Source organism: Micromonospora sp. NPDC047465 (assembly GCF_040643125.1).
Taxonomy (GTDB): domain Bacteria; phylum Actinomycetota; class Actinomycetes; order Mycobacteriales; family Micromonosporaceae; genus Micromonospora.
In genome coordinates, this window is the sequence record NZ_JBEYTP010000008.1 from 136309 (window position 1) to 193979 (window position 57671).

52 protein-coding genes and 1 pseudogene (1 of these 53 running past the window's edge) are annotated in these 57671 nt (G+C 73.6%); 19 read left to right on the forward strand and 34 right to left on the reverse strand.

Going from position 1 to position 57671, the window contains the following annotated elements:
• Window positions 1–185: 185 nt before the first annotated feature.
• The 3 genes from ABZ793_RS10695 to pruA all read right to left on the reverse strand — a co-directional run bounded on the left by ABZ793_RS10695 (window position 186) and on the right by pruA (window position 3358).
• Window positions 186–701 carry a PadR family transcriptional regulator gene (locus ABZ793_RS10695; protein WP_350685626.1) on the reverse strand — a complete coding sequence of 172 codons (516 nt, stop codon included), beginning with the start codon at window positions 699–701 and terminating at the stop codon, window positions 186–188.
• 117 nt (window positions 702–818) lie between these two features.
• The gene (locus ABZ793_RS10700; RefSeq protein ID WP_350703156.1) at window positions 819–1622 is read right to left on the reverse strand and encodes a tryptophan 2,3-dioxygenase family protein; all 804 of its coding nucleotides are present in this window, start codon (window positions 1620–1622) and stop codon (window positions 819–821) included.
• A 107-nt stretch (window positions 1623–1729) separates the two neighbouring features.
• Complete coding sequence (gene pruA, locus ABZ793_RS10705) at window positions 1730–3358, reverse strand: L-glutamate gamma-semialdehyde dehydrogenase (protein ID WP_357455118.1); 1629 nt, start codon at window positions 3356–3358, stop codon at window positions 1730–1732.
• 247 nt (window positions 3359–3605) lie between these two features.
• Between pruA and ABZ793_RS10710 the strand changes: the two genes are divergently transcribed.
• A complete protein-coding gene (locus ABZ793_RS10710; RefSeq protein WP_357455121.1) occupies window positions 3606–4679 on the forward strand; it encodes a hypothetical protein in 1074 nt (357 codons plus the stop codon).
• Window positions 4680–4706: 27 nt separating this feature from the next.
• Here the strand turns inward: ABZ793_RS10710 and ABZ793_RS10715 are convergent, their stop codons facing one another.
• On the reverse strand, window positions 4707–5216 hold the full coding sequence (locus ABZ793_RS10715) for a hypothetical protein (protein ID WP_357455124.1): 510 nt from the start codon (window positions 5214–5216) through the stop codon (window positions 4707–4709).
• Between the two features lie 218 nt (window positions 5217–5434).
• Between ABZ793_RS10715 and ABZ793_RS10720 the strand changes: the two genes are divergently transcribed.
• Entirely contained in the window at window positions 5435–5662 is a 228-nt protein-coding gene (locus ABZ793_RS10720; RefSeq protein WP_350685633.1) for a helix-turn-helix domain-containing protein, read from the forward strand.
• 102 nt (window positions 5663–5764) lie between these two features.
• Entirely contained in the window at window positions 5765–6367 is a 603-nt protein-coding gene (locus tag ABZ793_RS10725; RefSeq protein ID WP_357455127.1) for an Rv3235 family protein, read from the forward strand.
• Window positions 6368–6444: 77 nt separating this feature from the next.
• Here ABZ793_RS10725 and secA read toward each other — a convergent pair whose 3' ends face one another.
• Entirely contained in the window at window positions 6445–9366 is a 2922-nt protein-coding gene (gene secA, locus ABZ793_RS10730; protein WP_357455130.1) for a preprotein translocase subunit SecA, read from the reverse strand.
• A gap of 161 nt (window positions 9367–9527) precedes the next feature.
• Between secA and ABZ793_RS10735 the strand changes: the two genes are divergently transcribed.
• Complete coding sequence (locus ABZ793_RS10735; RefSeq protein WP_357455133.1) at window positions 9528–10691, forward strand: GNAT family N-acetyltransferase; 1164 nt, start codon at window positions 9528–9530, stop codon at window positions 10689–10691.
• The gene (locus ABZ793_RS10740; protein WP_357455135.1) at window positions 10688–11797 is read left to right on the forward strand and encodes a GNAT family N-acetyltransferase; all 1110 of its coding nucleotides are present in this window, start codon (window positions 10688–10690) and stop codon (window positions 11795–11797) included. The genes ABZ793_RS10735 and ABZ793_RS10740 overlap by 4 nt, the downstream gene beginning before the upstream one ends.
• Before the next feature lie 97 nt (window positions 11798–11894).
• Here ABZ793_RS10740 and raiA read toward each other — a convergent pair whose 3' ends face one another.
• The 5 genes from raiA to mtrA form a co-directional block, all read right to left on the reverse strand.
• A complete protein-coding gene (raiA, locus tag ABZ793_RS10745; RefSeq protein ID WP_350703171.1) occupies window positions 11895–12533 on the reverse strand; it encodes a ribosome-associated translation inhibitor RaiA in 639 nt (212 codons plus the stop codon).
• Window positions 12534–12782: 249 nt separating this feature from the next.
• Entirely contained in the window at window positions 12783–13487 is a 705-nt protein-coding gene (locus ABZ793_RS10750; protein ID WP_357455138.1) for a ComF family protein, read from the reverse strand.
• The gene (locus ABZ793_RS10755; protein ID WP_357455141.1) at window positions 13487–15280 is read right to left on the reverse strand and encodes an LpqB family beta-propeller domain-containing protein; all 1794 of its coding nucleotides are present in this window, start codon (window positions 15278–15280) and stop codon (window positions 13487–13489) included. Before ABZ793_RS10755 ends, ABZ793_RS10750 begins: the two co-directional genes overlap by 1 nt.
• Window positions 15277–17064: an MtrAB system histidine kinase MtrB gene (gene mtrB / locus ABZ793_RS10760; protein WP_357455144.1), complete on the reverse strand. Its 1788-nt coding sequence runs from the start codon at window positions 17062–17064 to the stop codon at window positions 15277–15279. The genes ABZ793_RS10755 and mtrB overlap by 4 nt, the downstream gene beginning before the upstream one ends.
• 12 nt (window positions 17065–17076) lie before the next feature.
• The gene (mtrA, locus tag ABZ793_RS10765; protein ID WP_089001893.1) at window positions 17077–17766 is read right to left on the reverse strand and encodes an MtrAB system response regulator MtrA; all 690 of its coding nucleotides are present in this window, start codon (window positions 17764–17766) and stop codon (window positions 17077–17079) included.
• Window positions 17767–17965: 199 nt separating this feature from the next.
• Between mtrA and ABZ793_RS10770 the strand changes: the two genes are divergently transcribed.
• The 5 genes from ABZ793_RS10770 to ABZ793_RS10790 are packed head-to-tail and all read left to right on the forward strand — an operon-like array spanning window position 17966 to window position 23232.
• A complete protein-coding gene (locus ABZ793_RS10770; RefSeq protein WP_357455147.1) occupies window positions 17966–18808 on the forward strand; it encodes a hypothetical protein in 843 nt (280 codons plus the stop codon).
• The gene (locus ABZ793_RS10775) at window positions 18805–19386 is read left to right on the forward strand and encodes a DUF4129 domain-containing protein (protein ID WP_357455150.1); all 582 of its coding nucleotides are present in this window, start codon (window positions 18805–18807) and stop codon (window positions 19384–19386) included. The genes ABZ793_RS10770 and ABZ793_RS10775 overlap by 4 nt, the downstream gene beginning before the upstream one ends.
• Window positions 19383–20936, forward strand: coding sequence for a DUF4350 domain-containing protein (locus ABZ793_RS10780; protein ID WP_357455153.1), 1554 nt, complete (start codon window positions 19383–19385; stop codon window positions 20934–20936). The genes ABZ793_RS10775 and ABZ793_RS10780 overlap by 4 nt, the downstream gene beginning before the upstream one ends.
• Window positions 20933–21925 carry a MoxR family ATPase gene (locus ABZ793_RS10785; protein ID WP_357455156.1) on the forward strand — a complete coding sequence of 331 codons (993 nt, stop codon included), beginning with the start codon at window positions 20933–20935 and terminating at the stop codon, window positions 21923–21925. Before ABZ793_RS10780 ends, ABZ793_RS10785 begins: the two co-directional genes overlap by 4 nt.
• The gene (locus ABZ793_RS10790; protein WP_357455159.1) at window positions 21922–23232 is read left to right on the forward strand and encodes a DUF58 domain-containing protein; all 1311 of its coding nucleotides are present in this window, start codon (window positions 21922–21924) and stop codon (window positions 23230–23232) included. Before ABZ793_RS10785 ends, ABZ793_RS10790 begins: the two co-directional genes overlap by 4 nt.
• A gap of 27 nt (window positions 23233–23259) precedes the next feature.
• On the opposite strand, the gene ABZ793_RS10795 is transcribed toward ABZ793_RS10790, so the two are convergent.
• On the reverse strand, window positions 23260–24246 hold the full coding sequence (locus ABZ793_RS10795) for a stage II sporulation protein M (RefSeq protein WP_357455162.1): 987 nt from the start codon (window positions 24244–24246) through the stop codon (window positions 23260–23262).
• A 33-nt stretch (window positions 24247–24279) separates the two neighbouring features.
• On the opposite strand from ABZ793_RS10795, the gene ABZ793_RS10800 reads away from it, so the two are divergent.
• The 4 genes from ABZ793_RS10800 to ABZ793_RS10815 all read left to right on the forward strand — a co-directional run bounded on the left by ABZ793_RS10800 (window position 24280) and on the right by ABZ793_RS10815 (window position 27001).
• A complete protein-coding gene (locus tag ABZ793_RS10800; RefSeq protein ID WP_357455165.1) occupies window positions 24280–25371 on the forward strand; it encodes an RDD family protein in 1092 nt (363 codons plus the stop codon).
• Window positions 25372–25471: 100 nt separating this feature from the next.
• Complete coding sequence (locus tag ABZ793_RS10805) at window positions 25472–25918, forward strand: hypothetical protein (RefSeq protein WP_357455168.1); 447 nt, start codon at window positions 25472–25474, stop codon at window positions 25916–25918.
• Window positions 25915–26787, forward strand: coding sequence for a tetratricopeptide repeat protein (locus ABZ793_RS10810; RefSeq protein ID WP_357455171.1), 873 nt, complete (start codon window positions 25915–25917; stop codon window positions 26785–26787). The genes ABZ793_RS10805 and ABZ793_RS10810 overlap by 4 nt, the downstream gene beginning before the upstream one ends.
• Window positions 26788–26836: 49 nt before the next feature.
• The gene (locus ABZ793_RS10815; RefSeq protein WP_357455174.1) at window positions 26837–27001 is read left to right on the forward strand and encodes a hypothetical protein; all 165 of its coding nucleotides are present in this window, start codon (window positions 26837–26839) and stop codon (window positions 26999–27001) included.
• Window positions 27002–27141: 140 nt separating this feature from the next.
• Here the strand turns inward: ABZ793_RS10815 and ahcY are convergent, their stop codons facing one another.
• From ahcY to ABZ793_RS10880, 13 genes and pseudogenes are all read right to left on the reverse strand, one after another.
• Window positions 27142–28641, reverse strand: coding sequence for an adenosylhomocysteinase (gene ahcY, locus ABZ793_RS10820; protein ID WP_357455177.1), 1500 nt, complete (start codon window positions 28639–28641; stop codon window positions 27142–27144).
• A gap of 315 nt (window positions 28642–28956) precedes the next feature.
• Window positions 28957–30120 carry a mannose-6-phosphate isomerase, class I gene (manA, locus tag ABZ793_RS10825; protein WP_357455180.1) on the reverse strand — a complete coding sequence of 388 codons (1164 nt, stop codon included), beginning with the start codon at window positions 30118–30120 and terminating at the stop codon, window positions 28957–28959.
• Window positions 30121–30123: 3 nt separating this feature from the next.
• Complete coding sequence (locus ABZ793_RS10830; RefSeq protein ID WP_357455183.1) at window positions 30124–31125, reverse strand: cation diffusion facilitator family transporter; 1002 nt, start codon at window positions 31123–31125, stop codon at window positions 30124–30126.
• Window positions 31126–31201: 76 nt separating this feature from the next.
• A complete protein-coding gene (locus ABZ793_RS10835) occupies window positions 31202–32398 on the reverse strand; it encodes an SIS domain-containing protein (protein WP_357455186.1) in 1197 nt (398 codons plus the stop codon).
• Window positions 32395–32580: a Trm112 family protein gene (locus ABZ793_RS10840; protein ID WP_350682673.1), complete on the reverse strand. Its 186-nt coding sequence runs from the start codon at window positions 32578–32580 to the stop codon at window positions 32395–32397. Before ABZ793_RS10840 ends, ABZ793_RS10835 begins: the two co-directional genes overlap by 4 nt.
• A 62-nt stretch (window positions 32581–32642) precedes the next feature.
• The gene (locus ABZ793_RS10845; protein WP_357455190.1) at window positions 32643–34028 is read right to left on the reverse strand and encodes a phosphomannomutase/phosphoglucomutase; all 1386 of its coding nucleotides are present in this window, start codon (window positions 34026–34028) and stop codon (window positions 32643–32645) included.
• 69 nt (window positions 34029–34097) lie between these two features.
• Window positions 34098–35249, reverse strand: a complete 1152-nt coding sequence (locus tag ABZ793_RS10850; protein WP_357455193.1) for a hypothetical protein — start codon at window positions 35247–35249, stop codon at window positions 34098–34100.
• 372 nt (window positions 35250–35621) lie between these two features.
• Window positions 35622–36314: a deoxyribonuclease V gene (nfi, locus tag ABZ793_RS10855; RefSeq protein ID WP_357455196.1), complete on the reverse strand. Its 693-nt coding sequence runs from the start codon at window positions 36312–36314 to the stop codon at window positions 35622–35624.
• Between the two features lie 167 nt (window positions 36315–36481).
• Window positions 36482–36683: pseudogene (locus ABZ793_RS10860) on the reverse strand (DUF664 domain-containing protein); the annotation flags it as partial.
• 155 nt (window positions 36684–36838) lie between these two features.
• On the reverse strand, window positions 36839–37288 hold the full coding sequence (locus ABZ793_RS10865; RefSeq protein ID WP_357455199.1) for a hypothetical protein: 450 nt from the start codon (window positions 37286–37288) through the stop codon (window positions 36839–36841).
• A complete protein-coding gene (locus ABZ793_RS10870) occupies window positions 37285–41628 on the reverse strand; it encodes a toxin glutamine deamidase domain-containing protein (protein ID WP_357455202.1) in 4344 nt (1447 codons plus the stop codon). Before ABZ793_RS10870 ends, ABZ793_RS10865 begins: the two co-directional genes overlap by 4 nt.
• Before the next feature lie 18 nt (window positions 41629–41646).
• Complete coding sequence (locus ABZ793_RS10875; protein WP_357455205.1) at window positions 41647–41985, reverse strand: hypothetical protein; 339 nt, start codon at window positions 41983–41985, stop codon at window positions 41647–41649.
• Window positions 41985–42404 carry a YbaB/EbfC family nucleoid-associated protein gene (locus ABZ793_RS10880; protein ID WP_357455208.1) on the reverse strand — a complete coding sequence of 140 codons (420 nt, stop codon included), beginning with the start codon at window positions 42402–42404 and terminating at the stop codon, window positions 41985–41987. The genes ABZ793_RS10875 and ABZ793_RS10880 overlap by 1 nt, the downstream gene beginning before the upstream one ends.
• A 74-nt stretch (window positions 42405–42478) precedes the next feature.
• On the opposite strand from ABZ793_RS10880, the gene ABZ793_RS10885 reads away from it, so the two are divergent.
• Window positions 42479–43711, forward strand: a complete 1233-nt coding sequence (locus ABZ793_RS10885; RefSeq protein ID WP_357455211.1) for an SUKH-3 domain-containing protein — start codon at window positions 42479–42481, stop codon at window positions 43709–43711.
• 1 nt (window position 43712) lies between these two features.
• Here the strand turns inward: ABZ793_RS10885 and ABZ793_RS10890 are convergent, their stop codons facing one another.
• Window positions 43713–45152, reverse strand: a complete 1440-nt coding sequence (locus ABZ793_RS10890) for an aldehyde dehydrogenase family protein (RefSeq protein ID WP_357455214.1) — start codon at window positions 45150–45152, stop codon at window positions 43713–43715.
• A gap of 135 nt (window positions 45153–45287) precedes the next feature.
• On the opposite strand from ABZ793_RS10890, the gene ABZ793_RS10895 reads away from it, so the two are divergent.
• The 3 genes from ABZ793_RS10895 to ABZ793_RS10905 are packed head-to-tail and all read left to right on the forward strand — an operon-like array spanning window position 45288 to window position 48400.
• Complete coding sequence (locus ABZ793_RS10895; protein ID WP_357455217.1) at window positions 45288–46724, forward strand: gamma-aminobutyraldehyde dehydrogenase; 1437 nt, start codon at window positions 45288–45290, stop codon at window positions 46722–46724.
• Between the two features lie 5 nt (window positions 46725–46729).
• A complete protein-coding gene (gene gabT, locus ABZ793_RS10900; RefSeq protein ID WP_357455220.1) occupies window positions 46730–48004 on the forward strand; it encodes a 4-aminobutyrate--2-oxoglutarate transaminase in 1275 nt (424 codons plus the stop codon).
• A gap of 15 nt (window positions 48005–48019) precedes the next feature.
• Window positions 48020–48400, forward strand: a complete 381-nt coding sequence (locus tag ABZ793_RS10905) for a DUF6299 family protein (protein ID WP_357455266.1) — start codon at window positions 48020–48022, stop codon at window positions 48398–48400.
• 84 nt (window positions 48401–48484) lie between these two features.
• Here ABZ793_RS10905 and ABZ793_RS10910 read toward each other — a convergent pair whose 3' ends face one another.
• Genes ABZ793_RS10910 through ABZ793_RS10950 form a run of 9 tightly spaced genes read right to left on the reverse strand, consistent with a single transcriptional unit; the run spans window position 48485 to window position 56996 of the window.
• Window positions 48485–48796 (reverse strand): helix-turn-helix transcriptional regulator, encoded by a 312-nt coding sequence (locus ABZ793_RS10910; protein ID WP_357455223.1) that lies wholly within the window; start codon window positions 48794–48796, stop codon window positions 48485–48487.
• Complete coding sequence (locus ABZ793_RS10915; protein ID WP_357455226.1) at window positions 48793–49188, reverse strand: type II toxin-antitoxin system RelE/ParE family toxin; 396 nt, start codon at window positions 49186–49188, stop codon at window positions 48793–48795. The genes ABZ793_RS10910 and ABZ793_RS10915 overlap by 4 nt, the downstream gene beginning before the upstream one ends.
• Window positions 49189–49247: 59 nt before the next feature.
• Entirely contained in the window at window positions 49248–50261 is a 1014-nt protein-coding gene (gene speB, locus ABZ793_RS10920; protein WP_357455228.1) for an agmatinase, read from the reverse strand.
• Complete coding sequence (locus ABZ793_RS10925; protein WP_357455231.1) at window positions 50258–51460, reverse strand: saccharopine dehydrogenase C-terminal domain-containing protein; 1203 nt, start codon at window positions 51458–51460, stop codon at window positions 50258–50260. The genes speB and ABZ793_RS10925 overlap by 4 nt, the downstream gene beginning before the upstream one ends.
• Complete coding sequence (locus ABZ793_RS10930; protein WP_357455234.1) at window positions 51460–52920, reverse strand: FAD-dependent oxidoreductase; 1461 nt, start codon at window positions 52918–52920, stop codon at window positions 51460–51462. The genes ABZ793_RS10925 and ABZ793_RS10930 overlap by 1 nt, the downstream gene beginning before the upstream one ends.
• The gene (locus ABZ793_RS10935) at window positions 52917–53720 is read right to left on the reverse strand and encodes an ABC transporter permease (RefSeq protein ID WP_357455237.1); all 804 of its coding nucleotides are present in this window, start codon (window positions 53718–53720) and stop codon (window positions 52917–52919) included. Before ABZ793_RS10935 ends, ABZ793_RS10930 begins: the two co-directional genes overlap by 4 nt.
• 2 nt (window positions 53721–53722) lie before the next feature.
• Entirely contained in the window at window positions 53723–54634 is a 912-nt protein-coding gene (locus ABZ793_RS10940) for an ABC transporter permease (protein WP_350703240.1), read from the reverse strand.
• Window positions 54631–55806, reverse strand: a complete 1176-nt coding sequence (locus ABZ793_RS10945; protein ID WP_357455269.1) for an ABC transporter ATP-binding protein — start codon at window positions 55804–55806, stop codon at window positions 54631–54633. Before ABZ793_RS10945 ends, ABZ793_RS10940 begins: the two co-directional genes overlap by 4 nt.
• 5 nt (window positions 55807–55811) lie before the next feature.
• Window positions 55812–56996: a spermidine/putrescine ABC transporter substrate-binding protein gene (locus ABZ793_RS10950; RefSeq protein ID WP_350703243.1), complete on the reverse strand. Its 1185-nt coding sequence runs from the start codon at window positions 56994–56996 to the stop codon at window positions 55812–55814.
• 205 nt (window positions 56997–57201) lie between these two features.
• Here ABZ793_RS10950 and ABZ793_RS10955 point away from each other — a divergent pair, with 205 nt between their 5' ends.
• Window positions 57202–57671, forward strand: the 5' portion of a protein-coding gene (locus tag ABZ793_RS10955) for an Lrp/AsnC family transcriptional regulator (protein ID WP_357455242.1). Its footprint extends 43 nt past the window's final position; the window shows 470 of its 513 coding nt (coding positions 1–470); it begins with the start codon at window positions 57202–57204; its stop codon lies beyond the right edge, outside the window.

Below are 57671 nucleotides of genomic sequence, written 5' to 3' on the forward strand. Positions count from 1 at the left end.
GTGAGCTTGCGAGCCCCGCAGTCACGAGCGAAAAGATGACTCCGCTCGTGCGAGGAGTGAGCTTGCGAGCCCCGCAGTCACGAGCGAAAAGATGACTCCGCTCGTGCGAGGAGTGAGCTTGCGAGCCCCGCAGTCACGAGCGAAAAGATGACCCGCCCGTGGGAAGAATGGGTTTGCGAGCCCGGTCAGCCGACCGGGGCGCTCTTCAGCCAGGACAGGGCCGCCTTGTGGTAGGCGACGGCGAACTCCAGCGCGCTGGCGTCGTACGTCTCGCCTTCCTTCTTGGCGTTCTTGACCTGCTCGCGGACCTTGGCGAGCGCCTCGGTGTGGTATTCGTTGGCCGCGGCCTGGAGGTTCTTGAGCTGGCTGGCGGAGTGCAGGTCGCCGAAGGCGATCCGCAGTGCGATCGGGTTGCGGATCGTGTCCCGCCCCGGGTCCTCCGTCAACCAGCGGGAAAATGTCCGTTTTCCCGCTGCGGTGATCGCGTACGGCTGGCTGGAGCGCGGCCCAGGCTTGCCCATCCGGACGAGACCCCGCTCGGCCAGCACCGGCAGCTCCCGGTAGACCTGACTACGGGTCATCGACCAGTACGGCGCCAGCCGGCGCTCGGCGGCGGCCATCAACTGGCCACCTGTCATGGGGCCCTCATGGAGCAGCCCGAGCAGGGCCGCCGCCGTGGGGTTGACTCCGGAATCCGCCATGCCCATCACGCTGCCACTTTGCTGCCGTGGCGTCCAGGATTTCACGGTTTCGCCACCCGGTAGGGCTTCCTATGTGCACTGTCGGCGCGAGACAGTCCGCGCCGGAGCGCCGATGTCTCAGAGCCGGCTGCGCAGCTCCCACAGCTCCGGGTAGAACCGGCTCTCGACCCGGGAACGCAGGTACGCCCCGCCGGCCGAGCCCCCGGTGCCCGGTTTGGTGCCGATCTGCCGCTCGGCCATCAGCACGTGCCGGGCCCGCCACAGCGAGAACGCCTGGTCGTGCGCGACCAGCGCCTCCGCGAGGTCCCACAGCGGCCCGAACCGCTCCCGGTCGGCGGCGATCGTCGCGTACGCCGCGAAGCGCGCCTCCGCCTCGGAGACGTCGAAGCCGGCCCGGCCGAGCACGGCCAGGAAGCCGTCCCAGAGGCTCGGCTCGGCCAGCCGCCGCTCCAGCCGTTCCCGCTCGACGGCGGGCAGCCCCCGGAACCGGCGCAGGTAGTCCGGGTCCTTCAGGCCGGAGAGGAACTCGATCTCCCGGAACTGGGCGGACTGGAAGCCCGACGCCGGGGCCAGCTTGGTGCGGAAGGCCAGGAAGTCCTGCGGGGTCATCGTGTCGATGACGTCGACCTGGCCGATCAGCACCCGCTCCACCGCGTGGCAGCGCTCCAGCCGCACCCGGGGCAGGTAGGTCTCGCCGGCCAGCATCCGGTCCCGGGCGTCCGTCAGCTCCGCGAGCAGCAGCTTGAACCACAGCTCGTAGACCTGGTGGATGGTGATGAAGAGCAGCTCGTCGTGGGAGGCCGGGTCGGACTCCGGCACCTGCGCCGCGAGCAGGTCGGCCAGCCGCAGGTAGTCGCTGTAGGTGAGCAGGCCACCCTGCTCGCCGAAGCGGGGGTCGTGCGCGGGGGTGGGGTGGGTCACAGCCGCCACGGTACCGCCGCCCGGCCGCCCCCGCCTCTTTCGGTCACGGGTGCGAGGAAGGGCCCTTCCCGTCCGAGATAACGACGGGAAGGGCCCTTCCTGACGCCTCAGCCCATGTGCGGGTACGTGTGGTCGGTCGGCGCGACGAAGGTCTCCTTGATCGTCCGGGGCGACATCCACCGGACGAGGTTGTGCCAGGAGCCGGCCTTGTCGTTGGTGCCGCTGGCCCGGGCACCGCCGAAGGGCTGCTGCCCGACCACCGCGCCGGTCGGCTTGTCGTTGATGTAGAAGTTGCCGGCGGCGTACCGCATCTTCTCGGCCACCGCGTCGACCACCCGGCGGTCGGTCGCGAAGATCGACCCGGTCAGCGCGTACGGCGCGATCGACTCGGCCTGGGCGACCACGTCGTCGAAGCGGGCGTCGTCGAAGACGTGCACGCCGAGGATCGGCCCGAAGTACTCGGTGGTGAACGTCTCGTGCGCCGCGTCGGTGCACTCGAACAGCGTCGGCCGGACGAAGTATCCGACGGAGTCGTCGGCGGTGCCGCCGGCGAGCACGCGGCAGGCGTCGTCGTCGGAGATCAGCTCCAGCGCGGCGGTGTGCCGGTCGAACGCCTTGGCGTCGATCACCGCGCCGCCGAAGTTGCCGAAGTCGGTGACGTCGCCGTAGGTGAGGGACTCCGTGGTGGCGGCCAGCCGGTCACGCAGCCCGCCCTCCCAGAGCGACCGCGGGACGTACGCCCGGGAGGCCGCCGAGCACTTCTGGCCCTGGTACTCGAAGGCGCCCCGGATCAGCGCGGTGTGCAGGGCGTCGACGTCCGCGCTGGTGTGCGCGACGACGAAGTCCTTGCCGCCGGTCTCGCCGACCAGGCGCGGGTAGCCCCGGTAGCGGGAGATGTTCTCCCCGACGGTCTTCCACAGGTGCTGGAAGACCTTGGTGGAGCCGGTGAAGTGGATGCCGGCCAGGTCCGGGTCGGCGAGCACGACGTCGGAGACCTCCTCGCCACGCCCGGTGACCATGTTGATCACGCCGGGGGGCAGGCCGGCCGCCTCGAACAGCCGCATGGTGAAGTGCGCGGCGAACTGCTGGGTCGGGCCCGGCTTCCAGACCACCGTGTTGCCCAGCAGGGCCGGCGCCGAGGGCAGGTTGCCGGCGATCGCGGTGAAGTTGAACGGGGTGATCGCGTAGACGAAGCCCTCCAGCGGGCGGTGGTCGAAGCGGTTCCACACCCCCGGCGAGGACATCGGCTGCTCCTCCAGCAGCTTCCGGGCGAAGTACACGTTGAACCGGAGGAAGTCGACGAACTCGCAGGCCGAGTCGATCTCGGCCTGGATGGCGGTCTTCGACTGGCCGAGCATGGTGGCCGCGTTCAGGGTGTCCCGCCAGGGGCCGGCGAGCAGCTCGGCGGCGCGCAGGAAGATCGCGGCGCGCTCCTCGAACGGCAGGGCCCGCCACATCGGGGCGGCGTCCTTGGCGGCCTTGACCGCCGCGCGGGCGTCCTCGTGGTCGGCGTGCCCGGTGACGCCCAGCACGTGCGCGTGCTTGTGCGGCTGCACCACGTCGATCGACTCGCCGCCGGCCATCCGCTGCTCACCGGCGATGGTCATCGGCAGGTCGATCGGCTCGGCGGCCAGCTCGGCCAGCCGCCGCTGGAGCCGTTCCCGGTCGACACTGCCCGGCTCGTAGTTGCGCACCGGCTCGTTGCGCGGCTCGGGTACGGAGAACACGGCGTCCATCAGGGCTCCTGGCGATCTCGACAGCGGTGGCGAAATCGGACCCGCGGGCACCGGCCGGACGACCGGCGCCGGACGCCGCGGGGGTGGACCGGTCGCGGCGGCGGGACCTCGCCCGATTGTTTCACGGCGCGGCCCTCGCCCCACCCCCACCACCGACCGACCGGGGCGGGCCCGGCGGGCGCGTACGCTGGGTGGCCGGTGAACTGCCGGCCCCGCCGAGGGCCGGGCGTCCGTCGGAGGGAAGAGGATGACCAAGCAGCCCGGCAGCTCCGCCGCCGCGGAGTCGGACCAGCCGGTTCCGGCCGCCGACGCCACCGCTGCCGAACCGGGGCGGGAGCCGGGCCCGGCCGACGCCGACGGGTCGGACCGGCCGGCCGCCGACGGCTACGGGGTCGCTCCGGCGCTCGCGCCCGGCGCACCGGTGCTCGCGCTCCTGGCGCTCGGCTGGCTGACCGCGATGCTCTGGTCGACCCGCGAGGCGATCGAATCGGCGGCCGCCGGAATCACCGCGATCAGCCTCTCCGCGTTCGCCCTGCCGGGGGTGATCTCGGCCGCGCTGGTCGCCGGCGCCGCCTTCGCCCTCTTCGGCGTCGACCTGCTCGCCCGCCGGGGCAGCGACCGGGTGACCCTGCGCTTCGTGGCCGCGATCGGCACCGGCCTGCTGGTGGCGCTGGCCGCCGCGTTCGCGATCAACCTGACGTACGCCGACAACGCGACCACCAACGTGATCGCCGGCACCACCGCCGCCGCGGCGACGATCGGTGGGGCCATCGCCGGCGCCCGCAGCGCGCCCGTGGTCGGTGCCGTGGTCGCCGCCGCCCTCGGCACGCTCGTCTTCGTGGTGGCCTTCAGCCGGGCCCGCGACCCCCTGTTCGACCTCTTCGGCGCCGGCGACAGCCAGGAGTCGCTGCTCACCGCCGCCAAGTGGGTGTCGCGCACCGAGTCGCTGCTCGCCGGCCTGGTGGCGGGGCTGCTCGCCTTCGGCTACCTGACCTGGGCCCGGCGCCGGGCCGCCCGGCGGGAGGCGGCGACGCCCGCGCCGCGCTGGCCGGCGTACCTGCTGGCCGGGGCCGGCCCGGGCCTGCTCCTGCTCCTCGCCGAAGTGATCATCCGGGTCGGCGGGCGCTCCCTGCTCGACCTGGCCGGCGCCCTCAGCGAGGCGGACGCGGTGGCGCAGACCTCGCTGGGCACCTCCCGGGTCGACAACGGCATCTGGGTGCTCTTCGTCGGCGCGCTGACCGCCATGATCGCCTTCGGCCGCACCCTGGGCCCGGCCCACGCCGACGACGACGAGCCGGCCGAGGCCGCCCCCACCCGCTGACGCCCGGCGCCGCCGGCGACGGCGGGGTCAGGAGGCGGCGCGGAGCAGCAGGTCCAGCTCGGAGACGTCGTACCACTCCAACTCGTGGTCCTCGGCCCCGTCGACCGTGAACTGGGCGTCCGGGTCGCCGGCGAGGGCCTCGGTGACCACCTCCGCCGCGGCGGCCACGTCCTCGACCGCGTCGGCGCCGTCCACGTGGATCGCGGCGACGGCGGCGACGGGCACGGGCGCGCTCAGCTCGACCGCGCTGGAGCCCAACTCCCCGTCGCCCCGGCCCACTGCCGAGGCGGGCAGGTCCACCGAGACGACCACGCGTCGGCGGGGCGCGTCGGGATCGGCCCGGAGCAGTTGCAGCGCGTCCTGGGCGGCGCGGGTGAAGGCGACGTACTCCAACTCCTCCTCGTCGCCCTCGGCGTACCACTCGCGCAGGGTGGGGGTCACCGCGTGCGCGGCGGCCACGGGCAGCCCGGGCCCGCGCAGGAGGGTCAGCATCGGGACGGTCGCCGGCACGTACACCCGGACAAGCTCCTCGGTCACCGGTCGTCTCCCCCGCTCAGGTCCTCCGCCGGCCTCCGCCGGTCCGCCGCCGATCATGCCGTACGCCGTGACCGTCATACACCTCGCACCTGCGCGACGGAAGCTCCCGGCCGGTGTGTCACGCCGGACGCTGTCGCCGCAGGGTCCCGTCCGCCGGCTGGGCGACGTCGGCCCTCGGTGGCAAACTGAGCCAAACGACGCCGACCCCGGGAGTTTCCGTGGAACCGAGGTTCCTGCTGCTCTCCGACGTGGCCACCGAGCTGAACGTGTCGGACTCGCAGGTCTACCACATGGTGCGCAGCGGCGAGCTGCCGGCGATCAAGATCGGCGGGCGTGGCCAGTGGCGCGTGGAGCGTGCCCGGCTTGAGGAGTACATCGAGCGCAAGTACGCCGAGACCGCCGAGTGGGTGCGGAGCAACCCGCTGGCCGAACGCGACCCGGAGTAACCACCCGATCGCCCCCAGCCATTGACCATCGGCTCTGCCGTGGCCGAGAATGGAGCCAGTCGAAGGCAAACGTAGGTAAACGCAAGATCATGGGAGGTCCGGATGACCGACTCGCGCCGTCCAGGCCCGCCGCGCCCTCCCGTGCGGCTGCGCCCCGCGCCCTCGTTCGAGCCGCCGTTCGCCGACGACGACGCCGCACACTGGCCCGCCCCGGCGCACGCCCAACTCGTCCTCGACCTGTTCGAGCCGGCCCGCCGCGACCCCGACCGGCCGCCCGGCCGCCGGGCGCGGGTGTCACCCGCCCCGGCGGGACCCGGCCGCGGGCCCGCCGCCCCGCTGCCCCCGGGCGCGCTGGTGACCGCCACCCCCGAGGCCACCCGGGCCGCCCACCGCTTCGTGAGCACCTGCCTGGAGGTGCTCAACGGCTACCGTCCGCCCGGGCAGCTCCGCCCGCTGCTCGACCCGGCCAGGGCGGCCGGGCTGCTGCCCGAGCTGGCCCGCGCCAACGCCCGCTCCGGGCCGGTCCGCCGCCGGTCGACCCGCCCGGCCGTACGGCTGCGTCGGCTGCGGGTCTGCGAGCCGCGCGCCGCCGCCGTCGAGGTGGCCGCGGTGCTCGCCGGCGCGGGCGGGCGCACCTGGGCGATGGCGCTGCGCCTGGAGCACCGTCGGGGCAGCTGGCTCTGCACGGCCCTCCAGGTCCTCTGAAACACGGATCGAGCCGCGGTCGGCGAGGACCGCGGCTCGATTCGCTCCGGCGGGGCGCAGCCCCGCTCACCTGTCGATCAGGCGCCGCCGTTGGGGGCGCCGTGGCAGCGCTTGTACTTGCGGCCGGAACCGCACGGGCACGGCGCGTTGCGGGACGGGCCGTTGCCGGCCTCCGCCTGCCCCGGCGCCGGGCGCCGCGCGGCGCTCGCCGCGACGGCCGGGCCGCGCAGGCCCGTCGCCGGGCGCTGCGGCGCCGCGGGGGCCGTCGTCCCCGGCGCGGCCGGGGCGGCCGGCTCCGGCCGGCCGACGCCGAGCGCCGGCGCCTGCTCGTCGGCGCGCTCGACGGCCACCGCACCCGCGCCGGCCTCGCCGTCGATGGTCGGCGCCGAGTACTGGAGGCCCTGCTGCTGCGGCGACCGGCCCAGGCCCTTGGCCCGGATCTCCACCGGCTTGTCGAGCAGCTGCACCTCCTCGGCCGCGGGCTCCGGCTCGTTGACCTGGACCTCGACGTTGTAGAGGAAGCCGACCGTCTCCTCCTTGATGCCGTCCATCATGGTGGCGAACATGTCGAAGCCCTCGCGCTGGTATTCCACCACCGGGTCGCGCTGGGCGTACGCCCGCAGGCTGATGCCCTCCTGGAGGTAGTCCATCTCGTAGAGGTGCTCGCGCCACTTGCGGTCGATCACCTGGAGCAGGACCATCCGCTCCAGCTCGCGGGTGCCCTCCGCCCCGAGCTGCTCCTCGCGCCGGTCGTACGCGGCGTGCGCGTCCTCCTTGAGGCGGGCGAGCAGGAAGTCCGCGTCGATGCCCGCCCGGGACCCGCCGGCCTCCTCCTCCAGCTCCTCGATCGTCACGCCGACCGGGTAGAGCTGCTTGAGGCTGGACCAGAGCTGCTCCAGGTCCCAGTCCTCGCCGTAGCCCTCGGAGGTGGCCCCCCGCACGTACGCCTCGACGACGTCGTCGATCATGTTGCGGACCTGGTCGGAGAGGTCCTCGCCGTTGAGCACCCGCAGGCGCTCGGCGTAGATCACCTGGCGCTGCTTGTTGAGCACCTCGTCGTACTTGAGGACGTTCTTGCGGATCTCGGCGTTCTGGCCCTCGATCTGGGCCTGGGCGCTCTTGATCTGGCGGGTGACCATCTTCGACTCGATGGGCACGTCCTCCGGGATGTTGAAGCGCTCCATGACCGCCTCGACCGCCCCGGAGCGGAAGCGCTTCATCAGCTCGTCCTGGAGCGAGAGGTAGAACCGGGACTCGCCCGGGTCACCCTGCCGGCCGGAACGGCCGCGCAGCTGGTTGTCGATCCGGCGGGACTCGTGCCGCTCGGTGCCCAGCACGTAGAGGCCGCCGGCGTCGGCGACCTCCTCCGCCTCGACGTCGCAGGCCTGCTTCCACTTGGGCAGGACCTCCTCCATCGCCTTGGCGTACTCCTCCTCGTGCTCGATGGGGTCGAGGCCACGCTGGCGGAGCTCGTTGGCGGCGAGGAACTCGGCGTTGCCGCCGAGCAGGATGTCGGTGCCGCGACCGGCCATGTTGGTCGCGACGGTGACGGCGCCCTTGCGGCCGGCCTGGGCGACGATCTCGGCCTCACGCGCGTGGAACTTGGCGTTCAGCACGGAGTGCGGGATGCCGCGGCGGCGCAGGAGCTGGGAGAGGATCTCGGAGTTCTCCACCGAGACGGTGCCGACGAGCACCGGCTGGCCCACCGCGTGCCGCTCGGCGATGTCCTCCACCACGGCGTTGAACTTGGCCTTCTCGGTCTTGTAGATCACGTCCGGCCGGTCCTGCCGGACCATCGGCCGGTGGGTCGGGATGGTCACGACACCGACCTTGTAGACCTTGTTGAACTCGCCCGCCTCGGTCTGCGCCGTACCGGTCATGCCGGAGAGCTTCTCGTAGAGGCGGAAGTAGTTCTGGAGGGTGATGGTGGCCAGGGTCTGGTTCTCCTGCTTGATCTCCACCCCCTCCTTGGCCTCGATCGCCTGGTGCATGCCCTCGTTGTAGCGGCGTCCGTGCAGGATGCGGCCGGTGAACTCGTCGACGATCAGGACCTCGCCGTCGCTGACGATGTAGTCCTTGTCGCGCTTGAAGAGCTCCTTGGCCTTGATGGCGTTGTTGAGGTAGCCCACCAGCGGGGTGTTCACCGACTCGTAGAGGTTGTCGATGCCCAGCCGGTCCTCGACCTTGGCCACGCCGCGCTCGGTGACGGCGATGGTCCGCTTGGCGTAGTCGACCTCGTAGTCGCCCTCGCCGTCCTTGCCGGGCTGGAGCCGGGCGACCACGCCCGCGAACTCCGTGTACCAGCGGGCGGAGTGCTCGGCCGGGCCGGAGATGATCAGCGGGGTACGGGCCTCGTCGATCAGGATCGAGTCGACCTCGTCGACCACCGCGAAGTTGTGGCCGCGCTGGACCAGCTCGTCCCGCGACCAGGCCATGTTGTCGCGCAGGTAGTCGAAGCCGAACTCGTTGTTCGTGCCGTAGGTGACGTCGCACTCGTACGCGGCGCGGTGCTCGACGGCCGGCCGGTTGGGCAGGACCACGCCGACGGTGAGGCCGAGGAACTCGTGCACCCGGCCCATCCAGGCGGCGTCGCGCTGGGCCAGGTAGTCGTTGACCGTGATGACGTGCACGCCCTTGCCGGAGAGCGCGTTGAGGTAGACCGGCATGACCGAGGTCAGCGTCTTGCCCTCACCGGTCTTCATCTCGGCGATGTTGCCGAAGTGCAGCGCCGCGCCGCCCATCACCTGGACGTCGTACGGACGCTGGCCGAGCACTCGGGCAGCCGCCTCCCGGCACACCGCGAAGGCCTCCGGCAGCAGGTCGTCGAGGGTCTCGCCGTCCGCGAGCCGTTCCTTGAACTGGTCGGTCATGCCGCGCAGCTCGTCGTCGCTGAGGTTGACGTAGTCGTCCTCGATCGAGTTGACGGCGGCGGCGATGGCCTTCAGCCGGCGCACCATACGGCCCTCGCCCGCGCGGAGGACCCTTTCCAGAATCGACACGGATCAACGCTCCCCTAGACAGTCTCGAACCATCGTAGGCGCTCCATCGGCGCGATGGTCACTGGTGGCGGCCCTCCGACCCGGCGAAACCGACATAACTCGCTCGACGCGCGCCGCCTCCGCCGTAATCCGGTTACGCCGTACGCGAACGATCCGGCACGATGGCTCGGGTGGAACCCGTGGAGATCACCGAGGACGGCCTGCTGCTGCGACCCTGGCGGGCGACCGACGCCGACGCGGTGCACCGGGCGTGCCAGGACCCGGACATCCAGCGCTGGACCACCGTACCTCGCCCGTACCTGCCCGAACACGCGCACAGGTTCGTCACCGAGGTGGCCCCGGGGGACTGGGCGGCCGGCACCGGGGCGCCGTTCGCGGTCTGCGACCCCGCCACCGGCGAGGTGCTCGGCTCCTGCGGGCTGGTCTCGATCGACCCCGGCCTCGGCACGGGCGAGATCGGGTACTGGACCGCTCCCTGGGCCCGGGGCCGGGGCGTCACCGTACGGGCCGCCCGGGCCGTCGCGCGCTGGGCCCTCGACACGCGGAAACTGCGCCGGCTGATCTGGCAGGCCGAGGTCGGCAACCACGCCTCCCGCCTGGTCGCACTCCGGACGGGCTTCCGCGTCGAGGGGCAACTGCGGCTGGCCGACCCGGCGCCGGAGGGCGGGCCGGACGGTTGGATCGGCTCGCTGTTCCCCGGCGAAGTGCCCGCCCCCGGCGAGACCGGGCCCGCCGGGCCCGGCACCCTGGAGACCCGGCGGGCCGCCGTCTTCGGCCGCCCCCAGCCCGTCCTCTTCGCCACCGCCGGCGGCGGCGAGCTGCGGCTGCGCCCGATGGAGGAGCGCGACCTCGAATCGGTCGTCGAGACCTGCCGGGACCCGGAGACCATCCGGTGGACCACCGTGCCCGACCCGTACGACCCCGCCGACGCCGAGTCCTACCTGGTCCACTCGCGCGGCACCTGGGCGGCCGGCACCAGCGCCTGCTTCGTGGTCGCCGACGCCGACGACCGGTACGCCGGCTCGATCGACCTGCGGCTCTCCCCCGTCGACCCGCTGCTGGCCGACGTCGGCTTCATGACCGCGCCGGCGAGCCGGGGCCGGGGCTTCATGCCGGCCGCGCTGACCGCCCTCGCCACCTGGGGCTTCACCACGCTGGGCCTGGCCCGGATCGAGTGGCGGGCCAACGTCGGCAACGCCGCCTCGCGCCGGGTCGCCGAGAAGGCCGGCTTCACGGTCGAGGGCACCGCCCGGGGCGGGCTCACGCACCGGGGCGAACGGGTGGACGCCTGGGTCGGCGCGCTGCTCGCCGGGGACCTGACGTGACGCCCGAGGTGATCGACGCCCACGGGGTGCGGCTGCGGCCGTTCCGCCCCGAGGACGCCGCCGACCTGGCCGCCGGCTGCGCCGACCCGGTCAACCTGCGGTTCAACCCGGGCATGCCGGAGCCGTACACCGAGGCCGACGCCCGCTGGTGGATCACCGAGGGCGCCCCGGCGGCCTGGACCGCCGGCGGGGCCGCGTACGCCATCGCCGACCGCGCCACCGACCGGCTGGTCGGCGGGGCGGGCCTCGGCCAGGTCGTGACGCCGCGCCGGCAGGCCGAGGTGGGCTACTGGGTCGCGCCCTGGGCGCGGCGTCGCGGCGTCGCGACCGCCGCGACGCGGGCCCTGGCCGACTCGGCGTTCCGGTGCGGGTTCGACCGGCTGGAGCTGTTGACCCACGCGGAGAACCCGGCCAGCCAGCGGGTGGCGCTCGCCGCCGGCTTCCGCCACGAGGGGGTACGCCGGGCGGCCGGACAGCTCCGCGGCGGCGGCCGGTCGGATCTGATGGCCTGGGTACGCCTCGCCGACGACCCGCCCGGCCCCGCCCCCCGGCTGCTGCCCGGCCTGCCCGACGGCCGGCTCACCGACGGCGTGGTGACCCTCCGCCCGCTCGGCCCGGACGACGTCGACCTGATGTACCACCTGCACACGCTGCCGGAGGTGGTGGCGAACCAGGCCCCGCCGGTGCCGCCCACCCGGGAGGCGATCGCGCGACGCTGCCGGCTGTCGGAGAGCGGGTGGTTGACCGGCAGCATCGCCCGGCTGCTGATCCTCGACGCGACCACCGGCGAACAGGTCGGCAGTTGCGGGATGTCCTACCTCGACGCCGCCGCCGGGGAGGCGAGCATCGGCTACGCGCTGCTGCCCGCCGCGCGGGGTCGCGGGCTGGCCACCCGGGCGGTGCGGCTCCTCGCCGGCTGGGCGTTCGGGCCGGTGGGGGTCGCCCGGCTGACGGCCGCCACCCTGCCCGGCAACGTCGCGTCGCAGCGGGTGCTGGAGAAGGTGGGCTTCCGCCGGGAGGGGCTGCTGCGCGGGCGGCTGCCGGGGCTGGCGGGCACCCGGATCGACGACCTGGTCTTCGGGCTGCTCCCCGACGAACTCCGCTGACCCGCGCCCGGTCGCGCCTCAGGCGGGCGGTGGGCCGGAGGCCCGACGTCCGGTCGGCCGTGGTGGCGGCGCGGGCCGCCACCACGGCGTCGGAGGATCAGAGGGCGAGGGAGATGATGCCGTAGTCGTAGGCGTGCCGCCGGTAGACGACGCTCGGCCGGCCGGACTCCTTGTCCTGGAACAGGTAGAAGTCATGGCCGACGAGTTCCATCTGGAACAGGGCGTCGTCGACGGTCATCGGCTCGGCGGGGTGCACCTTCTCCCGCGCGATGTGCCAGGGCTGATCCTCGTGCTCCTCCTCGACCCGTTCCGCCACGGCCGTGGCCGTGCCGGCGCGGGCGCCGTCGACGGACGCCCCCAGGGGTGCGTCAAGGTCGGCGACCGGCAGGCCGGCGGTGGCGGCGGCGACGGAGAGCGGGGCGTGCCGACCCCGGTGGACGCGGCGGCGGTCGGCCGCCCGGCGCAACCGGGTGTCGAGCTTGGCGATGGCCGCGTCGAGCGCGCTGTAGAAGTCGTTCGTGCACGCCTCCGCCCGGATCACCGGGCCCCGGGAGACGCAGGTGATCTCGACGCGCTGGCAGTGGTCCGCCTGGCGGGGATTCCGCTCGTGAAAAAGCTCGACATCGACACGAATAAGTTTGTGGTCGTAGCGTTCGATCTTTGCGAGTTTCTCCGCTACGTGCACCCGGTAATGGTCCGGCACTTCGACGTTACGGCCCTTGACCACGATGTCCACGTGACCTCCCTAGTTCGGACGGTCGTTCGATCCGGCATCCGGTCGCGCGCATCTGGGGGAGGTCCCACTCGGCGTCGACCGGTCAGTGCGGCTACGCCTCCTTTCACCGCCGGGAGCGGGTGGGAAGACCTCCTACCCCCGACAGGCAAACGCTAACTCCTGTTCGCCCGGCAGTCACCCCCGGTCGCGGAGACGGCCAGAAATTTTTCACACCTCATACACCAACGGGTGAAACGGAAACACGATCGGTTACGACCGGTGCCGTTTCTCGGTCGCGGCGAGCACGGCGGCGACCGTCGGCGACAGCCCGCTCACGGTCAGCGCGCGCGCCACCGCGGCAAGGGTCGACCCCGTGGTGAGGATGTCGTCGAGCACCACGACCGCGGTCCCGTCCGGGGCGGGCGCGACCCGGGGGCGGACCCGGAAGGCGGACTCGGCCGCCGCCGCCCGCCCGGCGCTGTCCAGCGTCACCGAGTCGGGGCGGGGCAGGGCGCGCAGGGGCCGGCGCACCCGCACCGGCCAGCCCGCCCGGCGCAGCCGGTCCGCGCAGTGCCGGGTCAGCCGGCCGAGGTGGTCGCCGTACCGGGCGCGGGCCGCCGCCGCGGTGTCCGGCACCGGCACCAGCGTCACCGGCCGCGCCTCGCCGACCGCCGCCGCCACGACCTCGGCGAGCAGCGCGCCGAGCGGCCGGGCCAGCCCGTGCCGGCCGTGGTCCTTGTACGCGAGCAGCGTCTCCCGCAGCGGGCCCGCGTACGGGCCGAGGGCGACGCAGGGCGGCAGGTCGGGCGGGGCCGGGGTGGGGCGTACCGCCCGGGGCCGCAGCGCGTCCAGCGCCGCCACGCACTCCGGGCAGACGCCGTGCCGCAGCCCCGGCCGGCGTTCCCGGCAACCGGCGCACTCCACCGGCAGCACCATGTCGGTGAGGTCCGACCAGAGCCCGCCGAGGCCCGGCATCAGTAGAGGAAGAAGGGGGCGGTCGGGTTGCCGGCGCGCGTCCCGGTCGAGGGCGGCGACACCTGCACCTGCTCGGGCTGGATCCGCTCGAACGGAGCGCTGCCGTACGCCACCCCGTTCGCCTCGTACATCGCCGCGCCGCGCGGCACCTCCGTGTTGGCCGGGTACGCGGCGAGGTGGGTCACCCGGGCGCCGATCTTGTCCTCCACCCGGGTGTCCCGGGTGCCGTCCACACTGACCTCGTAGACCGCCGGGCGGCCGACCTCCCCCGCGAGGAGCAGCTTGTCCTCGCTGTACCAGTCGACGGCCGACAGGCCGGTCAGCCGGGTGGGCAGCCGACGGGCCGGGCCGAGGGTGACCCCGCCCTCGGTGGGGCTCAGGGCGGCGACGTAGAGCGCGCCGCCGGCGATGACGGCGATCCGGTGCCCGTCCAGCGAGGCGGCCACCGCGGTCACCGTGCCGGAGACGCCCAGCGACACGGGGGTGAGTTGCGCCTGGGCGTCGAACCGGTAGAGAGCGCCGTCGGCGACCACCAGCCCGGCCGGCTCGCCCCGGTCCGTCGAGCGCAGCCAGACCGGCCGGCCGATCGTGCCGTAGCCCTTCGCGCTGCGGTGGAAGACGGCGACGGGGTCGAGCCCGGCGCCGACGGACAGCCACTGGCGGCCGGCTTCCGTGACCACCAGTGCCGCCCGGATCTGGTCCTCGGCGCGGCTGAGCCCCGCCGTCACGACGTTCCTGTTCTCCTCGGCCGCCACCGGCACCGTGACGATCGTTCCGGCGGCGTCGGACAGCGGGTGGACGGCGCCCTCGTAGACGCAGAACCGCTGGAAGCCGCCGCCGACCCGGTACACCGGGTTCGCCTGCCGGTGCGCCTCCAGGTCGGGGATGTCCTTCCGGGGCTGGGTACGGATCTTGATCTCGAGCTGCCCGTCGACGTCGGGCAGCGACCAGGCGAGCTGCGTGGCGAGCTGCTCCAGGCGGACCTTCTCGTCCGGCATCTCCAGGTCGACCTCCCAGCGGCCCTCCGTCCGGGTGGCGTTGTTGATCAGGCGGGTGCCGTCCGGCAGCCCGGTGACCGCGGAGCGCAACCAGAGGGAGGGGCCGGCGGTCAGCCACTTCACCACCTCGCTGACCAGCCGCTCGTCGGGCACGGCGAGGGGCAGGTAGCGTTGGTCGGGCACCAGTCGGGTGCGGCCGGAGTTCCAGAAGTAGATCGTCCGGCTCTGGTAGTACGCCTCGAGTGCGTCGACGCTGAGCAGCAGCACGTTCGGCGGGTTGGCCACGAACAGGCCCGGCTCCCCCTTGCCCTCCTGCCCGGGCGGGATGAGCAGCTCGAACGTGTACGACGTGGTGCTCGTCTCCGGCGGGGCCAGCGTGCCGTCGGCCCGCAGCTGGCCGACCTGCTGCACCTTGAGGGTGACGTCGGTCTTCTCGGGGCCGGCGACGATCACCGGATCCTCCGTGAGCCGGACGACGGTCAGCGCGACCTCGCTGCCCTCCTTCACCTGGAGGCGGTCCTGGTCCTCCGGGGTGATGAAGTTCCGGACCCGCTGGTAGGCGCGGTCCGGCTCGCCCGCCGCGGCGGAGAGGAAGTTCTTGACGAACTGCTCCGGGGTGCTGCCGCTCGCGCTGCGATTCGGGGGCTCGCCCCGGATGCCGCTGGTGGAGCCGGCCTCGGCCGCCGGCCCGGCGCCCTCCACCCGGACCTCGGTGTTGGCCGGGATGCCGCAGCCGGCCGTGCCAGCCAGCAGCAGTGCGCCGCCGAGCACAGCGGCGAGCAGGTGCCGCCTCACGATCCCACCTCCGCGCGTCCCCCGGTCCCCTGCCGTCCCGGCCCGGCGGCCACCACGCCGTCGGCCGGGCCGATCGCGAGCACGCCGCCGCTGCCCGGGCCGATGGCCAGCAGCCCGCCCTCGCGGGGGCCGCCGAAGGGCAGGGCGGCGTCGGCCGGGACCAGCCGCAGCGGCGAGGTGGTCAACCGGTCGCCGGCGCGGGCCGGCAGGGTGAGCCGGAACTGGGCGCCCTGCCCGGGCGCGCCCCACGCCTCCAGCCAGCCGCCGTGCAGCCGGGCGTCCTCCAGGCTGATCGACAGCCCCAGCCCGGTGCCGCCGGTCTGCCGGGCCCGGGAGGGGTCGGCCCGCCAGAAGCGGTTGAACACCAGCTTCTCCTCGCCCGGCTTGAGACCCACCCCGTGGTCGCGGACGGTGATCGCGACGGCCGTGTCGTCCATCCCCAGGGTGATGCGCACCGGCTTGCCCTCGCCGTGCTCGACGGCGTTGCCGACCAGGTTGCGCAGCACCCGCTCGACCCGCCGCGGGTCGACCTCGGCGATCACCGGCGTGGCGGGCACGTCCAGCTCGATGGGCACCCCGACCCGCTCGGCCAGGCCGGCGAGGCGGTCGGCCACCCGGTGCACGACCGGCACCAGGTCGGTCGGCTCGGCATCCAGCATCGCGAAGCCGGCGTCGAAGCGGCTGATCTCCAGCAGGTCCGTGAGCAACTCCTCGAAGCGGTCCAGCTCGGCCTGGAGCAGCTCGGCGCTGCGTGCCACCGCCGGGTCGAACTCGTCCCGCTCGGAGAAGATCAGGTCGGCGGCCATCCGGACCGTGGTGAGCGGCGTGCGCAGCTCGTGCGACACGTCGGAGGTGAAGCGGCGTTGCAGCCGGGACATCTCCTCCAGCCGCAGGATCTGGCGCTGGAGGTTGGTCGCCATCTGGTTGAACGACGCGGCGAGCAGGGCGAGGTCGTCCTCGCCGTTGACGGCCATCCGCTGGTCGAGCAGGCCGGCGGAGAGCCGCTGGGCCGTCCGGGCGGCCACCCGCACCGGGGTCACCACCAGCCGGGTGACCAGGCCGGCGAGCAGGCCGAGCAGGATCACCAGGGCCGCGCCGGTGGCGACCACCGTCGCGCGGGCGTCGGCGGCCGTCTCGTCCTGCCGCGTCAGCGGCACGAGGTAGTAGAGCTCCACCTGGCCGAACTTGGTGGGCACGGGCGAGCCGTAGACCAGGTATTTCGTGCGCTCGCCGTCCAGCCGGCCGGTGCGGATCTGGCTGGCCATCTTGCCCCCGGCGACCGTGGCGCGCAGCTCGCGGCTGATCAGCGGCCGGACGTTGACCGCGGGCGAGGAGCGCGGCTGGATCACGCCGGTGTGGTTGTCGGCGGTGAGCGCCACGATCACGCCGGTGGTCTGCTGCGGGTCACCGCCGGCGAGGTAGTTGACCGTGCCGTCGACGGTCTCCTGGAAATGCACGTCCTGCGGCTGGTTGTAGAGACCGAACTGCTTGGCCGCGTACGCCGCGCCGCTGTCCAGCCGCACCCGCACGTCGGTCTCGACGTTGTCCACCAGGATGCTGGTGATCTTGTCGGCGATCAGGTAGGCGAAACCGCCCACCAGCAGGCTGGACGCGACCAGTGTGATGGTCACCACCCGCAGCTGCAGCGACCGCCGCCAGGTCTGGTGCAGCCCGGCCAGCAGGCGCGCGGACCGGCCGCTCACGCCGCGCCACAGCTCCCGCACGGCGGCGGCACGCCGGTGCGGAGCTGTCGGCTGGGGGTCCGGAATCGGGGAGGTGGCCACAGTGTGACCAGGCTATCCGGTGCCCGCCTTGTAGCCCACGCCCCGCACGGTGAGGATGATTTCCGGTCGCTCCGGATCCGGCTCGATCTTGGCGCGCAGCCGCTGCACGTGCACGTTGACCAACCGGGTGTCCGCGGCGTGCCGGTAGCCCCAGACCTGCTCCAGCAGCACCTCGCGGGTGAACACCTGGCGCGGCTTGCGGGCGAGCGCCACCAGCAGGTCGAACTCCAGCGGCGTCAGCTTCACCTCCTCGCCGTTGCGGCTGACGGTGTGCGCCGGCACGTCGATGGTGATCTGGTTGCCGGGCGGCCCGATGGTCAGCATCTCGGGGGCCACGTCCTCGCCGCGCCGCAGCCGCGCCCGCATCCGGGCGACCAGCTCCTTGGGCTTGAACGGCTTGACCACGTAGTCGTCGGCCCCGGACTCCAGGCCGAGGACCACGTCGACGGTGTCGCTCTTGGCGGTCAGCATGACGATCGGCACGCCCGACTCGGCCCGGATCGACCGCGCCACGTCGATGCCGCTCATGCCGGGGAGCATGAGGTCGAGCAGGACGATGTCCGGCCGGTTCTCGCGGAACGCGGCCAGGGCCCGCTCCCCGTCGGCGACGAACGAGGGCAGGAACCCCTCGCTGCGCAGGACGATGCCGAGCATCTCGGCGAGCGCGGGGTCGTCGTCGACCACCAGTACCCGGGCTCTCATGGGGTTAATGTTTCCATCCCGTTCAGTTTCGGTGGGATCCGCGTCACCCGGCACGGTACTGCCGTGGGACGTCGCCGCCCAGCAACCGACGCCGGCGTCGCCGCCCCGGCGTGCGGGTCCACCCGATCGGACCGCGCGTGTCACCATGATCCCCGCGTGCGCCGTCACGCGCCACCGTCGCCCGTCCCCAGGAGTACGCGTGCCCGACGCCGGCCCGACCGCCGTGCTCCCGCGCCGCCCGCTCACGGTCGGCGAACTGCTGGACTCCGCGGTCCTGCTGCTGCGCGGCCAGGCCCGGGTGCTCGTCCCGCTCGCCCTCGCCCTGGCCGTCGGCGAGCAGCTCCTGCTCTACCCGCTGCGGCTCGCCGCCGACGTCGAGCCCCCCGTCTGGTTCGTGGAGTTCGATCACTTCGGCAGGTACTGGCTGCTGCTGGCCGTCGGCGCGGCGACCGAGGCGATGATCATCACGCTGCTGGGCAACCCGGCCGCCCGGGCCGCCGGCGGCGCGCTGTTCGGCCGTACGGTCGGGCCGCGCGAGGTGCTCCGTCCCGCCGGCGCCCGCTGGGGCGCCACGGTGCTGCTCACCGCCCTGGTCGGGCTGGTGATGTGGGTGGCCGCGCTGTTCGGGCCGGCCTGGTTCATCGGTTTCGCCCTGCTCGGCGCCGTGGCGCCGGCGCTGGTCGTCGACCGGGTGCACCCGCTGCGGGCCCCGCTGCGCGCCGCCACCCTGGCCGTACGCGGCGGCGGCCGGGCCGGCGGGATCCGGCTGCTCGGCTACCTGTCCTGGTGGATCGTCCGCCTCGGTCTCGGCATCGGCGTCTACTACGGGCTGGACGCGCTCGACCTGGTCGACCGGGCCTGGGCCCCCTGGCTGTCGCTGGCCGTGTGGGCGGGCGTCAACAGCGTCGCGTACCCGGCGCTGGCCTGCCTCGACGCGGTGCTGCACCTGGAGACCCGGATGCGCACCGAGGGGCTGGACATCCGCCTCTCCCGGGCCCGGACGGGCACGCCGGAGGCCGTTCTGCTGGCGGCCGACCGATGAGCTTCAGCCGGTGGTGGACCGAGACCACGGCCGCGCTCGGCGACCGGGTGCCGCTGCCCCTGGCCGCGCTGCTGCTGGTGCTCGCCGCGGTGCTGGTGGCGGTCGGCTGGTACGCGTACCCCGCCTGGGTGCCCCGCCGGCTGCCCCGACTGCCCCGGCTGCGTCGACGCCGCCGGAAGCCCGGGCCGGTGGATGCCCCCGCGCCGGTCGTACCCGCGCCGCGCGAGCCGGAGCCGGAGTTGCCGGCCGCCGCGTACGTCTCCCTCGCCGACCGGCTGGCCGCCGAGGGCCGGTACGCCGAGGCCGTCCGGGAACGGCTCCGCGCGATGATCCGCGAGATGGTCGCCCGGGGGGTGCTCCAGCCGCAGCCCGGCATGACCGTCGTCGAGGTGGTGCGGGCCGCGACGGCCAGCCGTCCGCAGGTCGGCCCGCCGCTGGGCGCAGCCGGGGCGATCTTCTCCGAACTCTGGTACGGCCAGCGCCCCGCCTCGGCCGAGCACGACCGGCGGATGCGGGAGCACGCCGCCGACCTGGACCGGCTGCTGACCGGCCGACCCGAGGACGGGCCACGACCATGAGCGCACAGGTCACCGCCGCAGAGCCGGCCCCGAAGGCCGGCGCCGCCCCCCGGCGACGTCGCCGCCGGCACCGGCTGCTGATCCCGTTGGGCCTGGCCGCGCTGCTGCTGACCACCACCCTGGTCACCCACGCGGTCGACCAGCCCGATCCCAGCGACCGGGGGTTCCTCTCCCCCGTCGCGACCGGGGACGACGGCGGCAGCCGGCTCGCCGAGGCGCTGCGGGAGCGGGGCGTCACGGTGCAGCGCGAGACGGACACGCTGCGCGCGCTGCTGGCCGCCCGCGGCGGGCCGGCCACGCTCTTCGTGCCCGCGCCGGCGCTGCTGCACCCGGACACGGTCTTTGCGTTGGGCTCGCTTCCCTCGGCCACCCGGCTGGTGCTGGTGGACCCGCCGCGGCGGGTGCTGGACGCGATCCCGCTGCCGGTGGAGCCGGCCGGCCGGCGGTGGGCCGCGCAGGCGGTGGAGCCCGACGCGCGGGGCCTGCCCTGCCCGATGCCCGAGCTGCGCCAGCTCGGACGGGCGGCGGTCGGGCTGCAACGCTACGCGGTCACCCCGGGCGGGTCGGCGCCCGTGCAGTTCTGCTTCGACGGCGGGCTCGCCCGGCTGCTCCGGGTCCCCGAGAGCGTGGTGGTGGTCGGCGCCAGCGACCCGTTCCGCAACGACCGGATCGACGAGTGGGACAACCGGGCGTTCGCCACCGCGCTGCTCGGTGCGACGGGCCGGGTGGTCTGGCTCGACCTGGACGGCCAGGCGCCGCCGCCGACCTTCGGCTCCGGCAGCAGCGGCAGCCCGGCCTGGTCGCCCACCCCGGGCGGTTCCACCGAGTACGGCGGGCCGGGCGGCGGTCGGCCCGGCGGCCCGGGCGACGGCGACGGGCGGCCCGGCGGCCCGGGCGGCCCGGGCGGCGGCTCCGACGACGACGGTGACGACTCCCGCGCCGACGGCTCCGACCCGCCGAACCCGCTCTGGTCCGCCTTCCCCGGCTGGTTCTGGGCGCTGTTGGTGCAGCTCGCCGTCGCCGCCCTGCTGGCCGCGCTCTGGCGGGCCCGCCGGCTCGGCCCACCGGCGCCGGAGCCGCTGCCGGTGACGGTCCGCTCGGCGGAGACGGTGCTCGGCCGGGCCCGGCTCTACGAGAAGGCCGGCGCCCGGGACGCGGCCGCGCGGACGCTGCGCACCGCCGCCCGGGACCGCCTGCTGCCCCGGCTGAACCTGCCGCCGACCGCCCCGCCCGCCGAGGTGGCCGCCGCGGTCGCCGCCCGCACCGGCGACGGCCCCGGGCGGACCGAGGAACTGCTCTACGGCGGCGCGCCCGACACCGACCAGGACCTGCTGGAGCTGGCCCGCGCGTTGGACCGGCTGACCCGCACGGTCGCCCCGCACCCGGCCGACGGGCCGCCGACCGAGGCGCACGCCGCGCGCCCGACCGAGGCGCACCCCGCGCCGCACCCCGCGCATCCGGCCGACGCGCACGCCGTGTCCGACCCCGCCGACGGGCCGCCCCCGGCAGCCGCACCGCACCCGCACCGACCCGAAGGAGACCCTCGGTGACCCGACCCGCCGGAACCGCCGATCCGCTGCCCGCCGGCCCCGCCGACCCCCGGGCCGCCCTGCACCGGCTGCGCGCCGAGGTCGCCAAGGCGGTCGTGGGGCAGGACGCGGTCGTCACCGGCCTGGTGATCGCCCTGCTCTGCCGTGGGCACGTGCTGCTGGAGGGCGTGCCGGGCGTGGCCAAGACCCTGCTGATCCGCACCGTGGCCACCGCGCTCGACCTGCGGTCCAAGCGGGTGCAGTTCACCCCGGACCTGATGCCGGGGGACGTGACCGGCTCGCTGATCTTCGACCCGCACACCGCCGCCTTCACCTTCCGCGAGGGGCCGGTGTTCACCAACCTGCTACTCGCCGACGAGATCAACCGGACGCCCCCGAAGACCCAGTCGGCGCTGCTGGAGGTCATGGAGGAGCGACAGGTCTCGGTCGAGGGCGACCGGCGTCCGCTGCCCGACCCGTTCATCGTCGCCGCCACCCAGAACCCCATCGAGTACGAGGGCACCTACCCGCTGCCGGAGGCGCAGCTCGACCGGTTCCTGCTCAAGCTCACCGTGCCGCTGCCCAACCGGGAGGAGGAGCTGGGGGTGCTCCGCGCGCACCACGCCGGCTTCGACCCGCGCGACCTGACGGCCGCCGGCGTACGGCCGGTGGCCAGCGCGGCCGACCTGGCTGCCGCCCGGGCGGCGGTCGGCCGGGTGCACATGGCCGAGCCGCTGTTCGGCTACATCGTCGACCTGTGCCGGGCCACCCGCAGCACGCCGGCGCTGGAGCTGGGTGCCTCGCCCCGGGGCGCGACCGCGCTGCTCACCACCGCCAAGGCGTGGGCCTGGCTGGCCGGCCGCGACCATGTCGTCCCGGACGACGTGAAGGCGGTCGCCCGGCCGACGCTGCGGCACCGGCTGCGGCTGCGCCCCGAGGTCGAGCTGGAGGGCGTCGGCGTGGACGCGGTGCTGGACACGGTGCTGGCCACCGTGCCGACGCCGCGATGACCTGGCGGGCGGCGCTCCTGCTGGCGGCGGGCGCGCTGACCCTGCCGGCCTGGCCGGCGCCGTTCGTCGGCCTGCTGGTGATGACCGGCGGGGTGCTGCTGCTCGTGCTGGTCGACCGGGCGCTGGCCGCGCCGCCGGGGGCGCTCGCGGCGACCCGGGAGGGCGACCGCGCGGTACGGCTCGGCGGCACCGCCACCGTCGCGCTGCTGCTGCACAACCCCACCGGCCGTACGCTGCGCGCCCGGATCCGCGACGCCTGGGTGCCCTCGGCCGGCGCCCGCCCCGACGTGCCCCGGGCGCAGCTCGTGCGCGTCGAGCCGGGCGGGACGGTGGCGCTGCCCAGCCGGCTCACCCCGCTCCGGCGGGGCGACCGGCCGGCGGTGGCGCTGACCGTGCGCTCGTTCGGGCCGATGGGGCTGGGCTTCCGCCAGCGCTCCGGCCGCCCGGCCACCCCGCCGTGGACGCTGCGCGTGCTGCCCCGCTTCGACTCCCGCCGGCACCTGCCGGAAAAGCTGGCCCGGCTGCGCGTGATCGACGGCACCCAGGTCAGCCGGGGGCGCGGCCAGGGCACCGAGTTCGACACCCTCCGCGAGTACGTGGTGGGCGACGACGTCCGGTCGATCGACTGGCGGGCGAGCGCGCGCCGGGCCGACGTGCTGGTGCGGACGTGGCGGCCGGAGCGGGACCGCCGGCTGGTCTGCGTACTGGACACGGGCCGCACGTCGGCGGTGCGGGTCGGCGACGAGCCCCGGCTGGACACCGCGATCGACGCCGCGCTGCTGCTCGCCGCCCTCGCCGCCCGCGCCGGTGACCGGGTCGACCTGCTCGCCGCCGACACGACGGTCCGGGCCACGGTGACGGGCACCGGCCGGCCGGCCCTGCTCTCCCGGCTGGTGCACGCCCTCGCCCCGCTCCAACCGGCGCTGGCGGAGACGGACTTCGACCTGATCGCCGGTGAGCTGCTGCGCCGGCAGCGCCAGCGCAGCCTGGTGGTGCTCTTCACCGCGCTGGAGGCGGGCGCCCTCGGCGAGGGGCTGCTGCCGGTGCTCCCCCGGCTCGCGGCCCGGCACAAGGTGGTGATCGCCGCGACGCACGACCCGGTGCTGACCGCGCTCACCACGGCCGTCCCGCAGCGCCCCGGCGACGCCTACGCGGCGGCGGCGGCCTGGCGGGCACTGGCCGAACGCGACCGCGTCCGCGCCGCGCTGGGCCGGCACGGGGTGACGGTCGTCGACGCCCCGGCGGGCCGCCTGGCCCCCACCCTGGCCGACACCTACCTGCGCCTCAAGTCCCTCGGCCAGCTCTGATCCCCCGGGCCGGTCGGGGCGGGGCGGTCAGCGGCGGGCGTACGGGTCGAGGACGTCGTCGCCCTCGCGCGCGGCGGTCGCCCGGCGGCCGAGCACCACGACGTACGCCAGGAAGGCGAGCCAGACGGCGGCGCCCGCGAGGACGCGGAGCGGGACCGGCACGGGCGCGGGCGTCACGAACGCCTCGATGACGGCGGAGACCGCGAAGAGCCCCACCAGGCCGACGGCGACCAGGACACCCTCGCGGCCCGCCCGGGCGACCGCCTGCCCCCGGGTGAGCTGGGCGGGCGGCGCGATCCACGCCCACCCGACGCGCAGGCCCACCCCGGCGGCCACGAAGACGCCGGTCAGCTCCAGCAGCCCGTGCGGGGTGATCAGTCCGAAGAAGACGTCCGCCCGGCCGTAGGCGACCATCACCCCGCCGACCACGCCGATGTTGAGCGCGTTCTGCCAGAGGAGGTAGAGCACGGGGACGATGAGCACCCCGGCGGCGAGACACTGGGCGGCGAGCCAGGCGTTGTGCGTCCACAGGTGGAAGGCGAAGGTCGGCGCGGCGAACTCGGTGTAGTAGCCGGCGAAGCCGGACTCGACCAGGTCGGCGGCCGCCTCCTCGCCGATGAACGCGCCCGCCGTCTCCGGGTTGCCCGCCACGTACCAGATGAGGAAGAAGCTGAGCAGGGTGAAGCCGGTCGCCACCCCGCACCACCAGGGCCAGGCGCGGTAGACCGCGCCGGGGAAGCCGACCAGCAGGAACCTGCCGACCGCCGCCCAGGACGGCCGCGGGCGGCCGGTGAGCCGGGCCCGGGCCCGCAGCACCACCTGGGAGAGCTGGCTGACCAGCGCCGGGTCGGGTGAGCGGCTGCGCAGCACCGAGAGCTGGGTGGTCGCCCGCTGGTAGAGGGCGACGAGTTCGTCGACCTCGGCGGCGGCGAGCCGGCCGCGCCGGGAGAGTTCCTCCAGCCGCCGCCACTCCCCGCCGTGTTCCGCGACGTACGCGTCGAGATCCACCTTCACCCCCGTCCGGCGATCATAGTGTTCACTGTCGGGGTGAGAGCGCAACCACGACCGCCGGCCCGACCCGCCCCGTGGGGCGACGCCGGGCTGGTCAGCGGGGAGGCCGTGGAGCTGGACGTCCGGGCCGCCCGGATCGGCTCCCGGGTGCTCGCGCTGATGCTCGACATCCTGGCCCAGCTGGTCCTCGTGCTGGTGCTGTCGATCGCCGCCGGCATCGTGCTGAGCAACCTGCCGCCCGGGCTGGTCGACGGGGCGCTGACCGGTGCCCTCGCGACGGTGGGGCTGGTCCTGGTGCTGGTCGGCTACCCGGTGCTCTGCGAGCGGTTCAACCACGGCCGGACGCTGGGCAAGCTGGCGGTCGGGCTGCGGGTGGTCAGCGCCGACGGCGCCCCGGTGGGGCTGCGGCAGTCGCTGACCCGGGCGCTGGTGGGCGTGGCGGTGGAGTGGCCGGGCCTGGTGCTGCCGCTGCTGAGCTGGGTCGCCGGCGTGACCGTGATGCTGACTGACCGGCGGGGGCGCCGGCTGGGCGACCTCGTGGCGGGCACGCTCGTCGTGCACACCCGGACGGCGACCGCCTGGCGGCCGGTCCCGACGGCGGTGCCCGTGCTGGTCGGCTGGGCGCACACGCTGGACCTGAGCCGGCTGGACGACGGCCTGGCGCTGGCCGCCCGGCAGTACCTGGCCCGGGTGCGCCACCTGGCGGAGCCGGCCCGCGGGCGGCTGGGCCGCGGCCTGTGGGCCGAGATCTCGGCGGTGATCACGCCGCCCCCGCCGCCGGGCATGCCGGAGTCGGTCTACCTGGCCGCGGTCCTCGGCGAGCGGCACCGGCGGGCCTGGCACCGGCTGGGCCGCGGTCGCGCCGTCGCCGCGACGCTCTGGCCGGAGCTGACGCCCGGCCCGCCCGCGCCGCCCCGCGCGGTCCCGGCCGCCGCCCCGCCCGAGGTCGCCGCGCCACCCGGCACGATCCGTCCGGCGGTGCCCGGCGGCGCGCCGGCCGCCGTGCCGGCGCAGCCCGTCGCGGCGGTACGGCCGGCGGTCGCGGCGGTGACCGCGTCGACGCCGCCGTCCACCTCCGCCCCGTCGGCGCCGGCGAGCGTCATGTCCACGCCCGACGCCGGCACCTGACCGGCGGGCGCGGGCACCCGAGCGGCGGGCGCGGGACCGCCGACCGTCGCCCGGCTGTGGCAGGATCCGGCTCGCTCGCCCCTACCGAGACGGGAACACCGTGGCCGACGACCTGTTCACCCCCACCATCGCGCCGGCGGCGTACGAGGCGCGTCGCCCGCCGTGGCGACCGCACTCGCTGCTCTTCCCCGCCGTGTTCGGCGGCCCGACGGCGGCCACCGTGCTGGCCCTGGTCAACGGGCACCGGCTGGGCCTGCCCCGCCGGACGCACCTGGCGGTGCTCGGCGTCGGGCTGGCCGGGCTGGTGGCCCGGCTGGTGGTCACGCTCGTGGTCTTCGACGACGGGGCCGACCGGCCCGTCCGGCTGATCGGGGCGCTGGCCGGCGCGCTGGTCTGGCTCGCTGCCTCCGCCACGCAGAAGCGCCGGTTCCGGGCGTACGAGCTGCGCGGCGGCGAGCCGGCGTCGCTGTGGCTGCCCGGCGTCGGGGCGGTGCTCCTGTTCGGCTTCGCCGAGGCCGCGCTGATCGTGCTGGTGGCCGCCGCGTGACCGCCCCGGAGACCCAGCTCGCCCGGTTGGTCCAGCTCCTGGAGCTGAACCGGCTGGAACAGGCCCTGGACGAGGTGAACCGGCTCCCCGCCGCGCTGGCCGCCAGCCCCGCCGCGTTCCGGCTGCGGGCGGCGGCACTGACCGGGCTGGACCGTTGGGACGAGGTGGTCGCCGTCGCCCGTCAGGGCCTGGCCGAGACCGGCCCGGACGCGGAGTTGCTCGGCCGGCTGGGTCTCGCGCGGCGCCACCGCCGCGAGTTCGCCCCCGCCGAGCGGGCGCTGCTCGACGCGCTGGCCATCGAGCCGGAGAACCCGTGGCTGCTCTGCCAGTACGCCGACCTCTGCTCGGCCGTGGGCCAGACCGACAAGGCGGAACGCCTGGTCGCCCGCGCCGCCGCGATCGTCCCGGACGCGCCGGCCGTCTTCGCCTCCCGTTTCCAGCTCGCGTACGCCCGGGGCGACGACCGGGCCGCCGAGCGCATCTCCCGCGAGTTCCTCGGGGCGTGGCCGGCCAACCCCGCGGCGCTCGCCCTGCACGGCGTCGCTGCGGCCCGGCGCGGCCGGGTGGGCACCGCGCACCGTGCCTTCGGCCAGGCGGTGGCGCACGATCCGACCGACGCCGACTACGCCGAGGCCGCCTGGGAGAGCCGGGTGTACACCCACCCGCTGCTGCTGCCGCTGCGGCCGCTCTACCGGCTGGGGATCCTCCGCACCTGGCTGCTCGCGATCGGCGTGGTGGTGCTGCTCAACCTCGCCGGGCTGGACCTGCTCGCTGGCCTGTTCGGCCTGGCGTGGGCGCTCTTCTGCGTCTGGTCGTGGATCGCCCCGCCGCTGGTCCGCCGCATGGTCCTCGGCCGGTGGCGGTCGTGAGGTCGGCGCGGCCGGCGGCGGTCGGGAGCGCGCGTCGGCGGTGGCGGTCGTGAGGGCGTTCGGGCCGTGGCTGGCCGTCCTGGCGGTGGTGCTGCTGCTCAGCGCGCTGCGCCTGCGCGCCCTGGCCACGGTGGTCTCGCTGGCCTGGCTCGCCTGGTGCGTGTGGACCTGGGTCCGCCCCGCCCGCCGCCGCTCCCGCTCCGGCCCGGACTGACCCCGCTCCCGCCCCGGCCGGCCCCGGCCCGACTGACCCACGCCGGTCGCGGCACGCCGACGGGCCGGCCGCCCACAGTCGCCGGAGACGCCGACGGGCCGGCCCGCTGGCGCGGGCCGGCCCGGTCGGTGCGGGTCGGCTCAGTACCGGTAGTGCTCCGGCTTGAACGGGCCCTCGACGGAGACGCCGAGGTAGGCGGCCTGCTCCTTGGTCAGGGTGCTCAGCTTGGCGCCGAGCGCCTCCAGGTGCAGCCGGGCGACCTTCTCGTCCAGGTGCTTCGGCAGCACGTAGACGCCGACCGGGTATTCCTCGGTCTTCGTGAACAGCTCGATCTGGGCGATCGTCTGGTTGGCGAACGAGTTCGACATCACGAAGCTCGGGTGGCCGGTGGCGTTGCCCAGGTTCAGCAGGCGGCCCTCCGACAGCACGATGATCGCGTGCCCGTCGGCGAACTTCCAGAGGTCGACCTGCGGCTTGATGTTGACCCGCTCCACGTCGGACCGCTTCGCCAGGCCGGCCATGTCGATCTCGTTGTCGAAGTGGCCGATGTTGCCGACGATGGCCTGGTGCTTCATCCGGGCCATGTGCTCGTTGGTGATGACGTCGAAGCAGCCGGTGGCGGTGATGAAGATGTCCGCCTGCTCGACCACGTCGTCCAGGGTGGCGACCTGGTAGCCGTCCATCGCCGCCTGGAGGGCGCAGATCGGGTCGACCTCGGTGACCACGACCCGGGCACCCTGGCCACGCAGCGACTCGGCGCAGCCCTTGCCGACGTCGCCGTAGCCGAGCACGACCGCCATCTTGCCGCCGATCAGCACGTCGGTGGCCCGGTTGATGCCGTCGATGAGCGAGTGGCGGCAGCCGTACTTGTTGTCGAACTTGCTCTTCGTCACCGAGTCGTTGACGTTGATGGCGGGGAAGAGCAGGGTGCCGGCGCGGTGCATCTCGTAGAGCCGGTGCACGCCGGTGGTGGTCTCCTCGGTCACGCCCTTGATGCCGGCGGCGATCCGGGTCCACCGCTGGCCGTCCTCGGCGAGCGAGCGGTGCAGCACGCCGAGGATGACCGCGTACTCCTCGGAGTCGGCGGACTCGACCGGCGGGACGGCTCCGGCCTTCTCGAACTCGACGCCCTTGTGCACCAGCAGGGTGGCGTCGCCGCCGTCGTCGAGGATCATGTTCGGGCCCTGCCCGTCGGGCCAGGCGAGCACCTGCTCGGTGCACCACCAGTACTCCTCCAGGCTCTCGCCCTTCCAGGCGTAGACCGGGACGCCGGCCGGGGCCTCCGGGGTGCCCTCCGGACCGACCACCATCGCGGCGGCGGCGTGGTCCTGGGTGGAGAAGATGTTGCAGGACGCCCAGCGGACCTGCGCGCCGAGCGCGACCAGGGTCTCGATCAGGACGGCGGTCTGAATGGTCATGTGCAGCGACCCGGTGATCCGGGCGCCAGCGAGCGGCTGGGCGTCGGCGAACTCACGACGGATCGCCATCAGGCCGGGCATCTCGTGCTCGGCGAGCTGGATCTCCTTGCGCCCGAACTCGGCGAGCGACAGATCCGCCACCTTGTAGTCGCCCTCGGCGAGGGTGCTCGGCCGGGCCTCGGACGGCGTTCCGCTTGCGGACGCCGGGAGGGTGCTGGTCATGGAAGCTCCTGTCGGACGATGTGCTGCGCGACCCTCCACCTTACGCGCGCGGGCCGCCGCGGAAGGGACCGGCCGGTGATGAGAGCAGGAAGACAGAAGCGGGCAGCGCACGGGGCGGTCGGTCGTGGACGGACTCTCCGTCCACCAGCCGCCCGCCCCGTGCATCCCCCCGGTTTGGATCCCTCGCGCGCGTTCTCGGACCGTCGTCGCGATAACGCTGCGTACCCATAGAGTCACACTGCGCAGTCGCGGCGTCAAGCCGTTCCGGGAAAGTCGGACTTGCCCCGCCCGGCGACCGGTGGGCGGGCGACCCGCTCAGCCCTGGCCGCAGCTCGCCACGTACGCCTCGCCCGTGCCCGCCACGCGCAGCGGCCCGGCGGCGGCCGTGCCGACCGCGGCCCGCCCCCGTCCGAGCGTCACCGCGCCCGTCCCGTCGTCGACCGAGAGCTCCCCCGCGCAGCAGAGCACCACGCGCGGCCCGGGCACCGACAGCGTCACCGCCGGCAGCGCCGCGCCCACCGTCACCCGGTGCAGCGCGAAGTCGTCCACCGGCACCGGCCAGGTGACCACCCCGGGGTCGACCTCCAGCGACGGCACCACCGGGTCCCGGAGCACCTCGAAGCGCAACACCCGGAGCAGCTCGTCGACGTCCACCCGCTTCGGCGTCAGACCGCCGCGCAGCACGTTGTCGCTGGCCGCCATGATCTCCACGCCGGTGCCCCGCAGGTAGGCGTGCAGGTTGCCGGCCGGCATCCAGATCGCCTCCCCGGGCGCCAGCCGCACCCGGTTGAGCAGCATCGCCACCAGCACCCCCGGGTCACCCGGGTAGGCGGCGGCGAGCTCCCGGGCCAGCTCCGCGTCGGGCCCCGCGACCGCCGCCGACGCCGCGGCCCCCACCAGCGCGTCGCGCTCGTCGGCGGGCCAGGTCAGCAGCAGCCGTACGGCGTCGCGCAGCCCCGACGGGCCGGTGCGCAACGCCGCCAGCACGGGCTCCAGCGCGGGTACGCCGAACCCCGCGAGCGCCTCCGCCGAGGCGACCGGGTCACGGAACCCGCAGAGCGCCTCCATCGGCGAGAGCGCGACCAGCAGCTCCGGCTTGTGGTACGGGTCGACGTAGTTGCGTTGCCCGGCGGGGCGGCCGGCGTCGGCGGCGTGCCCGGCACGGGCCTGCTCGGCGTCCGGGTGCGCCTGCAGACTCAGCGGGGCGTCCGCGGCGAGCACCTTGAGCAGGAACGGCAGCCGGGTGCCGAACCGGCCGACGACCCGCTCGCCGAGCCAGTGGTCCGGCTCGGCGAGCAGCAGGTCGGTCAGGTCGACCCGGCCGCCGTCGCGGTCGACCGTGGCCGGGCCGCCCGGGTGGGCGCCCAGCCACAGCTCGGCCTCCGGGCCGTCGCTCGGCACCGGCCTGCCCTGCAACTGGGCGATCGCCGAACGGGACCCCCACGCGTAGTCCCTGATCGGTCCGTACAGCGGTTCCACCGGTCAGCTCCCGGGCCGCCCGGCGGCCTCACCCGGCTCGGATCCCGGCGCGGCGGTGTGCGCCGCGCTCCCGCTGCCCGCCCGCTCGGCGGCGGCGCTGTAGATGTCCGGCTCCAGGTAGATCACCCGGGCGGCCGGCACGGCGGCGCGGATCCGGGCCTCGACGACGTTGATGCCGCGGGCCAGCTCCTCGGCGTTGTCGCAGGCCGGCACGCCGATCTTCGCGGCGACCATCAGCTCCTCGGGGCCCAGGTAGAGCGTCTTCATGTGGATGATCCGCTCCACCTCCGGGCCGTCCGTGACCGCCTTCTCGATGGCGGCGACGTCGTGCGCCTCGGCGCCCTCACCGAGCAGCAGGCTCTTGGTCTCGACGGCCAGGATGATCGCGATGGCCACCAGCAGCACGCCGATCATCGCGGTGCCGACGGCGTCCCACCGGCCGTTGTCGGTGATCAGCGTCATGCCGACGCCGAAGAGCGCGAAGACCAGACCGACCAGCGCCCCCAGGTCCTCCAGCAGCACCACCGGCAGCTCCGGGGCCTTGGCCCGGCGCACGAACCTCACCCAGGACTGGTTGCCCCGGACGAGGTTGGACTCCTTGATGGCGGTGCGGAAGGAGAACGACTCCATGATGATCGCGGCCACCAGCACGACGACCGGCACCCAGTGCCAGCTCGTGATCGGCTCCGCGTGCGACCACTTGTGGTACGCCTCGTACAGGGCGAACAGGCCACCGACGCTGAACAGCACGATGGAGACGATGAACGCGTAGATGTAGCGCTCGCGGCCGTAGCCGAAGGGGTGCTGCGGGGTGGCCGCCCGCTTGGCCCGCCGGCCGCCGAGCAGCAGCAGTCCCTGGTTGCCGGAGTCGGCCACCGAGTGGATCGACTCGGCCAGCATCGACGACGACCCGGTCAGCAGGAACGCGACGAACTTGGTGACGGCGATGCCGACGTTCGCCAGCAGCGCGGCGACGATCGCCTTCGTCCCGCCGTTGGCGCTCACGCCGCCGCCCCGTTCCGTCGCGCGGCGCCGCCGGGCACCGGCGCGCCGCGCCGCTCGACCCGTTCCCTGCTATCGCTCACTGGTTCGCCAGCTCCTTCATCTCGGTGATGGCCGGAACGGCCATCGGATCCAGTCCGTGTGCCAGGGCGAGGTAGACCGAGGCGAAGTCCGGCACGGCGACCAGCGAGGCGAGCCGCTCCAGCGCGGAGCCGCCCTCGGCGGTCACCACGTCGCAGCGCACACCGCGCCGCTCGGCGAGGGTCTGCACCGCGTCCGCGCGGCGCTCCTCGACGTCGAGCGGCTCGTCGGCGTCGTCCTCGGGGTTCAGCCCGCCGTCGCGCAGCAGCACCAGCCGCAGCCGGGTGCCGGTCGACGCCTCGTCGTCGGGGTCGGCGAAGATGTCCCGCTCCCCCTCCGCCAGGCCGCCGAAGACGCCGTCGAGCAGGCCGACCCGCCCCCGCCCGGCCTCGCCGAGCGCCCCGCTGACCACCGGGTAGCGGGCGTTGGCGGACAGGGTGTCGCCGAACCGGCGGGCCGCCACGGTGGCGAGCGGCGACGAGCCCCAGACGATCGGCACCGAGCCGGCCAGACCCAGGGCGAGCGACTTCGCCGGGTTGACGAAGGACTCGGCCGTCGGGCGGCACCGGTCGGCGTCCGCGTCGAGCCGGGCCGCGGTCTCCGCCAGGTCCGCCTCGTTGACCTTCACCAGGCCGAGCGTACGGGCGGCGAGCAGGACCGGCACGGTGAGCGCCCAGAGGCTGGCCCGGGCCGGGGCGCGCCGGGGCACCGGGATGAACGGCGCCCGGGCCCGCTCGGCCACCGACTGCAACTGCGAGTCGGGCGCGCCGACGGCGACCAGCCGGGCGCCCCGCCGGTGCGCGGCCTCGGCGGCGCCCAGCGCCTCTGGGCTGCGGCCGGAGGCGCTCACGGCGATGACCACGTCGGCAGCCCCCACCCAGCCGGGCACGCCGGCGCTGCGGTGCGGGATGACCGGCACCGGGCAGCGCGGCCCGGCGACGGTGGCCAGCACGTCACCCGTACGGCCGGCGGTGCCGATGCCGGCGATGACGACCGCGCGGGGTCGGCCCTCGTCGGCGAGCACCTGGAGGTTCGCCTCGGCGGCCAGGGCGGCCGACTCGCGGACCTGCGCCCCGGCGGAGGCGGTGTGCCGCAGCATGCCGCCCGGGTCGTGCTCGGCGAGCGCGTCCTGGTCGTCGAGCAGGGCCTCGTCGGGATCGCGGCGGCCGCTGACCCCGGCCGTACCCTCGATCACGACCGCTCCGCGGGGCCGCCGCGCGCCTCGTCCAGCAGCAGCACGGGCACGTCGTCGCGGACCTCGAAGATCCGACCGCACTCGGTGCAGGTCAGCGTCTGCGCCTCCGCGTCGTAGTCGAGCGGGGCGTGATGCGTGTCCGGACAGGCGAGGATTTCCAGCAACTGCGGGTCCAGGGCCACGGCGCGGCTCCTTCCACGTATGCGGTTTCACCGATCGACGGTGCCGACCGGCGCAGGCGATCTTATCGGCGAACCCGGTCGAGCACCTCGTCACGGAGCGAGGTCATCCGCTCCCGGGTCGGGGCCTCGACGTTGAGCCGCAGCAACGGCTCCGTGTTGGAGGCGCGGAGGTTGAACCACGCGCCGTCCGGGAAGCGCAGCGTGAGGCCGTCCAGCTCGTCGGCCTCGGCCTGCGGGTACGCGGCCCGCACCTCGGCCACCTTGGCGGCCTGGTCGGCCACGGTCGAGTTGATCTCGCCGGAGGCGACGTACCGCTCGTACTCGCCGGCCAGCACGGACATCGGCAGCGACTGCTCGCCCAGGGCGGCCAGGGTGTGCAACGCGGCGAGCATGCCGGTGTCGGCGAACCAGAAGTCCCGGAAGTAGTAGTGGGCGGAGTGCTCACCGCCGAAGATCGCGTTGGTGCGGGCCATCTCCGCCTTGATGAAGGAGTGCCCGACCCGGGCGACGACCGGCTCGCCGCCGTGCTCGCGGATGATCTCCGGCACGGCGCTGGAGGTGATCAGGTTGTGGATCACCGTCGAGCCGGGGTGCTTGGCCAACTCTCGGGCCGCCACCAGGGCGGTGATCGCCGACGGGGAGACCGGCTCGCCGCGCTCGTCGACCACGAAGCAGCGGTCGGCGTCGCCGTCGAACGCCAGGCCGATCTCGGCGCCGTGCTCGAGCACCGCGCGCTGGAGGTCGACAAGGTTGGCCGGGTCCAGCGGATTGGCCTCGTGGTTGGGGAACGTGCCGTCCAGCTCGAAGTAGAGCGGCACGATCTCCAGCGGCAGCGCCGGCAGGACGGCGTCGCCGAGCACGGCCGGGACGGTGTAGCCGCCCATGCCGTTGCCGGCGTCGACGACGACCTTCAGCGGGCGGATGGTGGAGAGGTCCACCAGCTCGCGCAGGTACGCCGCGTAACCGGCCAGCAGGTCGCGGCGCTCGGCCGGCGCGGTCGGCTCGCCGGCCGGGTGGGCCTCGTCCTTGTCCAGCAGGGCCTGCGCCCGCTGGCGGATCTCGGCCAGCCCGCTGTCCTGCCCGATCGGCCGGGCGCCGGAGCGGCACATCTTGATGCCGTTGTACTGCGCCGGGTTGTGGCTGGCGGTGAACATCGCGCCGGGCAGCCCCAACGCGCCGGAGGCGTAGTAGAGCATGTCCGTCGAGCCGAGCCCCAGCTCGATCACCGAGCGCCCCTCGGCACGCACCCCGGCGGCGAAGGCGGCGGCCAGACCGGGACCGGTGGCACGCATGTCGTGCGCGATGAGCACCGCGTCGCCGCCCTCGCCGTAGGCGTCCAGCACCTGCGCGAAGGCCACGCCGAGGGCCTCGGCGGCCCGCTCGTCCCACTGGTCCGGCACCGTCCCACGGACGTCGTAGGCCTTCACGATCTGGGACAGATCAGACACCGGTATCGCTCCTCGCGCCGCAGGTCGTCAACGGCCTGAGCGTATCGGAGGGGCGCGGGGCGCCCCGGCTCAGCCAGGGAGCCGGGGCATGAACCTGGTGTGGTCGCCGCCGTCGGCCTCCGGGGGCGGGTCACCGGGTCGCCCGGTGGCGGGCGGAGCCGATGTCGGCCGGCCGTACTGCCCCGGGGTGGGCGGCGTCGACGTCGGGTTCCCGGGCGGGGCGGACACCGGCGGCGGGGTGGGCCCGCCGGGCACCACCTGGGTGGCCTCCGGGGACGGGCGGCTGCCGTACACGCCGCCGGCCGGACGCGGGGCGGGGGTGCCCCCGTACACGCCGGGGACGGGCGGCTGCTGGCCGTACACCTGGCCGGGCGGGACGGGGGCGGCGGCCGGGCCCTGCGCGGAGCGGTACGTGGTGCCGCCGGGGTTGCTGCGGGGCAGCGGGACGGGCGGCAGGTCGTCGGCGGGTTCCTTGTCCGCCCGGGAGCGGCGGAAGATCAGGAGAATGAGCAGGACCCCGACGGCCACCATGGCGATACCGAAGAACATGACCACCGACCCGCCGCCGGACTCCTCCTCGGCGGCGTTGACGGTGGCGCCGGCGCCCTGCCCGGCGACGGCCGCCAGGGCCGGCGACTCCCCGGCGGTCCCCGCCTGCGAGGCGACCGCGCTCGGGGTCGGCGACGGCTTCTTCGAGGGCGTCGGCGACGGCGACGCGGAGGCCCGGCCGCCGACCACCCGGGACGCCTCGGCGCCCCGGCCCAGCAGCTGCCCGAGCGCGTTGCTGGCCGCGCCGGTGACCGTCAGCCGGCCGCCCGGCGCACCCTGGACGAACGCCACCCGGTAGCGCACCGAGATGCTCTTGCCCTTGCACAGCCGCGGGTTCGCCGGCGAGGTGGCCGGAGTGGCCACGCTGCCCCCGCCCCCGGAGAGCGACACCGGGAACCAGTGGCCGCCCACGTTGACCTGCGCCCTGACCTGGTCGGCGCGCAGGCCGCCCAGGCGCAGCCCCAGAGTGGTACGCAGCAGCACGCAGCCGTCGCTGCGCTTGCGCACCTCGATCGAGACGCCCTCGGCGGAACCGCCGGCCGTGAAGCTGCCGGCCGACCGCACCCGGACCGAGTCGTCGTCGGCGAGCGCCGGCGTCGCGCCGAGCGCCACCAGGCCACCCAGCAACGCGCAGACCGTCGCGAGCCGCGCCGCGTGCCGACGTACCGCCATGATCACCTCGCCGTTCCTCCCCCGACGGGGGTCCGCCGGTAGGCTACTACCGCCGCCGGGTGAGGCCCGGTCATAGAGCGCTCCGGATGTGCGCCGCATTACCCTGGTGGTCGCGCTGCACCTGACATCCGGTCCCCGCACCTGGCCTCCGTCAGCGGGGCGGGCCGGCACCTCGGCATCGACACTCCCGGTGGCGCCCTCCGCGCGTTTCTTGGCTGGCAGGGCGTCTGCGGGTCTCGGGCAGGGTGTCTGCGGACGTCCCCGGGCGGGGTGCCTGTGGACGTCCCCGGGCGGACGGGGTGCCTGTGGACGTCTCGGGCGGGCGGGTGCTTACGGGTGCCTGCGAGCGTCCCGGCTGGACGGCCGCGGGCGTCAGCCCGCTTCGGCGGCCGCCAGCGCGTCGCGGCAGAGCCGGTCGGCGGTGCGGGTGGTCTCGGGCAGCCGGTAGCGCGGCGTCAACGCGAGCACCCGCGCCGTCGCGTTGTCGAGGCTCATCCGGTGGCCGACGCTGACGAAGACCGGCTTCACGCCGTCCCGGGTACGCAGCACCCGGCCCACGATCTCGGCCCCGTCCCGCAGCGGCGTCCACGCGCCGCGCTCGTCGGCCGGCGGGGCCCACTCGCCGAGCAGCGGCGTCTTGCCCACCCCGATCGCCGGCAGGCCGGTCACCACGCCCAGGTGGCAGGCCAGCCCGAACCGGCGCGGGTGGGCCAGCCCGTGCCCGTCGCAGACCAGCACCTCCGGCCGCACGGTCAGCCGGTCGAGCGCGTCGAGCAACGCGGGCAGCTCGCGGAACGCGAACAGCCCCGGGACGTAGTCGAAGGCGGGCCGGCCCACGCTGACCGCCGAGTCGACCACCGCGAGCGTCCGGGCGTCCAACACCGTCACGGCCGCCGCGAGGCGGTCGCCACTCTCGGCGTACGCGACGTCCAGGCCGGCCACCGTCGCCGGCTCGGCCGGCCCCGGCCCGACCATGTCGACCAGCGGCCGCAACCGCTCCTGCACGGCCAACGCCTCCGCCACGCTGCCCGGCACAGCAATGGGCGCACCCGACACCTCAGACATGGCGACCTGCGCGACCCCCGGTCCGTCCGTCGTCACGACGACCGGCCGGTGGCCTGCCTGCCGGCACTCTGCTGGCCAGCGGAGCGCTGGTCGGTGTCTGATTCAGCCATTTCGCCATGCTATTCCGGCCTCACAAACCACCCCGTCCACGGTGAACAGCGACGCTCCTACTGCCCGACGCGGCCGTCGATCAGCTCGCGGAGCAGGTCGGCGTGGCCGTTGTGCCGGGCGTACTCCTCGATCATGTGCACCAGCAGCTCCCGCAGCGAGACCTCCCCGTCTCCGTGTCGGCCCGTGACCCCCCAGGTCGTCGGACTCGGCGACGAAGCGCTCGGCGAACTCCACCTCCGCCCGCCAGGTGCGCCACGCCTCGGCCACCACCTCCGGGTCGCCGACCGCACCGTCGAAGTCGCCGTCCGGGCGGGCAGCGGCGGGGTAGCGAGGTCAGCAGGGGATTCAGCCATACGAGCGACCCTGACCGGCGCCGAACCGGAGTCGCAATAAATTTCCGCCAGCGGCGGAACTCACCCCTCGCCGCCTTCTGCGCCTAGCAGAGGATCAGCCGCGGGGTCACCCGCCCGCCGGAGTTCCTCTTCGAACATGACGAAGGTCTTTCTGCGGATTCCCGTGACCAACGCCGCCTCGTGAGGCGTGAGCGGCCGACGCTCCGCGTCCGCCTGCTCCTCAATCGCACTCACCGTCTCGTACAGGGCGAAGATCGGTCCGCTGCCGCGTAGATATCGCCCTCGGTCATGCTCGGTGAAACCGATGAACTCGTCGCGCGACAATTCCTCAATCTCATCGCCACCGACGAAGAGAACCTTGCGGACCAACTCGTCAGCCCGTTCCCAACCTCCGGTCTTCCTTGATAGTCGCCAACCCTGGATCTGGCCCACCTCATCCGATATGAGCTTGAGGGGGGTCTCGTAGTAACTGAAGAAGGCCGGAAGTCTTCCCGGCGGCCGAGTATTCACCGCTCCATCGCCTCTCGCTCATGGCGTTCCAGAGCAGCTCGGAACGCTTCCTGCTCACGGACGACAAGCCCGTCCCGTATCGCCAACTCCAGAGTCGTCAAAGGACGATCCTGCGACTCCGCCATCGCGTCGAGGTCTCGGCGGACCTCATAAAGCGCGTGTTCCCACTCCGCAACCTCGTCCAAGGCTAGGAGCTGAAGGCGGAGTTCCGCCACATGCCCATTCGACATCCGCAAACTTAACAGCACGTCCCGGTAGCCGCTCAGCTGAGGCTCAAGGAAGCGATCCTTCTTGGCGAGAACCTCAATGCCGGGTTCCTGACCGATCCGCTGCAGTCCCTGATACAGATCGTCGAGACTTCTGAACTGTATCCTGGCCGCAGCAAGGTCCTTCAATGACGACACATCGTTCTGGTATTCCACAACCTTGTCGAGGGCGCGCCGACGATCTTTGGGCTTGTCCCGCCAGCTCGCCACCCCATCCTCTCCAGCCATCCGCAGCGCCAGTTCGTTCAGTTCCGGCTGAGCCACTGACGCTTCCATGTACAGGCTGTTCAGGTAGTTCAAACGATAGGCCTCGTCGTCCTGTTGAGAGGGATCGAATCCGGGTTGGTAAATCTGGCGCTTCCTCGGGTTGACCGAATCACCGAGCGCCTTCTGCGCAGCGCTGATTCCCCCCTCAGGCGGCTTCACCTCACCGGAGGCGACCGTCCCGGTGCCGGAGGCCACGATGTCATCAAGAACGGAGCCGAGGACGTCGATCGCCTGTTGGTGAATGGCCAGGTGATGCAGTGTCACCGGACGTGCCGTCAGCGAGTTCGCCAGTTCCGGCGTAGCGAGGATCATCCGCGCCAGGTCGGGCCGTTCCACCAACTGCCGGACGAGGATCTCGGCGAGCATCGGCTCGTCCTTCGGCGGCGTCCGCCACGTGTCGTCCAGCATTCGCTGCACGCGCGGCTCCGCGAACAGCCGCGCCAAGTCCCGGGCGGCCGGCTCGTCGAGGTGCGGTACGAGTCGCCGGAGGGCCGGTGCATCGAGCCCGGCGGCCACCTCGACCGGGGTCACGCCGGCGGCGAACACCCGCTCCAGGTCCGGCTCGTCAGCCAGGACGGCGCTCGCGGGTCCACCGTTCGCCACCCGTTCCGCCTGTGCGCGTTCCCGTGCGGCCCGCAGTTCTTCCGTCGGGGCGTTGCCTCGATCGAGTGCCGGGCCAGGCTGCTCGGGCCTGGCTGGCGGCAGCCCATCAGACGGGACGGCCGACCCGGGACCGTCGAGCAGGTACATGCGGTTCAGGTACGGCTCGCCGTACCCCTGGTCGGTCTCGACGGGCGGGTGGTCCGGCAGGTCCGGACGCTCGCTGAACCGGCCGCGCCGCAGCCCGCCGAGCGGCATCGGTCGGGCGTCCGGGCCCAGCACCAGAACCTCGGTGTCGACAGCGTTGTACGGGTGCGGGTTGCCCCGGTGCCGGTATAGCGGCGCGTCCGACACGGCTCCGGTCTGGGGGTCAAGGTAGAGCACCGTGCCGTGCTGGTTGAGGGCGACCCAGATGTGGGAACCGCCCTGCTCCCAGCTGTTGACGACGAAGGCGAAGCTGCCGTGGCCGCCGAGGCGGAGCTGGTAGTGAAGGTTGTCGTAGCCGGTGTCGACGGCCCGCCGCCGCTCGGCACCCTGAACGTCCTCCGTCGGCTGGCAGAGGCGCTGAAAACGCCCCCCGGTGACGTCCTCGATCCGCCCCATGCCGCCCCACTCACCGTTGATGGGGCGCGTGACGTCACCGGCCAGGTAGGCGTCGAAGGTGCGGGGCGCGGCCACCCGGGGCCGGCCGTGCATCCAGGTGTCGAACAGCGAGAGCGTGCAGTCGATGCAGTTGATGGCACGGGTCGGGTCGGCTCGCGGCCCGCCGTCGTTCACCAAGCCGAACCAGCCGCCGCGTCGCGGATCGGCGGTCCGCTTGACGCTCCCGTCGGACTCGCGGGGCACCTGCCGCTCGATGTCGGTCTGGTGCAGCGCCAGCGGCGGACGCAGACCGCCGGGCTGGCCGTAGTTCCGCGACCGGTCGATCGGCGGCGGGTAGTCGTCCCTCGTCAGCGCCGAGCGGTCCGCGGTCTCCACAGCACCGAGTGCCAGGTCGCCGACATCGTCGTTGATCCCGCGGAAGTCCGTGTCGGTGATGGCGACGACGACCGGGGCGGCCGTCCCGGCCAGAACCGCTTCGGCCAGATCCCGCTGCTGGTGACACCAGCGCTCCCGTTCCCGGCTCTCTTGGAAGAAGCGCTCGGAGGTGGCACGGTGCCCGGCCTGCGCCAGCCGACGGCCCTCGCTGACGAGCCACCGGGCTTCGTCGTAGCTGCGGTCCGCGGCCTGACGTAGCCGGGCCGCGCTGTCCCGGCGGCGATTCTCCTCGTGGTTCGTCCGCTGGAACTGGAAGTGCCCCCGGTAGCGGCGTCGTTCGAACGCATCCCGATCCGCGGCCCACATGGCGGCGTACCACTCGGCGGTGCGTGGACGCGGAGGTTGTTCTGCGGCTCCTGGCGGATGCGCCGCCCCGTCATGCGTCCGGGTCGCAGGTCCGTCCTCTGGGGCCTGGGGCGGCGACGGCGGGACAGGGGTGGGCGGTGCCACACCGCTCCTCGCCGTGGCCTCACCGACCGCCGCCTGCGCGGTGGCGGCGACCGGGTAGCTCTGCGCCGGGATGCGCCCCAGAGGGGAGGCGACCCCGGGATTGTTCGGCGTGGTCCCTCCGACCACCGACGGGGCGGTTGTCGTGGCACTCGGATGCTGCGCGGCCGTCCCGGCGCCCGTTGCCTGTTCGACGACGTTGCCGGAGCCCGCCGGCAGCGGCACCGCGGGCGCCGGAGGCGCTTCGGGCATGACCGAGGAGAGCGTCGGATCGAGTGGAGCGGCCGACGTGTCGACATGTGGCGTCAGCGACAGCGCGGGCCCGGTGGCCTCGGTCCCCGGCGTGAGCTGGGAACCGTTCCGCGCTTCCGCAAGCGTCGCCTCGGCTGCCGGCACGACCACGGGAGTGGCGGAAACGGTCTCCGCAGGCGCAGCCGGCAGCCCGGAGGAAGTCCCGCCCTGCTCGGGAAGCCGCACTCCGGGCTCGAATGAACCCGGCCCGGGTGCCGCACGCGTTTCGGGTGCCGACGTGAGTTCCGCAGCCGCCGGGGCAACGTCAACGGGTGGGCCGTGCCGGGTCGCCGCCGCCTCCGGCATCGCCAGCGGGTGCCGGGGCACATCCAGGTTTGCCGCCGGGCCTGCCGTGACGCTTGAGGTCTGTGCCGCAGCCCCGCTGTCCATCGCGGTCAGCGACATTCCGGCCAGGGCGCTCATCTGGCCGTCGAGCCGGGCCTGCAGCGCGGCGTCGGCCTGCGCGGTGGCGGAGCCACGGGCTCCGGACACGGCCGCCCGGGCCGCGTCCTCCACGGAGGTCGGTCCCTGGCCGGTGGCGAGGCTCGCGGCCTGCTCGGCCATCACCTCGCCGGTCATCTCGCGGCCCAGGTGCTCCCCGATGCGGGCGCCCCGCCCGGTGGCGTGGCGGCCGAGGCCGGCCAGCGGCGCCACCGCTCCGCCGGCCAGGCCGCCGACCGCCGTCGTGCCCAGCTCCGTCATGTCCAGCCCGTGCCGTCGGCCGGTCGAGTTCTGGTACGCCTGGGTGGCGAGGTTGATGCCGCTCTCCTCGGCCGCCTCGGACGCGCCGCCCAGCGCCGCACGCCGAGCGAGGCCCCGCACGCCGCCCTTGGTGACCTCCTTCGCCGCCCGCTCGCCCGCCTCCTTGAGCCCCTGCTTGAGCGACTTGCGGGCCAGTTGCGCCATCAGCCGCTTGAAGATCTGCTGCACGATCAGCCGGGTGGCGGTGATCGCCGCCCCGGCGGCGGGCGAGGCAGCGCCGGCGGTGAGCACGGTGGCGACCGCCAGCGACAGCAGCTCGATCACCAGGATGCCCAGCTCGATCCAGACCTCGAGCTTGGCGCCCTCGATGTCGCAGCCGCACTCCTCCACCAGCCGGCCCAGCTCGGTGCTGACGGCGAGCAGCACGGGCAGCGGCGCCTCGTCGCCCTCGGCGACCCGACGCCAGGCGGTGTCGAAGGCGGCGGCGACCGCCCCGACGCCGCCGTACCCGCCGCGCACCTCAGCGGCGGCCGTGACGGCGTCGGCGTGCGGCCCGGCCAGCGCTGCCGCCACCGCGTACCACTGGTCGGCCAGCTCCCAGACCGCCCGCTCGTTCCCCTCCGGCCACTCGACACCGATCACCCAGTCGAGGGCCTCGTAGACCCAGCCCGGCAGATCCCAGGGCGAGTAGTCGAGCGGGTGCGGGATGGGGCTCGGCAACAGACTCATCCGGGTCTCCTCCGCGGATCAGCGCTGCTGGTGCCGGTCGCCGGCGCGGTCGATCCGGCCGGCGCTCGACGCGTCCGTGCGGAGGTTGGCGTCGACGGACCGGACCACGTCGGTGCCGAGGCCCTCCAGGTGCCGCCCCACTCCCTCCCACACGCGCAGCACCAGCTCCTCGAAGCCCCGGTACTTCTGCTCGAAGGCCGCGCCGATGTCGTCCTTCCCCCACGGCCGGGATGCGCTCGCCGCCGCTATGGCCCCGCCCACCTCGCGGCGCCGTGCGCCGACGGCCTCGCCGGCGAGCGAGAGGTCCGTGCCGCCGCGCCGGGCACGCTGCGGGTCGAGCCAGAGCTGCCCGTCCATCATTCGCCCCGGCGCAGCGCCGAGTCCGCCCGGCCCAGCAACGACCCGAAGTCACCCGTACGCAGGAAGTCGACCGCTCCGGAGCCGGCGGGCAGGTAGCGGGCCACCAGTTCCTGGGTGGCGGAGGCGGCGGTCGTACCGGCCCGGTGGATCGTGGTGGTGATCTTCCGGCTCAACGCCTTCGCGTCCCGGTCGTGGTAGACGGAGGGGTGCAGCTCCACCGAGATCAGCTCGCCCCGGGCCCCGACGGTCGCGGTCACCTGGCCGTCGTCGGAGCGCTCCGTCACCCGCAGCTCGGCGAGCCGGACCCGCAGCTCGTCCAAACCGGACCGAAGTCGCCGGTAGTCCCCGTACACCTCGTCGAACCGCGCCCGCAGCGCGCGATTGGCGTCCCGGTCCACGCTCTCGCCCAACGCCACCCTCCCCGGTCACCGTCGGTAGGGCGAACCATACCGGCCGCCACGATTCCGTGGGGTCCGGTAGTTTCGAGCCCGTGATCGATCGCCAGCAGGCCGAGCAACTCGCCGCCGTGTGGGCCCGCCGCGAGTCGCAGCGCCTGGGACACGAGTGCCGCCCGATGGTCGACGAGTTCGACCTCGGTTACGTGATCACGTCCACTGTGTCCCTCGACGCGAGGACGGTGCCGGGCGAGCTGCCGACCACCGTGGTGGACAAACAGACCGGCGAGGTGACCACCTGGCCGCGCGTGCCGGTGGAGATCGTCGAGCAGATGTACCGCACGAGCCGGGCGGCGGGTCCCGGCGCGCCGCGCACCGTCGATCCGGCGAGCCAACTGCTCCGCGAGATCCGCCGGCTACCGACCCCCGGCACGGCGGCGCACCTGACCGTCGAGGGCCGGCTGTTCCGCGCGCAGGGGGCCAAGGGCGACGTCGAGCTGCACCACCACCCGCTGGTCCGCGCCTACCTGGACGAGCTGCCCGCCGGCCACCTGGCGCGCGGCGGCGACCGGCACGCCGAGCTGATCGTCGTCTCGGACGCCCTGCACGACTACGACCACCGCCGCGCCGCCGAGGGCATCGCCCCACTGGGCATGGCCGACGCGGAGACACTGCTGCGCGGTGCTCGCCTCGAGGTCTTCCGGGTGCGCGAGCCGGGCGACCCGTACGGCGGCAGGGCCGAGCGTGCCTGCGACTCGTGTCTCAACTTCCTGGTGCACTTCAACGTGTTGCCCTGGTCCGAGCTGGCCTTCACCGCCGAATGGCATCCTGAGCCACAGCGCCCGCATCATCCGGACCGCTTTCCACCCGCGGTCGCGGACGCATTGATGGAGGCCGGCTGGGAGGACAGCGAGTTCAATCCGGCCCTGGCCGCCGGGGCTATGCGCGAGACGTGCGAGGTCACCGGCCAGCGACACCGCCACGAGCCGTTCCCGGCGGCGGAGCGGGCGCTGACCGCCTTCCCCGCCGTCGTGAGCAGTCGCCGGGGCCCCGGCGAGGAGGTGTGGATCAGTCGGTTCACGACCAATCCGCTCCGGAGCGCGCACTCGGCCGACACGCTGGCCGATTTCGCCGCCGTCCTCGGAGTGCGGCTCTTTCCCATGGGGTCCGAGCACGGTGACAGCATCCTCGCCGTCGACGAGCGGGGCCGGGTGTTCGCGTTGGACCAGGCCGGCGAGTGGTTCCTCGGCGCGGACGTCGACGCCGCGTTGACCACCCTGCTGCTCGGCCGCGCCCCGGCCCGCGTCCGCGACGACGGCACCTGGTGAGCTACAACGTCACCCCGGTCAGCACCATGACGCGCGGGTCGGTGTAGTCCTCCATCGCGCTGCGCAGTCCCTCGCGCCCGACGCCGCTGCCCTTGACCCCGCCGTACGGCATCTGGTCGGCCCGGTACGACGGTACGTCGCCGACGATGACCCCGCCGACCTCCAGGGCGCGGTGCGCGGCGAAGGCGACATCCAGGCGATGGGTGAAGACGCCCGCCTGCAACCCGTACGCCGAGTCGTTGACGGCGGCGAACGCGGCCTGGTCGTGCTCGACGGGGGCGACCACCAGCACCGGCCCGAAGACCTCCTCGGCGCAGACCTTGGCGTCCGCCGACACTCCGGTGAGCACGGTCGGCGGGTAGGTGGCGCCCTCGCGCCGGCCGCCCACCTCGATGGTGGCGCCGGCCGTGACCGCCTCGTCCACCCACGCCTCGACGCGGCGGGCGGCCTCCTCGGACACCAGCGGGCCGACGTCGGTCAGCTCGTCGGACGGGTCGCCCGTGCGCAGTTCCTGCACGGCCGCGACCAGCCGGGGCAGGAACGCGTCGTAGAGCCATTCGTGCACGTAGACCCGCTGCACGGCGATGCACGACTGCCCGGCCTGGTAGTTGGAGAACGTCGCTATGCGGTGCGCGGCGAAGGTCAGATCCTCGTCGGTGTTCCAGTCCTCGCAGATCACGGCGGCGGCGTTGCCGCCCAGCTCCAGGGTGACGTGCTTGTCGGGGACGGACCGGCGGATCGCCGTGCCGACCGGCCCGGAGCCGGTGAACGACACCACCGGCAGCCGGGGGTCGGCGACCAGCTCGGCGGCGCGCTCGTTGGGCAGCGGCAGCACCGAGAACATCCCCTCCGGCAGGTCGGTCTCGGCGAGCAGCTCGCCCAGCAGCAGCGCGGACAGCGGGGTGGCGGGGGCGGGCTTGACGACGATCGGGGCGCCGACCGCGATCGCCGGGGCGACCTTGTGCGCGACGAGGTTGAGCGGGAAGTTGAACGGCGCGATGCCGAGCACCGGCCCCTTCGGCACCCGCCGGACCAGGGCGATCCGCCCGGTGGCGGCGGGGTCGGTGTCGAGGCGTTGCAGCTCGCCGGAGAACCGTCGGGCCTCCTCGGCCGCCCAGCGGAAGGTGGAGACCGCCCGGCCCACCTCGGCCCGCGCCCACTTGAGCGGCTTGCCGTTCTCGGCGGTGATGAGGCGCGCGATCTCGTCGGCCCGCTCGGCGAGCCGCCGGGACACGTGGTCCAGGGCCGCCGCGCGGGCGTGCGCGGGCAGGGCCGCAGCCGTCGCGGCCACCCCGGCGGCTGCCGCGACGGCCGCTTCGACCTGGGCGGCGGTGGCGAGGGTGGTACGACCGACGGCGCGCCCGTCGTAAGGGTGGTGGACGGTCAGCTCGCCCTCGCCGTGGGCGGGGCGGGAGGCGACATAGAAGGCTGCGGACTCCACGTGGAGCAGCGTAGACGACCAACCCTTCCACGGAAACAGTCGCGCCAACCCTTGTCTGCCGCGAATTCAGTGGCCAAGATGGCAGTCAGATTGCGATAACCGCCGCAAACCACCCCCTCTCGGAGTGAGCCCGTCATGAGTGACCAGCAGCAGCTGCGCAACTTCGTCAACGGCGACTACGTCGAGCCGACCGACGGCGGCTACGCCGACCTGGTCGACCCGTGCACCGGAGAGGTCTTCGCGCAGGCCCCGGTGTCCGGGCCCGGGGACGTGGACGCGGCGATGCGGGCCGCCGCCGACGCCTTCGAGACCTGGCGGGACACGACCCCGGCCGAGCGGCAGAAGGCGCTGCTCCGGCTCGCCGACGCGGTCGAGGCCCGCGCCGGCGAACTGGTCGACGCCGAGGTACGCAACACCGGCAAGCCGCGTCAGCTCACCGCCGAGGAGGAGTTGCCGCCGGCGGTCGACCAGTTCCGCTTCTTCGCCGGGGCGGCCCGGATGCTGGAGGGTCGCTCGGCCGGCGAGTACATGGCGGGGCACACGTCGTACGTGCGGCGCGAGCCGATCGGCGTCTGCGCGCAGGTCACTCCGTGGAACTACCCGCTGATGATGGCCGTCTGGAAGATCGCCCCGGCCCTGGCCGCCGGCAACACGGTGGTGCTCAAGCCGTCGGACACCACGCCGGTGTCGACGCTGCTGCTGGCCGAGATCGCGTCGGAGTTCTTCCCGCCGGGGGTGTTCAACGTGGTCTGCGGCGACCGGGACACCGGTCGTACGCTCGTGTCGCACCCGACCCCGCAGCTCGTGTCGATCACCGGCTCGACCCGCGCGGGCATGGAGGTCGCCTCCGCCGCGGCCCCCGACCTCAAGCGGACCCACCTGGAGCTGGGCGGCAAGGCCCCGGTGGTGGTCTTCGACGACGCGGACGTGGCGGCGGCGGCCGAGGCGATCGCGGTCGGCGGCTACTTCAACGCCGGGCAGGACTGCACGGCGGCGACGCGGGTGCTCGCCGGCCCCGGCGTCCACGACGACTTCGTGGCGGCGCTGGCCGAGCAGGCCCGCAACACGAAGACCGGCGCGCCGGACGACGCGGACGTGCTCTACGGCCCGCTCAACAACGCCAACCAGCTCTCCCGGGTCAGCGGCTTCGTCGACCGGCTCCCCGACCACGCCGACCTCCGCATCGGCGGCTCGCGCCTCGGCGACCGCGGCTACTTCTACGCCCCGACCGTCGTCAGCGGGCTGCGCCAGTCCGACGAGATCATCCAGGACGAGGTGTTCGGGCCCGTCATCACGGTGCAGCGGTTCTCCGACGAGGACGAGGCCGTGCGCTGGGCCAACGGCGTCGAATACGGCCTGTCGGCGTCGGTCTGGACGAAGGACCACGGTCGGGCGATGCGGATGACCCGCCGGCTCGACTTCGGCTGCGTCTGGGTGAACACGCACATCCCGTTCGTCTCGGAGATGCCGCACGGCGGCTTCAAGCACTCCGGCCACGGCAAGGACCTCTCGGTCTACAGCCTGGAGGACTACACCCGGATCAAGCACGTCATGCACAACATCGAGGGCTGAGCGCGATGGCCTCCTCGGACGAACTGCACAAGCGGCGCGGCGCGGCCGTGGCCCGCGGCGTCGGCAGCACCATCGCGTCCTACGTGGACCGGGCGTCGGGCGGCACCATCATCGACGTCGACGGCCGGGAGTGGATCGACTTCGCCGCCGGCATCGCCGTCACCAACGTCGGCAATTCCGCGCCGCGCGTGGTCGAGGCGGTGCGGGCGCAGGTCGAGCGCTTCACGCACACCTGCTTCATGGTCGCCCCCTACGAGTCGTACGTGGCGGTCTGCGAGCAACTCAACGCGCTCACCCCGGGCGCGTTCGACAAGCGGTCCGCGCTGTTCAACTCGGGTGCCGAGGCGGTGGAGAACGCCGTGAAGATCGCCCGGCACGCCACCGGGCGGTCGGCGGTGGTGGTGTTCGACCACGCGTACCACGGCCGGACCAACCTGACCATGGCGCTGACCGCGAAGAACATGCCGTACAAGCACCGGTTCGGGCCGTTCGCCGGGGAGGTCTACCGGGTGCCGATGTCGTACCCGCTGCGCGACGGCGGGCTCGACGGGTCGACCGCGGCGGCCCGGGCGATCGAGACGATCGAGAAGCAGGTCGGCGCGGAGAACGTCGCCGCGCTGCTGATCGAGCCGATCCAGGGCGAGGGCGGGTTCGTCGTACCGGCGCCGGGGTTCCTGCCGGCGCTGCGGGAGTGGGCGACGGCGGCCGGGGTGGTGTTCGTGGCCGACGAGATCCAGACCGGGTTCTGCCGCACCGGCGACTGGTTCGCCTGCCAGCACGAGGACGTGGAGCCGGACCTGGTCACCCTGGCCAAGGGCATCGCCGGTGGCCTGCCGCTGGCCGCGGTCACCGGCCGGGCCGACCTGATGGACGCGGTGCACGTCGGCGGGCTCGGCGGCACGTACGGCGGGAATCCGATCGCCTGCGCGGCGGCGCTCGCGTCGATCGCGACCATGCACGAGCTGGACCTGGCGGGGGCGGCCCGCCGGATCGGCGCAGCGATGACGGCGGGCCTGCGAGCCGTGGCGGACCGCGATCCCCGCATCGCCGAGGTACGCGGCCGGGGCGCGATGCTCGCCGTGGAGATCGTCCGGCCCGGCACCCTGACGCCCGACCCGGTCGCCACGGCGGCGGTCTCGGCGGCCTGTCACGCCGCCGGCCTGCTCACCCTGACCTGCGGCACGTACGGCAACGTGCTGCGCTTCCTGCCGCCGCTGGTGATCTCCGACACAGAGTTGCGCCGGGGGTTGGACATCCTGGACGAGGCTTTCCGCAGCTGACGAGGCTTTCGGCAGCTGGCGGTCCGCCGGGCGCCACCGCACCCCTACCCTTGTTCACGCTTCGTTGCCAGATATCGAAGGGTCGGCACCTTCGACGCCCAATCGGGCACCGCCACCATCAGCGGCACCTACGACTGCGGCGACGCGAGGGGCTTCGCCTTCATCGAGGTCAACCTCAGTCAGCGCGTCGGTCGCGTATCCACGGTGACCGGCTCGGCGTTCACCGAGATCCCGGAGTGCACCGACGACACCAGCTCCGGCACGTGGACGGCGACGATCCCGGCCAGCAACGGCGCGTTCCGTGGCGGCCAGGCCACCGCCAGCGCCCGGCTCGTCGTCGACACCACCGCCGTTGCGGAAACCACCGAGCCGGTACGACTCAGTGGCGGCGCCTGATCCTGAGGCGACGTCCGCACGCACACCGGTCCCCCGGGTCATCCGCCCGGGGGATCCGGCGCCGTCGGGTCGGGAGGCGGACGGTCAGGCGATCTGCCGCAGGTCGTTGCCGTAGTCGAAGATGATGCGGAGCCGAGCGCCCAGGGCTGCGGCGTAGCGGCTCAGCGTGGCGACCTCGTTGACATCGAGGTGACCGTTCTCGATCTGACTGACCCGTCCCGGGGTGACACCCATCAGTTCGGCCACCTGGCGCTGGGTCAGCCCCAGTCGCTTACGCTCCTCGGCCAGGTGGAACGCGCTCACCCACGCTTCGGTACGCGCCCGCTCCCTCTCGTGCTCCGTCTCGTCGTCACGAAGCTCGTCACGGACGTCTTCCCAGTCGTAGAACTCGGTCACGACTCCCCCCTTCGCCTGCGCTCGTGGTCGAGCCAAGCCTTGTAAGCGACCTCCGCCAGTGGAATGTGGTCGTGGTACCAGCGCGTCCAGTTGTGCGCCTTGTTGCCTGCCACGAGCAGGACGGCCTGGGACCAGGGATCGAAGACGAACAGCACCCGGACCGCGACGTCCCGTCCCGACCTGGGACGCAACTCCTTGAGATTACTGATGGCGCTACCCCGCAGCGTGTCGACCAGCGGACGCCCCAGCCCGGGCCCGACCTCCGCGAGCATGTCGACGGCCACGCTCACGCTCCGGTACGTGTCCGGATCGGTACGCCGCAGCTCCCGGAGCCACTGCCGGACCTCGCCGGTGACCCGCACGGACCAATGCCCCCCGGCCAGAGCACTCATGATGTAACTATAGCCCGAACTAAACAGGCTCCGTGGTGCCCGGACGGGGTGATCTGCGATCAGCGGGAATCGAGGAGGGGTTGGGTCGGGGTCCAGGGCGGGTGGCCGGCGGCGTCGCGGCGGCGGCGGGCGATGGCCGACAGCGCCTCGAGCACCACGCGGTTGCCCAGGTACGCGGTGATGTCGGCGTGGTCGTACGGCGGGGCGACCTCGACCACGTCGACGCCGACGACCGGCAGCTCGTAGCAGCAGCGCCGGACCGCGTCGAGCAGTTGTCGGGAGGTCAGCCCGCCGGGCTCCGGGGTGCCCGTGCCGGGTGCCATGCCCGGGTCGACCACGTCCACGTCGACGGAGAGGAAGACCCCCTCGCACTCGTCCACCGCGATCCCGAACGCCTCCGTCAGGCACTCGTCCAGGCCCCGGGCGACCAGCTCGGTCATCTCGTACGACCGCATCCGCTGCTCCGCCATCCACGACAGGACCGAGGGGCCGGGCCAGTAGCCGCGCAGGCCGATCTGGAGGAACCGGTCGCCGCGTACGGCGCCGGACTCGATGAGCCGGCGCATCGGCTGGCCGTGCCCGTGCAGGCTGCCGAACTCGATGTCCCCGGTGTCGGCGTGCGCGTCGAAGTGCACCAGCGACACCCGGCCCAGCCCGTGGTGGCGGGCGACGCCGGTCGCGTCGGGCAGCGCGATGGAGTGGTCGCCGCCGAGCACGACGGGGATCGCCCCGGCCGAGGCGACCGCGAAAACCGCCGACTCCAGGGCGGCCAGGGACCGCTCGATGTCGCCGGAGAACATCTCGACGTCGCCGGCGTCGTACACCCGCAGGTCGCGCAGCGCGTCGACGCGCAGCGCGAGGGACGGGCGGGAGCCGTCGTGCGGCAGGTAGCAGGCCTGCCGGATGGCGGACGGGCCGAACCGGGTGCCCGGCCGGTGCGAGGTGCCGCCGTCGAAGGGCGCGCCGACGATCACGACGTCGGCGTCGGCGAAGGACGACGGGTCGTCGAGGGCGCAGCGGTCGACGCCGAGGAAGGTGACGTCGGGGCCGAACATCGGGCCGTAGCGGGTCATCGCTCCTGCATCCCCCAGGGTGAGCCGTAACCGGTGAGCAGATCGAGGAAGGGGCGCGGGGGCAGCGCCTCCGGGCCGATCACCCCCGACCCGGACCACGCGCCGGTGGCGAGCAGTTCCAGGGCGACGACCGGGTTCACGGCGGTCTGCCAGACGACGGCCTGGTGGCCGTACTCCGCCATGGACCACTCGTTGTCGACGACGTGGTAGAGGTAGACCTCGCGCGGCCCGCCGTCGCGCGCCGTGCCACGCACCCAGGTGCCGGCGCAGGTCTTGCCGCGCATCCGGTCGCCCAGGGTCGCCGGGTCGGGCAGGCAGGCCGCCACGACGTCGCGAGGCGCGACGGTCACGCCGCTCACCCGCACCGGGGACGCCGCGTCGAGGCCGAGCTTGTGCAGGGTCCTGAGGACCTCGATGAACTCGTTGCCGAGGCCGTACTTGAAGGTGACCCGCTTCGCCGCGACCCAGCGCGGGATCAGCAGCACCTCCTCGTGCTCGACGTTGACGCACTCGACCGGGCCGATGCCCTCGGGGAAGTCGAACACCTCCGGCTCCGAGAACGGCGGAGTGGTGTACCAGCCGCGGCCGGCCTCCCAGATCACCGGCGGGTTGAGGCACTCCTCGATGGTGGTCCAGATGGAGAACGACGGCGCGAAGTCGTAGCCGTCGACGGTGAGGTTGCCGCCGTCGCGTACCCCGATCTCGTCGATCTCGGCGAACAGCTCGTCGGCGGCGTAGCGGGCGAAGACGTCCGACAGGCCCGGCTCGACGCCGATGCCGCACAGCGCCAGCCGGCCGGCGGCCGACCAGCGGTCGGCGGCGGCGAACTGGTCGTCGCCGAGCTTGACCCCGGTCTCGGCGTACGGCCGGTCGGGGTGCGGCCGGGACAGCGACATGGCCATGTCGAGGTAGTCCGCGCCGGCCGCGAACGCCCCGTCGAAGATCGGCATGACGAAGCGCGGGTCGACCGCGTTGAGCACGTGGGTGATCCGGTGCTCGCGGCACAGCGCGGCGACCGCGTCCGCCGAGGAGGCGTCGACGGCGGCGGGGACGAACCGGTCGCCGTGGCCGGCCACGGCCCGCGCCGCACGGGCGGGGTCGCGGTCGGCGACGACCATGGTCTCGAAGAAGGAGCGGCGGGCGGCGATGGCGACGGCGGCGGAGCCGACCCCACCGGCGCCGACGAGCAGGATCCGCATCAGGAATCAAACCCCAAACCAAGACGATCGAGCGTACGGAGCCAGAGGTTGCGCCGTCCCGCTCGCGCGTCGGCCCGGGCCAGGGACCAGCGGGTGAGGTGGATGCCGGTGGCCCGCAACGGCTCCGGCGGGAACGGCAGCGGCTTGCTGCGCACCAGGTCGAGCCGGGTCAGTGGGGTCTGCCCGCCGCCGAGCAGATCGAGCACCACGCGGGCGCCGAACCGGGTGGCGCCGACGCCGAGGCCGGTGTAGCCGGCCGCGTACGCCAGCCGGCCGTCGTACGCGGTGCCGAAGAACGGGCAGAACCGGGTGCAGGTGTCGATGACGCCGCCCCAGCGGTGGCTGAAGCGCACGTCGGCGAGCTGCGGGAACGTGGCGAAGAAGTGCTGGGCGAGGGCGGTGAAGGTGGCCGGCCGTTGGGCCAGTTCGGGGGCCATCCGGTTGCCGTAGTGGTAGACGGCGTCGTAGCCGCCGAAGAGGATCCGCCCGTCGCCGGTGAGCCGGTAGTAGTGGAACTGGTTGCCGGTGTCGGCGAGCCCCTGCCGGTTGCGCCAGCCGATCGATTCGCGTTGCGCGGCGGTCAACGGCTCGGTCGTCAGCGCGTAGTCGTAGACCGGCACCAGCCAGGCCCGCAGCCGGCGCAGCAGTGGCGGAAACGCGTTGGTGGCGAGGACGACCCGCCGCGCGCGCACCGAGCCGGGGGCGCCGTGGCCGCCCGGTCCCGGGTCGTCGGCCCCGGGAGCGCCGGACGGTCCACCGCGGGTGGTGGCGCGCAGCGCGGCCCCGTCGCGGCGCAGCCCGGTGACCCGGGTGTGCTCGTGGATCCGCACGCCGAGGTCGAGGCAGGCGCGGCGCAGGCCCCAGGCCAGCTTCGCCGGGTCCAGCATCGCCACCCGGTCGCGGTCCCACAGCCCGCCGAGGTACGTCGGCGAGTCCACCTCGGCGCGTACCTCGTCGCGGTCGAGCAGCCGCACGTCGTGGCCGAACCGGCGGGCCAGGTCGACGTCGGCGGCCAGCCCGTCGAGCTGGTGGGGCTCGACCGCCACGGACAGCTCGCCGGTGCGCTCGAACTCGCAGTCGATGCCGTACGCGGTCACGGTGTCGGCGATGGCGTCCAGGTTGTCCCGGCCGAGCCGGTCCAGCACGTCGATCTCGTCGGGGAAGCGCTCGGCGCCGTTGGTCAGGCCGTGGGTCAAGGAGGCGGCGCAGAACCCGCCGTTGCGCCCGGACGCCGCCCAGCCGCAGGTGCCCGCCTCCACCAGCAGCACGTCCCGGCCGGGGTCGTCCTGCTTGGCGAGCAGCGCCGCCCAGAGGCCGCTGTAGCCGCCGCCGACGACCAGCAGGTCGGTGTCGGTGCCGCCGTGCAGCGGCGGCAGCGGGTCGGGGCGTTCCGGGCGGTCCAGCCAGTACGGCACGGGCGCCGCGTCGGCGAGCGCCCGGCCGGTGTGCGGGGGCGTCACGGCAGCCGCTTCGCCCGCCGGCCGCGCAGGGTGCTGGCGAGCACCAGCAGCAGCGCGATCACGAACATCGCCGTGCCGATGACGTTGACCTGCGGCGGGATGCCCCGCTGGGCGGCGCCCCAGACGTACATCGGGAACGTGACGGTGGTGCCGGCGTTGAAGTTCGTGACGATGAAGTCGTCGAACGACAGCGAGAACGCCAGCAGCGCGGCGGCCACGATGCCGGGCAGCACCAGCGGCAGGGTGATCCGCCGGAAGGTCTGCCACTCGCTGGCGTAGAGGTCCATCGCGGCCTCCTCCAGTCGGGAGTCCATCCCGGCCAGCCGCGCCTTGACGGTGACCACCACGAACGACACGCAGAACATGACGTGCGCGATGACGATGGTCCAGAAGCCCTGCGGCACCCCGGCGGAGACGAAGAGGGCGAGCAGCGAGGTGCCCATCACCAGCTCGGGGGTGGCCATCGGCAGGAAGATCAGCACGTTGATCCCGGACCGGCCGCGGAACCGGTGCCGCACCAGCGCGAACGCCATCAGGGTGCCGAGCACCGTGGCGACGACGGTGGCGATGAAGCCGATCTGGACGCTGCGCACCACCGCGTCACACATGTCGGAGGTGGCGCACGGGTTGCGCCAGTTGTCGAGGGTGAACTCGTTGAAGTCGTACGACAGGCGGCTGGACGGGCGGTTGAAGGACAGGGCGGCGACCACGGCGATCGGCAGGAAGAGGTAGCCGAGCACCAGCAGCGCCACGCCCATCACCCAGCGCTCGGCGAGCCAGCGACCGATGCGGTGTCCCACGGTCAGAGCACCTCCTCCGTGCCGGCCCGGCGAAGGTAGACGAAGACGACCGCGAGGATCGCCGCCATCAGCAGGAAGGACAGCGCCGCGCCCTGCGGGTAGTCCAGCCGGACCAGGAACGCCGAGTCGATGACGTTGCCGATCATGTACTCGTTGGGGGTGCCGAGCAGTTCGGCGTTGATGTAGTCGCCGCTGGCCGGGATGAAGAACAGCAGCGTGCCGGCGACCAGGCCCGGCATGGACAGCGGCAGCGTGACCCGGCGGAACACCCGCAGCGGGCTGGCGTAGAGGTCGCTCGCCGCCTCCAGCAGCCGGTGGTCCAGCCGCTCCAAGCTCGCGTACAGCGGCAGCACCAGGAAGGGCAGGAAGTTGTACGTGAGGCCGAGCACCACCGCGACCGGGGTGGCCAGCAGCCGGCCGTCGGGGGCGAGCAGGTGCACGTCGCGCAGCAGCCCGACGACCCAGCCGTTGTCGGACAGGATCGTCTTCCAGGCCAGCGTGCGCACCAGGAAGCTGGTGAACATCGGCGCGACCACGCAGACCAGCAGCAGGTTCTTCCACCGGCCGGCCTTCTGCGCGATCGCGTACGCCAGCGGGTAGCCCATCAGCAGCGCCAGCACCAGCGCGATGCCGGCGTACACGAACGACCGGGTGAACTGCGGCCAGTACGCCGCGAGCGCGTCCGGGTAGTTGCCGACCGCCCAGGTCAGCGCGTACCCGGTGGCGAGCGAGCCGGCGGGGTCGTAGAGGCTGGCGGCGGCGAGCTGGAACAGCGGCACGGCGAAGAAGAGGAACAGCCACGCCGCGCCGGGCAGCAGGAGGAGGTACGGCAGGAACCGGTGCCGACCGGACCGGCGGGCCGGCGGGGGCGCCGCCGACCGCCCCGAACCGGGCATGTGCGCGAGGGCTGTCACGAGGACGCACCCACCGGCTCGTCCAGGACCGGCGTGGTCCGGTCGTGCTCGCCGGGCGCCCGGGGCAGCAGGAAGGCGTGCCGTGGGTCCCAGTGCGCCACCGCCTCGCTGCCCACCGCCAGCGGGCCGGTCACGCCGCTGTTGGCCACGAAGACCGACAGCTCGCTGCCCCAGCCGGTGCGCAGCAGGTACTGGGTGCTGACCCCGACGTAGGAGGCGTCGGTGACCAACCCGGTGACGTGCTGGTGCCCGGCGGGCACCTGGTCGACTCCGTCGACCAGGTGCAGCTTCTCCGGGCGTACGCCCAGGTGGACCGGCCCCCGGTCGACCCGGGCCCGGCCGGCGGGCACCGAGAAGCGGTTGCCGTGCGCCGAGACCGCCACCTCGCCGCCGCCCGGACCGGCGGCCTCGCCGGCGAGCAGGTTGGACTGGCCGAGGAAGTTCGCCACGAACGCGGTGGCCGGGAACTCGTAGATGTCGGCGGGTGCGCCGAGCTGCTCGATCTTCCCGGCGTTCATCACCGCGACCGTGTCGGCCATCGTCATGGCCTCCTCCTGGTCGTGGGTGACGTGCACGAACGTGATGCCGACCTCGGTCTGGATCCGCTTCAGCTCGATCTGCATCTGCCGGCGCAGCTTCAGGTCGAGCGCGCCCAGCGGCTCGTCGAGCAGCAGCACCTGCGGGCGGTTGACCAGGGCGCGGGCCAGGGCGACCCGCTGCTGCTGCCCGCCGGAGAGCTGGGCGGGACGGCGGTGGCCGTAGTCGTCGAGCTGCACCAGCGCGAGCATGCCCCTGACCTGGTCGTCGACCGATCGGATGCCGCGCCGCCGCAGCCCGAAGGCCACGTTCTCGAAGACGTTCAGGTGCGGGAAGAGCGCGTAGCTCTGGAACACGGTGTTCACCGGCCGCTTGTACGGGCGCAGCCGGGCGATGTCCCGGTCGCCGAGCAGCACCTGCCCGCTGGTCGGCTCCTCCAGCCCGGCGATCATCCGCAGGGTGGTGGTCTTGCCACAGCCGGACGCCCCGAGCAGGGCGAAGAACGAGCCCTGCGGGATGGTCAGGCTGAGGTCGTCCACGGCGGTGAAGATGCCGAACCGTTTGGTGAGGCTGGCCAGCCGCAGGTCGCCGGCCGGTGTCTCGCGCCCCACAGTCGCCCCGCCCATGCCGCCCATGCCGCTCACGCCCCGATGACCTGCTGGAACTTGCTCTCGTACTCGCGTTCCTGCTTCTCGTCCAGCGCCATGAAGACCTTGGACTTCGACAGCATGGTGTCGTCGGGGAAGATCAGCGGGTTGGCGGCCAGCTCGGGGTCGATCTTCTCCATCTCGGCCTTGGCACCCTGGACCGGGCAGATGTAGTTCACGAACGCGGCGAGCTTCGCGGCGACCGCCGGGTCGTAGTAGTAGTTGATGATCTGCTCGGCGTTGCCCTTGTGGGTGGCCTTGTTCGGCACGAGGACGTTGTCCGACCAGAGCATCACGCCCGACTCGGGCACCACGAACTTGACCTTGTCGTCCTCGAAGCCGAGCTGGATGACGTCGCCGGACCAGCCGATGCACGCGGCGATGTCGCCCTTGGCGAGGTCCGGAGCGTAGTCGTTGCCGGTGAACCGGCGGATCTGGCCGGAGTCGACGGCCTTCTTGAGCTTGTTGAGCGCGTCGTCGAACTGCGGGCCGGTGAAGTTCGCCGGGTCGTGGCCGTTCGACTGGAGCAGCAGGCCCATGGTGTCGCGCATCTCGGACAGCGCCGTCACCTTGCCCTTGAGGTCGGGGCGGGTGAGCAGCTCGTCGACCGTCCGAATCTCCTTGGTCACCTTGCCGTTGTAGGCCAGCCCGGCCAGGCCGGACTGCCACGGGATGGCGAGCTGGTTCTCGGGGTCGAAGGACCGGTTGCGCAGCGACGGCAGCAGGTTGGCCTCGACGTTGGGCAGCTTCGACTTGTCGAGCTTCTGGACCCAGCCGAGGCGGATCATCCGCGCCGCCATCCAGTCGGTGAGGACCATGACGTCCCGGCCGGTGCCCTGACAGCCCGCGAGCTGGTTCTGCACCTTGCCGAAGAACTCGTTGTTGTCGTTGACGTCCTCGGTGTAGGCGACCTGGATGCCGCTCTGGGCGACGAACGCGTCGAGGGTCGGCCGCTTGGACTCGTCCTTCTCGTCCACGTCCATGTACTGCGGCCAGTTGGAGAAGGCCAGTTTCTTCTCGGTGGCAGACAGGTCCTCGCTGACGCAGCCGGCCTCCGTCTGGGTGGCGGCCTTGGTGCCGCAGCCGGCCAGCGAGCCGCCGGCGGCGAGCAGCGCGGCCGAGCCGAGGGTGCCGGTCAGGAGTCCACGCCGGGTGAGGGGCCGAAAGGGAGTACGCATGTGACGACTCCTAGGGGTCATCGTCGGCGGCGGGAACGGGGGTGGCGCGCCGGCGGGAGGGTCAGGTGCGGTGGACGACTGATCCTGACATGAGGTGACCTTCCTTACAAGGGATTCCGTTGCCGGAATAGCTCTGCACGACGAAATACGCCAGACTGCCCGGGGGCACTAGGCTCAGCGCGGGCACGGACATGGGGAGCGGTCGATGACGAACCGGCAGCACGACAACGGCAACGGCGGACGCAGGGTCACCGTCCGCGAGGGTGCCAGCCACGTACTGCTCGACGACGTGGCGAAGCAGATCATCGAACAGCTCCAGGAGGACGGCCGCCGGCCGTACGCGACCATCGGCAAGGCGGTCGGGCTGTCGGAGGCGGCGGTGCGCCAGCGGGTGCAGCGGCTGCTCGACGCCGGGGTGATGCAGATCGTCGCGGTGACCGACCCGCTCCAGCTCGGCTTCCCCCGCCAGGCCATGATCGGCCTGCGTACGAACGGCGACCTGGAGGCCGTGGCCGACCGCCTCGCCGAGCTGGACGAGGTCGACTACGTGGTGATCACGGCGGGCTCGTTCGACCTGCTGACCGAGGTGGTCTGCCGCAACGACGACCACCTGCTGGAGATCCTCCAGCGGCTGCGGTCGGTCGAGGGCGTGCTCTCCACCGAGGCGTTCGTCTA

What these genes read in the sequence shown, in the direction of transcription:
- ABZ793_RS10695 (WP_350685626.1), bottom strand. Translation starts at nt 701, where the DNA reads ATGGCGGATTCCGGAGTCAACCCCACGGCGGCGGCCCTGCTCGGGCTG.
- pruA (WP_357455118.1), bottom strand. Translation starts at nt 3,358, where the DNA reads ATGGACGCCGTGTTCTCCGTACCCGAGCCGCGCAACGAGCCGGTGCGC.
- ABZ793_RS10710 (WP_357455121.1), top strand. Translation starts at nt 3,606, where the DNA reads ATGACCAAGCAGCCCGGCAGCTCCGCCGCCGCGGAGTCGGACCAGCCG.
- ABZ793_RS10725 (WP_357455127.1), top strand. Translation starts at nt 5,765, where the DNA reads ATGACCGACTCGCGCCGTCCAGGCCCGCCGCGCCCTCCCGTGCGGCTG.
- ABZ793_RS10735 (WP_357455133.1), top strand. Translation starts at nt 9,528, where the DNA reads ATGGCTCGGGTGGAACCCGTGGAGATCACCGAGGACGGCCTGCTGCTG.
- ABZ793_RS10750 (WP_357455138.1), bottom strand. Translation starts at nt 13,487, where the DNA reads ATGCCGGGCCTCGGCGGGCTCTGGTCGGACCTCACCGACATGGTGCTG.
- mtrA (WP_089001893.1), bottom strand. Translation starts at nt 17,766, where the DNA reads ATGAGAGCCCGGGTACTGGTGGTCGACGACGACCCCGCGCTCGCCGAG.
- ABZ793_RS10775 (WP_357455150.1), top strand. Translation starts at nt 18,805, where the DNA reads ATGAGCTTCAGCCGGTGGTGGACCGAGACCACGGCCGCGCTCGGCGAC.
- ABZ793_RS10780 (WP_357455153.1), top strand. Translation starts at nt 19,383, where the DNA reads ATGAGCGCACAGGTCACCGCCGCAGAGCCGGCCCCGAAGGCCGGCGCC.
- ABZ793_RS10790 (WP_357455159.1), top strand. Translation starts at nt 21,922, where the DNA reads ATGACCTGGCGGGCGGCGCTCCTGCTGGCGGCGGGCGCGCTGACCCTG.
- ahcY (WP_357455177.1), bottom strand. Translation starts at nt 28,641, where the DNA reads ATGACCAGCACCCTCCCGGCGTCCGCAAGCGGAACGCCGTCCGAGGCC.
- ABZ793_RS10850 (WP_357455193.1), bottom strand. Translation starts at nt 35,249, where the DNA reads ATGGCGGTACGTCGGCACGCGGCGCGGCTCGCGACGGTCTGCGCGTTG.
- nfi (WP_357455196.1), bottom strand. Translation starts at nt 36,314, where the DNA reads ATGTCTGAGGTGTCGGGTGCGCCCATTGCTGTGCCGGGCAGCGTGGCG.
- ABZ793_RS10870 (WP_357455202.1), bottom strand. Translation starts at nt 41,628, where the DNA reads ATGAGTCTGTTGCCGAGCCCCATCCCGCACCCGCTCGACTACTCGCCC.
- ABZ793_RS10875 (WP_357455205.1), bottom strand. Translation starts at nt 41,985, where the DNA reads ATGGACGGGCAGCTCTGGCTCGACCCGCAGCGTGCCCGGCGCGGCGGC.
- ABZ793_RS10895 (WP_357455217.1), top strand. Translation starts at nt 45,288, where the DNA reads ATGAGTGACCAGCAGCAGCTGCGCAACTTCGTCAACGGCGACTACGTC.
- gabT (WP_357455220.1), top strand. Translation starts at nt 46,730, where the DNA reads ATGGCCTCCTCGGACGAACTGCACAAGCGGCGCGGCGCGGCCGTGGCC.
- ABZ793_RS10915 (WP_357455226.1), bottom strand. Translation starts at nt 49,188, where the DNA reads ATGAGTGCTCTGGCCGGGGGGCATTGGTCCGTGCGGGTCACCGGCGAG.
- speB (WP_357455228.1), bottom strand. Translation starts at nt 50,261, where the DNA reads ATGACCCGCTACGGCCCGATGTTCGGCCCCGACGTCACCTTCCTCGGC.
- ABZ793_RS10925 (WP_357455231.1), bottom strand. Translation starts at nt 51,460, where the DNA reads ATGCGGATCCTGCTCGTCGGCGCCGGTGGGGTCGGCTCCGCCGCCGTC.
- ABZ793_RS10945 (WP_357455269.1), bottom strand. Translation starts at nt 55,806, where the DNA reads ATGGGCGGCATGGGCGGGGCGACTGTGGGGCGCGAGACACCGGCCGGC.
- ABZ793_RS10950 (WP_350703243.1), bottom strand. Translation starts at nt 56,996, where the DNA reads ATGCGTACTCCCTTTCGGCCCCTCACCCGGCGTGGACTCCTGACCGGC.